We start from the raw sequence: 55344 nt of genomic DNA on the forward strand, positions 1-55344 counted from the left end.
CGGGGGCGCATCGGGTTGTGCTTGCTTCCCCCTTTCAAAACCTCCGCGGCCCGCGTGAGCGGGCCGCTGTTCGTCCGGTCAGGCAACCATCAGTTCTGCGACGGCGTGTTTTCCGCGAAGTACTCGTGATTGTCGGCGTTGTTGAGCGCACCGTCCGGGTCGGACGAGGCCAGGCTCTTGGCGCCGCTCTGCCCGTAAACGATGTCGTCGGTGCCGGCGACCACGTTGAAGTGGCTCATTTCGTGGATCAAGGTGCCTGCCTTGGAGTCGGTGCCGGTCAGCGGTGCGCTCCAGAACGCACGGCAAACGAAGATCTCGTAAGGCCGGGTCGGGTAGACATAGGCGTAGTAGCTCTGGTTGCAGCCGCAGTTGATCTTGATCTGCCCCGCGTTCTGGTCCATCGCCGCGTCGATATCGACAAAGTGGGTGCGAGCCGTCGCATAGCGCTGCGAGGTGTAGGCGCCGAACCAAGTGCTGTAGCGCGGTCCGACCGTGCCCGTGGCCAGGTATCCCTTGGCGTTCTCGGAATAATTGCGCGCCGCGTTGACCGCGTTCGTCGCGGTGCTGGCCTGGGTGGCGTCGCAGCCGACGAAGCTGATGCTGCCCGTGCCGCCGCCGCCGCATTCTTCCTTGCGCGGATTGCAGGGTTTGCCGCGCGCGTTGACGTCGAGCTTCTGCACGTACGGCGCCACCCCGCCGTCGTGCCACAGGCGCAGCGACGGGCTCTTGAGCAACATCGGCAGGCCGCGGGCGGTCTGCAGCTTCCGGCCGTCCGAGAGCGACGCGTACTGCAGCGGGGACGCCAGGCTGACGGTGTAATCGCCGCGCCCGCGCATGTCGTAGGTCGCGGCCAGATCGACGAGGGTGCGGTAGGTCTGCCCCGGGCGCAGGATCGCGAAATCCTTCGCCTGCGGCAGGCCGCGCTTGATCAGCGCGCCCTCGTAGGCCACCTGTTTGCCGTCGCGGGTCACGCTGAACAGATTCGATTGCAGGATTTCCTGCGGAAGCTGCCACCTGGGCACCCTCGCGGTCCTGGCGCTGGTATTGGTCAACACTACCTCGACCGTGCCGTCGCCGGCCGGATACAGGCCGACGCGGAGCGGGTTGGCGCCGGCGCGTTCGGGGGCGGCGTTGGCGGCGGCGATCGCGCCGGCGAGCACGGTGAGACAGGCAATAGCGGGCAGGACTTTCGACGGACCCTTCATGGACTCTCCCTGGGTATGGACGGACGGCTGTGGACGGACATCCGCGTCGCGGACCCGGCCGACCTTACCCCGGAAACGCGCACTGCCGCACGTTGTGATGCGCAAAAAACGTCGCAAGCCGACGCATCCCGTCAGTCGCCGCCAGACGCGCGTCAGGGAAGCGGACAAGCTGGACGAACGGTTGATTTTGGCCGACCAAGGGTACAGACTCACGATAAGCGGCCGCGTATCGGGGATAGGCGGCAACGCAGGGGCCGGGAAGCTCGGGGAGACAGGGGGATGCGGAAGCGAGCCTTCCGCCAGGGCGGCATGACCCTGGTGGAGTTGACGGTCGCAATGGCGGTCGCGGCGATCCTTGCCGCCATCGCTACGCCGTCGCTGCGCGATCTCGTGCAATCCAACCGCATCGCGGCCGCGAACAATGGCCTCATTACCGCGTTGCACCAGGCTCGCGCGGAAGCGCTGCGGCGCGGTCGTAGGGTCGCGGTTTGCGCCAGCGCCAACCAGCACGACTGCAGCGGCTCGGGCGACTGGTCCACGGGCTGGGTGGTGTTCGAGGACCGCACCGTGGCCGGTGCGCCCGCCGCTCCGACCCAGGCCGATTACGACGCACACATGATCGGCGTGTATCCGCCTCTGGCCGCGGGTTTCCAACTCCGCTCGCAAAACGCGTGGTACCGCTATGCGCCGACCGGCAGCCTGACCTGGCCTGCAGTGGGCACCGGTTCGGAAAGCCAGCTCGAGCTGCGCACCGGCGCGAATGCGGACCAGCAGCGCTGCGTCAGGTTGAACAGGATCGGCCGGGTGCGGGCGCAGAAAGGGGGATGCTCATGAGCGCAACACGTGCCCGCGGCTTCAGCCTGCTGGAAGTGATGATCGCGGTCGTCGTGACCAGTGTCGGCCTGCTGGGGATCGCATCGCTGCAGCTGTTCGCGTTGCGCACCCAGAACAATGCCTACCTGCGCGGGCAGGCGACCCAGATCAACCACGACATGCTCGAACGCCTGCGCGCGGACTGCGCAGGAGCGCTCTCGGGCGCGTACGACATCGCGTTCGGCGCGGTCCCCGGCACCGGAGCCGACCTGCCGAGCACCGAGCTGCGGAGCTGGCGCGCGCTGGTGGCGCGTTTGCCTGCCGGCGAGGGTGCAGTGCAGGTGACCAATGGCGGCGCGGCCACCATCCGCCTGCGCTGGAACGATGCCCGCGGCGACGCTGGCGCCGAGAATCCGGCCGCAGGCGCCCTGCTCGAATTCGCGGAAACGACCCGGGTGTGCCGATGAGACGGACCTATCGCCGGCACGCAGCCGGGTTTTCGCTCATCGAACTGATGGTCGGCGCCGTGCTGGGACTGCTGCTGCTCGGCGCGGTGATCGTGGTGTACATGTCGGTGAAGCGCACCTTCATTGCCCAGGACGAGGACACCGGCGTGGTGGAGGGCGGGCGCTTCGCGATCGACACGATCACCCGCGACCTGCGCATGGCCGGGCTGAGCGGCTGCGCCAGCCGCAACATGCCCGGCAGCACCGTGCCGGTGCGCAACTTCCTCAACAGCACGGCCTACCCGTACGCCTTCGGCGCGGCGGTCGGCGGATTCGAAGGCAATGGCACGGCGCCGGGCCAGCTTTTCACTTTGGCTGCCAGCGACCCGGCACCGGGCGGCACCTACACGCCGGCGCTTCCTGCGCAGATCGCCGCTTCGGCGATTGCAGGTTCCGATGCCCTGATGATCGCCGGCGCCGAGCCCGGAGCGCGGCGCCTGGTGGACCCGTTCACCAGCGGCTCGAGCATCCACCTCGAGGCGGGCGGGGATTTCGAACCGGGCGACATCCTCTGGGTGACTGACTGCTCGCAGGCGGCGGTCTTCCAGGCGACCGCCGTCAACGCCACGCGCACGCTCATCACCGGTTCGAACGCCGCGACCTTCGTGCCCGGCAACAACGGGCCGATTTCCTCGCCAGGTCCGGTTGCGAACTTCCGCCATGGTGCGCTGGTGTCGCGGGCGCGCAGCGTCTTCTATTTCATCGGCCGTCCCAATCTGGGTCCGACCGGGGACTCCTGCAATTCCGGGGGGAGCGGACCGCCGGCGTTGGTCCGCGCGAGCCTGGGACCGGGCGCCTCCGCCAACGCCCGCGTGATGCGCTGCGACGAATTGCTGCGCGGGGTGGAGTCGATGCAGATCCTGTATGGCGTGGACACCGACGGCGATTTCGACGTCGATGCCTACCGTGCGGCCAATGCAGTCGCCGACATGGGCAGCGTGCGTGCACTGCGCGTCGCCGTGCTGCTGCGCGCCGAGGGGCCATCGCTTCCGGACGACGACACCGCTACCTACGGACTCGCCGGCACGACCATCGATCCGGTGAACGACCGCAGGCAGCGGCGCGTGTTCGTCTCCACCATCTCGCTGCGGAACCGCCTGCCATGAACGATCGCGACCCTGCCGCAATCGCGGCGCCGATGGCCCAGCGCGGTGCGGTGCTGGTGGTCAGCCTGATCGTCCTGCTGGTGCTGACCTTGCTGGCGCTGGCCGCCAGTCGCAATGCGCTGGTGATGGAGCGGCTCGGCGGCAGTTCGCGCCAGCTCGACCAGGCCTTCCAGGCCGCAGAAGCGGCGCTTCGTCACGGCGAAGGTCTGCTGTCGCAGGCCAACCTGCCGGTGCCGACCGGTGCCAACGGCTGGTACCACTATTCGATCGCGCCCAGTCCCGACTGGAACGATCCGGACGCCTGGGATGCGGCGGGCAACGGAAAACTCGCCTGGTCGTTGGCTTCGTGCGACGGGGCGAGCGCCTGCCAGACGCAGATCGCCATCGAGGAATTGCCGCCATTGCCCGATCCGGGCGGTGGCCTCAACCCGACCGAGCAGCCGCAGGAAGGAACGATGTACCGCATCAGCGCGCGCGGCTTCGGCGGCCGCGGCGACACGTTCGTGATCCTGCAAACCACATTCCGGCGCTGACGGAAAGGAGCGCACCACATGCAGATCCGATTCCCGCTGCTTGCAGCCGTTGCCACGCTGGCCATCGGCCTGGGGCTGGGCATGCCGGCGCTGCACGCCGGCATCGCGCAGCAGCCGCTGACGCTCACCCCGGCGGTGAAGCCGAACATCGCGCTGATCATCGACAATTCCGGCAGCATGGACGGCGAGCTGCTGTTCCCGACCAACGACGGCGCGCTGTGGTGGAATACGAGCACCGGCAACGCGGGTTCGCGCAGCTTCTATGGAGCCGGTCGCAGCGGCGCCGGCTTCAACTACAACGATGCCGGCGAAGCCAACGCGACCTGGAAGAAGTACACCTATCTGTTTCCGAACGGCACCGGAGCAGGCAACCGCGTGTACGGCGATGCCGAAAACGACCATTACGCCGTTCCGCCGCTGCCGGAATACGCCTTCGCCCGCAGTGCCGACTACAACGCCGCCTACTACAACCCGGCGGTCGTCTATGCGCCGTGGCGGGACGGGGGCGGCCATACATTCGCCGACGCCGATCCGCGCTCGGCAAGGTCCGATCCGTTGGCCGGCGCCGGTACGATCGACCTCGCCGCCAACCTCGCTTCCAATGCAGGCAACTGGATGTTCCGGGTGCAGGACGGCATGCGGACCAATGCAGGGAGCAATGCGCGCAGAGCCGGTGGAGCGGTAAGCCTGGCATTCGCCTATTACCCGGCGACGTATTACTCGCGCAGCACGGCATCGGCGGCTTTCCGCGTCGGCGGCCGCGACTACAACTGCGCATCGCCCGATCCGGCGGCCTACACGGACTATGCGGCCAATCCCACCGTCGCGCTTCCGGGCGGCGTGCATGCGATCGCACCCGACGGGGCCTGCCTGGTGCGCACCCAGATTGCCGCGGGCAGCGCGGAGATGCGCAATTTCGCCAACTGGTTCCAGTACCACCGCAAGCGCCATCTGGCGCTGCGTGCAGGAATGGGCAGCGCCTTCGCCGATATCGATAGCGCGCGCATCGGCATGACGCCGATCAACGGCCTGGTTCCGAGCCTGACGATGTGGGACATCGACAGCCAGCGCGATGATCTGTATCAGGCGTTCTACGGCGTGGGCGGCAACGGCGGCGGCACCCCCAATCGCCCGGCGCTCAGGTTCGTGGGCGAGCAGTTCGACAGCAATCGCTCCATCGTGCAGCAGGCCTGCCAGCGCAACTTCGCCCTGCAGTTCACCGACGGGTTCTCCAATCCCGACGCGGGGACGGGCGTGGGCAATACGGACGGCAGCAGCGGATCGCCGTACCAGGACGCCTATGCCAACACCATCGCCGACATCGCGATGCGCTACTACCAGCGGGTGCGCAGCGACCTGCCTTCCGGGCAGGTGCCGGTGCCCGCATCCTGCAGCAATGCCAGCCCGCCCCGGCATCTGGACTGCAACCGCAATCCGCACATGAACACCTACGGCATCACCCTGGGTGCGCAGGGCAACCTGTTCGGCAACACCCACAACCGGGTCGCCGACGCCTACACCGATCCACCGGCCTGGGCCAATCCCACTGCGCAGCGCAATCCGGTGCAGGTCGATGATCTTTATCACGCGGCAGTGAACGGGCGCGGGGAAATGCTCAATGCGCGCTCGACCAGCGAGCTTGCCGCGACCCTGCAGCAGGCGCTGGCGGGCATCCTGTCCGATTCGATCGGCGCGAGCTCGCGCACCACCGCCTCGTCCACGCGCGCGAGCGCCGGCACCCAGCTGTTCCAGGCGCGCTACGACGCGCGCCAGTGGACCGGCGAGCTGATCGCGTACGACCTGCTGGCCAATGGCGGCGTCGGCAGCGTGCAGTGGAACGCGGCGAATGCGATTCCCGCGCACGCCGCGCGCCGCGTCTACACGCGCAATCCGGCGACCGGCAGCCTCGTGGAGTTCCGATGGGACCAGCTGCCGGCCGCGCTACAGGCGACGCTGGGCACGGATCCGGCGACCGGTTTGCCCGACGCGCTGGGCGAGCGGCGCGTCGACTGGCTGCGCGGCAGCGATGCCGACCACGAGGACCGCGGCGGCGTTTTGCGCGAGCGCGACATCGCGTTGGGCGACATCGTGAATTCCAGCCCGCGCTATGTGGGAGCAGACAACTATGCCTACGACCGGCTGCCGGCCGGCGCGCCCGGCCGTGGCACCTATCAGGCTTACCGGTTCTCCAAGGTGGGCAGGCCGGCCACCGTCTATGTCGGCGCGAACGACGGCATGCTGCATGCCTTCGATGCGGCAACGGGCATCGAACGCTGGGCCTATGTTCCATCGGAGATGATCGCGGGCCTGAACCAGCTCATGCGGCCGGATTACCGGCATCGTTACTACGTGGACGGCCAGCCCGCGAGCGGCGATGCCTATTTCGCATCCGACAACAGCTGGCACACGATGCTGGTCGTGCCGATGGGCGCGGGCGGGCGCTCGGTCGTAGGCCTCGACATCACCGACGCCAGTGCGACGGCACCATCGGTCGCGTGGGAGTTCACCGATCCCGACCTGGGTTATGTGCTGGGCCAGCCCACGATCCAGCGCATGGCCAATGGCAGGTGGGCGGCGATCTTCAGCAGCGGGTATGGGATCGACCGGTCGGCGAAGCTGTTCGTCGTGGATGTCGAGACCGGCGCGCTGATCCGCAAGATTTCGACGCTCGCACCAGCGGCGGAGGCCACGGCGGCGGCCAATGGACTGTCCGCGCCATACCCGGCCGACCTCAACGGCGATGCGATCGTGGACGCCGTGTATGCAGGCGACCTGTACGGCAACATCTGGCGCTTCGACGTGAGTTCGACCAACGCGACCAGCTGGCGCACGCATCACCGAAACGGCGCCCAGCCGGCTCCGCTGATCACGGTGTGCGCGTCCGGCAACGTGACCGGCCCGTTCGCCTGTCCGGCGGCACAGCGCCAGCCGATCACCGCGCGCCCCGTCGTCGGACGATCCCTCAACGGATCCGGCCTGTCGGTGTACTTCGGCACCGGCAAGTTCTATGAGGATGGCGACAACATCGTCGGCACCGGGCCGGTGCAGACGTTCTACCGGGTCGAGGACGCGAACAGCACCAACAGCAACAACGACCGTCTCACCGGCCGCAGCGTGCTCCAGCAGCAGAGCATCGTTGCGGAAGTCGACAAGGACGGCGAGGAGTACCGGGTGGTCACGGCCAACGCACCGGCAACCGGAACGCGCGGCTGGTATCTCGACCTGATCACCACACCGCCCGGGTATGTCGGCGAACGGGTCGTGGCCGACCCGGTCCTGCAGCAGGGCAGGGTCATCTTCACCACCCTGATTCCATCGACCGATGCCTGCACCGGCGGTGCGACCGGATGGCTGATGGAAGTGGACGCATCCACGGGCGGGCGGATCACGCTGCCGGTCCTGGACCTGGATGACGACGGCAACTACGACGGCGACGACATGGTCGACCTGGGCGGGAATCCAGTCGCGCCCTCCGGCAGGAAGTCCGACGTCGGCGCCCTGGCCGTGCCCACGATCCTCAACATCCCCGGTTCGCCCAACCAGCGCAAGATCATGCAGGGCAGTAGCGGCCAGCTGATGCAGCAGGGGGAGCGGGATGCCATCGCAAGAGGACGCACCTCATGGCGCCAGTTCTGGCCATGAAGCGCATACGCGGCTTCACCCTGATCGAGTTGCTGGTGGTGGCCGCCATCGTGGCCATCCTGGCCGCGATCGCGTACCCGTCTTATCTGGAGCAGGTGATCAAGACGCGGCGGGCTGAAGGCAAGGCGACCCTCAACGAAGTGTCCCAGCGCCTGGAGCGCTGCTTCACGCGGTTCGGCAGCTACCTCAATGCCAATTGCACGGCGGCCGCCAGCGCTGCTTCGGAGAACGGGTGGTATGCGGTGTCGACGAGTTCCGTCAGCGCGACCGGATACACGCTACAGGCGGTACCGAACCCGGTGCAGGCGGCGGCAGACGTCAAATGCGGCACGCTGACGATCAACCACGTCGGCGTCCGGTCGCAGAGCGGCACGCCTCCGAGCGGTTATGAGTGCTGGTGAGGCGAGGCTGCTGGCCTGATGCGCGAAGGCCCGGCGTCCGCAAGGACACCGGGCCATTCGTTTGCCGGACTGTCGACTCAGCGCTGGTAGGCGCGGCCGTTGCGGACTTCCACATAGGAACCTTCGCGGATGCCGCCAAGGTCGTCCTGCGACACCACGATTTCGCGGCCGTCCTGCATGCGGACATAGATGTTGTAGCCCGTACCCGCGCGGTTCTGGATCGCGTTGCCGATCGCGGCGCCAGCGACCGCACCGCCGACGGTGGCGGTGTTCTGGCGGCCCTCGCTGTCGGTCCGGTCCTTTGCGATCTCGCGTGCCGCCGCGGCACCGAGCACGCCACCGATCACCGCGCCGGTCGCATTGGGAACGCGGCTGCCCGAACCCTGTTCAATCCGGGTGACCGTGCCACAGTCGTAGCAACTGGCCGGAGCGTTGCCGTATCCGCTCCCGCTTCCGTAGCCACTGCCATAACCGGGGGAGGTGGTCGCGCAACCGGCGGAAGCGAGCGCGGCAACCAGGGCGGCGGCGCCGATCAGACGAATGTTCATGGGAAACTCCTGCGTCATGGGGAGGTGATCGCCCCGGCATGGCCAGGGTCGGCCCCGACCTTAGGCGCAGGCAGATGAACGCGCTGCCAATTCCGCCGCTTGCGCATGCGGCCGCCTGCGCCGTGTCAGTCCCCGTTCACGCCTGCGGTCATCCGCGGAAATCGGTATGGCAGGCCTTGCACGCCTCGCCGAGCTTCTGCAGCGTGGTGCCGGTGCCGGCACAGTTCATCGGCGGCTGGGCGAGCGAGGCGTCCAACGCGCCGCGATACTTGCTGGCGTGATCCTTGAACCGCTGGTCGTCGGCGAGTTCCGGGAAGGCTGGCTCCAGATCGTTGCCCAACATGCGCAGCGCCTGCAGATGCGGCAGCACGTCGGTCGCTGCGCAGCGATTGCTGTCGACCGCGGCCTTGAGCTGCCCGGCATGCCATTGCTGCACGGTCATCAGGCTGTCCGGAAAATGGTCGGTACGTGCGTCGATGGCCCTTAGCGCCATCACCGTGCCGATCGCACCCACCACCAGGCCGACCAGGAACAGGAAGAAATAGCGGCTGGCAACTGACGACTTCTTCGGGACGACCGGGTTGGACGGGCTCGACATGGACTGGCTCCTGGCTGGCGTTGCGCGACCTTAGCATGCGTTCCGCGGCGAGGCGGAGAGGGGTGGACCGCTAGAATCCACGCATGGACCAGGCCGTGCGCGAACGATTCGGGGGAGTGGACCGTCTTTACGGACGCGGCGCGCTGGCGCGCTTTGCGGCTGCGCACGTCTGCGTGGTCGGCATTGGCGGCGTTGGCTCGTGGGCGGTAGAGGCGCTGGCGCGTAGCGGGGTAGGGCGCTTGACGTTGATCGACGCGGACGATCTGTGCGTGTCCAACAGCAATCGCCAGCTGCCCGCGCTCGAGGGTCAGTTCGGGCGCTCGAAGGTGGCTGCGATGGCCGAGCGTTGCCGGGCGATCAATCCAACGGTCGAGGTGATCGAAATCGCTTCCTTCCTGACGCCGTCGAACATGGCTGCGCTGCTGGAGGGTGGGTTCGATCTGGTCCTGGATGCCTGCGACAGCTTCCGTACCAAGGTGGAGCTGATCGCCTGGTGCAGGCGCCGCAAGCAGGCGATTGTGACCGTGGGATCCGCTGGGGGGCGCACCGATCCGACCCAGGTGCGGGTACGCGACCTGTCGCGTACCGAACACGACGCCATGCTTTCGCTGATCCGCAAGAAACTGCGCAGTGAGTTCAATTTCCCCAAGAACCGCGACCGCTACTTCGGCGTGCCGGCGGTGTACTCGCTGGAGAACGTCCGCTATCCGCAGGCGGACGGCAGCGTCTGCGGCGTACGCCCCCGGCTGGATCCGGATGCCGCCCTCAGGCTCGACTGCGGCGCCGGCCTCGGCGCCGCAACCCACATTACCGGGACGTTTGCGTTCGCGGCGGTGGGCAAGATGCTGGAGGTGCTGTTGAAAAAGGCGTAGGGCGGATTATCCGTCCAAGGCGCACCTTGAGCCGGATCGCTGCCCTTACGGCAACGGCAATCCGAAGAGTCGCCGCGCATTGGCGGTGGTGGCGGCAGCGATCGCTTCGGACGCCTCGCCACGCAGTGCGGCGACCGTATCCAGAACGCACCGCAACCGCGCGGGTTCATTGCGCATTCCGCGGCGCCAGGCATCGGGCTGGTCCGGTGCGTCGGTTTCCAGCAGCAGGAACTCCAGCGGCATCCCGGCCACAAGCTTGCGCAGACGGCTGGCGCGTTCGTAGGTAAGCGGTCCGCCCAGGCCGATCAGGAAGCCGAGTTCCCACAGTTGTCGCGCCTGCTCCGGGCTGCCCGAAAAACTGTGCACCACGCCGCGCACGCCGTGGTGGCGGCGGATCGAGGCGATCACCGCATCGACTGCGCGACGGGCGTGGACGATGACGGGCAGCCCGTGCTCGCCCGCGAGGCGCAGCTGGCCGTCGAAGAAGTGCTGCTGGCGCTCACGATCCAGGCCATCGATAAAGTAGTCGAGGCCGCATTCCCCTACGGCGATGGGCCGTTCGCGCTCGATCCAGCCGGCCAGCGCCTCGAGGTGGGTGTCCTCGTGCTCGTCCAGGTACATCGGGTGCAGGCCATAGGCGGCATGCAGCCCGTCGAACGATGCGCAGACCTCCCGCAACTTCGGCCAGCCTGCCGCCGAGATCGCGGGGACGACCTGAAGAACAACCCCGCAGGCGCGCGCGCGCTCCACGACGACGGCGCGGTCGGCGTCGAATTCGCCCACATCCAGATGGCAGTGGCTGTCGACCAGCACCACGTCAGCGGCGGGTGGATTCGCCCTCGATCGGATCGACGGGCGGTGCGGGGCTCTTGCGATTCTTCCAGTTGGCCAGCAGCAGCGTACCCAGACCCAGAAGGATCTCGTCCGCCAGCGGGATCATGTCCGGAACGACAAGGTCGATGACGAACAATCCGGCGGCAAGCATGAAGAGTCGGGGATAACTCAGGCGACCCAGCCAGCGCAGGACCGGGGCGAGCAGCGGATTGGCCATGGCAGCACTCCGTGAGCGGATGTCTACCGCAGATGGTGCCGCACAACGCTAGCACGAGGCCGGAGGGCCCAGGATCGTGGCTGGGTTCACGTCCCGGACAGCTGCCGAGGAATTGTTAGGGTTTCGCTCAGGCGCGACGTGGTGCAATCGCCTCGACCCATGAATGCGGGCATAGAACCCGCGAAGAGGAGACTGTCATGAAGAGCAACACCCTTGCCATTGCACTGGCTTCGCTGCTGGTAGGCGGCGTTGCCGTCGCCGCGTTCCAGAACAACCGCGAGCGTAGCGACTATGTGGCGACCGGCCAGGAGGGCGCGTTGGGCGCCGATGCCGCGTTCGATAGCAGCATTCCCAGTCGCGGTCGCCTGGAATACGCGCAGGTGATCGATGTGAAGCCCATCACCGAGAAGCAGGACCTGTACGCACAGGTCATCGGCACAGAGCCGGTGCGCGAGAGCAGCACCACCTCGGCTCCGCGCCAGGTCTGCGAAGACGTGGTGGTACAGGAGCGCCTGCCCGAACGCGACGGCAACGTCGGCGGTACCGTAGCGGGTGCGCTCATTGGCGGCCTTGTCGGCAACCAGGTCGGCAGCGGCAATGGCCGCAAGCTGGCCACGGCAGCGGGCGCCACCGCTGGCGGGTTCATCGGCAACCGTGTCGACCGCAACCACGTGGGTGGCCGGGTCGTGAGCCGGACGGACCGCCAGTGCCGCACGGTGCAGGACACGTCGACGTCGTCGCGTACCGTCGCCTACAACGTGACGTACCGGAATCCGGATGGCACCACCGGCACCATGCGCACCGATTCCAAGCCGGGCGACCGGATCGCGCTGGGCACTGAGGATCAGACCATCGGTTATGACGTGACCTACCGCTACGACGGTGAGGAGCGCACGATCCAGATGGACGAACGCCCGGGCGAGCGCCTGCCGGTGATCGACGGGCAGGTCGTGACCCAGGTCGCGTCGGCGGAGGCGGGCAACACCCGCGGCTGATCTAGCGCATCGCAAGTCGAGGCAGGGCCGGAGCGATCCGGCCCTGTTTTTTTGCCGCGCCGCGATCATCGTTTCCGCCGCGAAGGCTTCCGAACCGCCGCAGCGGGCCTGGACATGGGCCCGGTTCCGGGTTGGGTGGTTCCCCCAGCACAAGGCGGTCGCGCCTGTAAGGCGCTCGCACAGGGGAGGGCAAGCCGCTTCCCGTAAAATGCCCGGCTTTCCCGCCGAAGACTCCCCATGGCCCTGCACCCCTACGATCTGTACGACGTCCGCTCCCTGCTCAGCGAGGAGGAGCGTGCGGTCCAGGACGCCGTGGCCAGGTTCACCGACGAGCGGGTGCTGCCGATCATCGGTGAATGCTTCGACAAGGCCGTCTTCCCCAGGGAGCTGATCCCGGAAATGGCCGGGCTGGGCCTGCTCGGCGCCACCTTGCCCGAGCAATACGGCTGCGCCGGCCTCAACGCAGTCAGCTATGGCCTGATCTGCCAAGAACTCGAGCGCGGCGACAGCGGCATCCGCAGCTTCGCCAGCGTGCAGTCTTCTCTGTGCATGTACCCGATCTATGCCTACGGCACAGAGGAGCAGCGCAAGCGGTGGCTGCCGGACATGGCCGCCGGCAAGGTGATCGGCTGTTTCGGCCTGACCGAGCCGCAAGGCGGCTCCGACCCGGCCAACATGAAGACCAATGCGAAGCAGGACGGGGCGGACTGGATCCTCAACGGCTCCAAGATGTGGATCACCAACGGCAACCTGGCGGACATCGCGATCGTCTGGGCCCAGACCGAGGACGGCATCCAGGGCTTCGTGGTCGAGAAGGATTTCGCCGGCTACACCGCGCAGGAGATCAAGCACAAGATGAGCCTGCGCGCGTCGGTGACCAGCGCGCTGTTCTTCGACAACGTGCGCGTGCCGGAAGCGAATCGCCTGCCCAACGTAAAGGGCCTGAAAGGGCCGCTCGGCTGCCTGACCCAGGCGCGCTACGGCATCACCTGGGGCCCGATCGGCGCGGCCATCGCCTGCCTGGACGAAGCGCTGAACTATTCCAAGGAACGCATCCTGTTCGATCGTCCGGTTGCGGCGACGCAGAGCGCGCAGCTGAAGATGGCCGACTGGGCGCGGCGCATCACCTCGGCCCAACTGCTGTCGCTGCAGCTGGGCCGGCTCAAGGACGCCGGCAGGATGCAGCCCACCCAGGTGTCGCTGGCGAAGTGGAACAACTGCCGCATGGCCATCGACATCGCCCGCGAAGCGCGCGACCTGCTCGGCGGCGCCGGGATCACCACCGAACATTGCCCGATCCGGCACGCGCTGAACCTGGAATCGGTGATCACCTACGAGGGCACCGAAACCGTGCATCAGCTGGTGGTCGGACGCGAACTCACCGGGATCAACGCGTTCTGAGTCATTGCTCGTCTCCCGTTCACACGGGAGACATCGCTTTGCATTGGTTGAAACGGCTTTGGCCAAGAGCTTTCCCGAGCGAGTCGCTCACGCGAAACGCATGCAGAAATCCGGAGTGGATGTGACGACCGACCCACGCATCGAAACCCAGCGCCTGGTCCTGCGAGTGCCGCGCATCGAGGATTTCGAGCGCTATGCGGAACTGCAGGCGCACGAGCAGGCGACGCGCTACATCGGCGGGCAGATGGAGCGGCACGCGGCCTGGCGCCGCTTCCTGCAGATGCCCGGTGCTTGGGCGGTGCAGGGGTTCGCGATGTTCTCGGTGATCGAGAAGGACAGCGGGCTGTGGCAGGGACAGCTCGGCCCATGGCAACCCGACGGCTGGCCCGGCACGGAGATCGGCTATGCGTTGCACCCGGATGCCTGGGGCAAGGGCTATGCGATCGAGGCTGCGGTGGCCGCCGTCGATTGGGCCTTCGCCAGCCTGGGCTGGAGCGAAATCATCCACTGCATCGACCCGGCCAACACCGCCTCACAGAAGGTCGCGCAGCGCCTGGGCTCGAGCAATCGCGGACCGGGACGGCTACCCGAGCCGCTGCACGACCATCCGATCGATGTCTGGGGCCAGACCCGCGCCGAATGGGCGGAAAACCGGAAGCGTTTCGCATGACTACCATTTACGGCTATTCGGTATCCGGTAATTGCCACAAGCTGCGGCTGCTGCTGGAGCAGCTGGGCCGACCCTATCGCTGGATCGAGGTGGACAGCAGCCAGGGCGAAACCCGTACGCCCGAATACCTGGCCAAGAACGCCAACGGCAAGGTGCCGATGCTGGAACTGGACGACGGCCGAATCCTGGTCGAATCCAACGCCATCCTGTGCTATCTCGCCGACGGCACGCAGTTCCTGCCCGGGGACGCCTGGGAACGCGCGCAGGCGCTGAGCTGGATGTTCTTCGAGCAGTACAGCCACGAGCCCTACATCGCGGTTGCGCGTTTCATCCGCGGCTGGACACCGCTGGACTCGCCGCGTCGTACAGCGGAACTGCCGAGGTGCTGCGAGCGCGGCCACCAGGCGCTCGCAGTGATGGAACGCCATCTGTCGTCGCAGCCCTGGTTCACGGGCGCGGATTACGGAGTGGCCGACATCGCCCTGTTCGCCTACACCGACGTTGCCCATCATGGCGGCTTCGACCTGAGTGGCTTTCCTGCGATCTGCGACTGGCTGGCACGGGTGCGCGCCACGCCCGGATTCGTGGCCATGCCGGAACCGGCGCCGGAAAACGCAGCATTGATTGAAGCCTCCGCCTGATCTCCAATCCCGTTTGTCCTGAGCGTAGCGCCGACGGCGCGAAGTCGAAGGACGCCTTTCGCGAAATGCATCTTTCGACTCCGGCGCTGCACGCCTACGCTCAGGACGAACGGTTCCCTTTCAGTCGAGCCAACTTGTGAATACCAGCAGCACCATCCCCGCCCGCATGCGCGGACTCAACCGCGCCGAGATCTGCGACGTCAACTTCCAGGAATTCGTGCGCGACTGGAGCGGACGCGTCGATGCAAAGCCGGCGCCGGACGAACCCATCCTCAATGGCAGCGCGCTCGATGCGCGCGGGTTCCGCGAACTGTTCGAATCGCAATTGATCTCGCGTCATCTCGATCTGATGGCGCGAGTGCTGCGGGTGCAGAACAAGGTCTTCTACACCATCGGTTCGTCCGGGCACGAAGGCAATGCGATGGTGGCGCGACTCACCCGCCACACCGATCCGGCCTTCCTGCACTACCGCAGCGGCGGGTTCATGGCCGAGCGTTTCCGCAAGCTGCCGGCACAGGCTGGTCAGAAGCTCGACCCGATCATGGATTCCGCGCTGTCGTTCGCCGCCAGCAAGGACGACCCGGCCAGCGGCGGGCGCCACAAGGTGTGGGGCAGCAAGCCGCTGTGGGTGCTGCCGCAGACCTCCACCATCGCCTCGCACCTGCCCAAGGCCTTTGGCACCGCGGTGGCGATCGAACAGGCGCGCAGGATCGGCCACGCATTGCCGATCCCCGACGACAGCATCGCAATCTGCTCGTTCGGCGACGCGTCCAGCAACCATGCCACCGCGCAGACGGCTTTCAACGCCGCGGCGTGGACCGCCTACCAGAAGCTGCCGGCCCCGGTCCTGTTCGTGTGCGAGGACAACGGCATCGGCATTTCGGTCAAGACGCCGGACGGCTGGATCGGACGCAACTTCCGCGACCGCGCCGACCTGGACTATTTCCATGCCGATGGCCTCGATCTCGCGCAGGGCTATGCCGACGTGCAGCGCGCGGTCGATCATTGCCGGCGCACGCGTAGGCCGACCTTCCTGCACCTCCGAACGACCCGGATCATGGGCCACGCCGGCACCGACTTCGAGATCGAATGGCGCAGCCTCGAGGAGCTGTGCGCGGTGGAGGCGACCGACCCGTTGCTGCGCAGCGCGGCGATCGCGCTCGAATCCGGCCTGATGTCCAAGGACGAGATCCTGGCGCTGTATGAGGACACGCGGCGCAAGTGCTTCGTCGCCGCAGAAGATGCCGACAAGCGGCCACGCCTGGCCTCACTCGAAGAGGTGATGGCGCCACTGGCGCCGTACACGCCGGACCAGGTCAGGGCCGAAGCGGAGCGCTTCGATTACGCGCAGCGGCGCCTGGCCGTATTCGGCGGGGAAGACAGGCTCCCCGAGAAGCAGGCGCCGAAGCACCTCGCCATCCAGATCAACCAGGCCCTGCACGATCTGTTCTGCAAATATCCCGAAGCGTTGCTGTTCGGCGAGGACGTGGCCCAGAAGGGCGGCGTCTATACGGTGACCAAGGGCCTGCACAAGGCCTTCGGCAACAAACGCGTGTTCAACACGCTACTGGATGAAACGATCATCCTCGGTCTGGCGCAGGGTTACGCCAACATGGGCATGCTGCCCTTGCCGGAGATCCAGTACCTGGCCTATTTTCACAACGCCTGCGACCAGATTCGCGGCGAGGCGGCGAGCCTGCAGTTCTTCAGCAATGGCCAGTACCGCAATCCGATGGTGATGCGGATCGCGTCGCTCGGCTACCAGCGCGGGTTCGGCGGGCATTTCCACAACGACAATTCGATCACCGCGCTGCGCGACATCCCCGGCCTCGTGGTGGGCTGCCCCAGTCGCGGCGACGACGCTGCGATGATGCTGCGCACGCTCGCCGCGCTGGCCAAGGTGGACGGGCGTGTGTGCGCATTCTTGGAGCCGATCGCGCTGTACATGGCCAAGGACCTGTACGAAGCCGGCGACGGCGGCTGGCTGACCGAGTATCCCGAGCCGGACCAGGCGATGACGCTGGGCGAGGGCAGGGTGTATGGGGAAGGCGACGATCTGGTTATCTTCACCTTCGGCAACGGCGTGCCGATGAGCCTGCGCGCCGCGCGCGCCATCGAGCGCAAGCACGGCTGGAAAACCCGCGTCGTCGATCTGCGCTGGCTGGTGCCGCTCAACGACGCCTACATCCGCGAGCAGGCGGCAACGGCGAAGCGGATCCTGATCGTCGACGAAGGCCGTCGCAGCGCGGGTGTGGGCGAGGGCATCATCACCGCGGTGGTGGAGGGCGGCTACGGCGCGCGTCCGTTCAGGCGCGTGGTGGGCGCCGACACTTTCACCCCGCTGGCTGGCGCGGCCTTCTTGGTGATTCCCTCGGAAGAGGAGATCGTGGCCGCGGCCGATTCGCTGGCCTGACGGCTCGGTCCCGTGGGAGCGACGTCAGTCGCGAGCTCTCGCGTCCCAAGAGAAAAGCTCGCGGCTTGCGCCGCTCCTACCTGTTTCCAGCGGGCTTGGATCGCCGTTTGACGCCACTGCAACGGCGGATGCGCGAAGCTGCTGCCTTTCCAGCACGGGACCCATGTCATGGCAACCACGAAGATCGCCGTCCTGGTCGGCAGCCTGCGCAAGGAGTCGATCAACCGCCGGCTGGCGCGGGCGCTGGAAACCCTTGCGCCCGCGGACTTCGTCTTCGATCACCTGAGGATCGACGATCTGCCGCTGTACAACCAGGATTTCGACGAAGCCTATCCGGAAATCTACCAGCAGCTGAAGGCCCGGATCAAAGCCGTGGATGCGCTGCTGTTCGTCACCCCGGAATACAACCGGTCGATTCCCGGCGTGCTCAAGAACGCCATCGACATCGGTTCGCGGCCGTACGGTCATAGCGCCTTCGCCGGCAAGCGCGCCGGCGTGATCGGCGCATCGATCGGAGCGGTGGGCACGGCATGCGCGCAGCAGCATCTGCGCAATGTCCTTGCCTACCTGGACGTCGCCACGCTTGGCCAGCCGGAGGTCTTCCTCCACGTCAAGGACGGATTCTTCGACGCCGAAGGCGGTATCGCCGACGCTGGTACGCGCAAGTTCCTGCAGGGCTGGATGGACGGGTTCGCGGCCTGGGTGGCCTGAACTGCTGCGGGCTCAGCCCGCATCGCTGGCGCCGCGCGCCGTGGGTGGCGCGGATTGTTCGAGGCGAAATGCGAGGGCGGCAATCGCGTCGCGGGCCAGCGGCCCCAGCCCGTCGCCACCGGCATGCAGGTGGCGGACGATCGCCTGGCGCATCCCCGGCTCCCAGAACCGCTGCAGGTGCACGACCATGGTTTCGACCGCAGTGGCATGGTCCGGGTTTGCGGACAGGTTGGCGGCGATGTCATTGGCCATGTCGACCAGGCGTTGCGGATTCAAGCGGTGGGCTCCATCGGCATGCGGCGCGGGTGGGTGTACACGGCATGGCCGTCCTCGCGAGCGAAGCCCACGAGCGTGAGGTTGCAGGCTTCGGCGAGCGAGATCGCGAGTGCGGTGGGTGCGGAGACGGCGGCCAGCAGCGCGATGCCGGCGGACGCAGCCTTCATCGCCATCTCATAGCTGGCGCGGCTGGTGACCACGGCGAAGCCCGCCTGCGGATTCTCGCCAGCGCGGAACATGGCGCCAATCAGCTTGTCGAGCGCGTTATGCCGGCCGACATCCTCGCGGACCAGGCGCACCTGGCCGTCGGAATCGGCCCAGGCGGCCGCATGCGTCGCCCCGGTCAATCGCGCCAGCCCCTGCAGGGCATGCAGTCCGCGCAGGGCCCGCCGCAAGGCGGCCGCCGTGACTGCGACGCCTTCGCCCACCGCTTCGGGCCGGCGCAGTGCGGCTTCGAGCAGTTCGCTGCCGCACAGCCCGCATCCGCTGCGACCGCTGAGCGAACGCCGTCGGCGCTCGAGCGCCTCCGCGTATTGCGTGGGAATGCGCAGGCGAATTTCGATGCCTTCCAGCAGTTGTTCGCTGCCGAGCAATTCGACCTCGCCCGCATCGTCCACGATGCCTTCGCTCAGCATGAAGCCGAGCGCGAAGTCCTCCAGATCCGCCGGTGTAGCCATCATTACCGCGAACGGCGCCTCATTGATCACGAAGGCAACGGGCATTTCCTCGGCCACGTCGTCCACGTACCGCCGCACCCGCCCGTTGCGCACGCGCACGACCTGGCGCTGTGCGCTTCCGGCAGGCGCTGGGATGGCAAGAGGGTCGGGCCGGGCCATCAGCGTCCGGCGATTTCCGGATGCGTGACGACGGTGTCGTGCGGCAACAGCGACTCCTGCAGGTCGGCGAATGCGTGGAAGCGGCGCTGCCATTCCGATGGCTGGCTGACGCGCGTGACCTGCACCGCGGTCACCTTGTATTCCGGGCAGTTGGTGGCCCAGTCGGAATTCTCGGTGGTGATGACGTTGGCGCCGGATTCGGGGAAGTGGAACGTGGTGTAGACCACGCCGGGCTGGACCCGGTCGGTGATGCGCGCGCGCAGCACGGTGTCACCCGCACGGCTTTCCACGCCCACCCAGTCGCCCTCGGCGATGCCGCGCTCCTCGGCGTCGTGCGGGTGCAGCTCCAGGCGGTCCTCGTCGTGCCAGACCACGTTTGCCGTGCGCCGGGTCTGCGCGCCCACGTTGTACTGGCTGAGGATGCGCCCGGTGGTCAGCAGCAGCGGATAGCGCGGAGTGATCTTCTCGCGGGTGGGCACATAGGGCGTGAGCATGAAGTTGCCCTTGCCGCGGACGAACGTATCGACGTGCATGGTCGGCGAGCCCTGCGGATGCGCGTCGTTGCAGGGCCACTGCACGCTGCCCACGCGGTCGAGCAGGTCGAAGCTCACGCCACTGAAGGTCGGCGTGAGGCTGGCGATCTCATCCATGATCTCGCCCGGATGCGCATAGTGCATGGGGTAGCCGAGCGCATTGGACAGCAGCTGGGTCACTTCCCAGTCTGCGTAGCGCGCACGCGGCGCCATCAGCTGGCGCACCGGCGAGATCCGGCGCTCGGCGTTGGTGAAGGTGCCGTCCTTCTCCATGAAGCTGCTGCCGGGCAGGAACACGTGCGCGAACTTGGCGGTCTCGTTGAGGAACAGGTCCTGTACCACGACGCATTCCATGGCGCCCAGCGCAGCGGTCACGTGCTGGGTATTGGGATCGCTCTGGGCCAGGTCCTCGCCCTGGATGTACAGGCCCTTGAAACTGCCATCCAGGGCGGCGTCGAACATATTGGGAATGCGCAGGCCGGGTTCGGCGTGCAACGGCACGCCCCAGCGCCGCTCGAAGGCTTCGCGCACCGGCGTGTCGGAAACGTGCCGGTAGCCGGGCAGTTCGTGCGGGAAGCTGCCCATGTCGCAGCTGCCCTGCACGTTGTTCTGGCCGCGCAGCGGATTCACACCCACGCCGGGGCGGCCGATGTTGCCCGTGGCCATGGCCAGGTTGGCGATGCCCATCACCGCGGTGGAACCCTGCGAATGTTCGGTCACGCCCAGGCCGTAATAGATCGCCGCATTGCCGCCGGTGGCGTACAGCCGGGCCGCGTCGCGGATGGCCGTGGCAGCCACACCCAGCTCGGCTTCCATCGCTTCGGGCGAATGCGCCGGATCTGCCACGAACGCGCGCCACTGCTCGAACGCGGCGGCATCGCAGCGTGCGGCGACGAAGTCCTCGGCCACCAGCCCTTCGGTCACGATCACATGCGCCAGCGCATTGAGCATGGCCACGTTGGTGCCGGGCCGCAGCTTGAGGTGGATGCCCGGGCTGCCGTGTGGAGTCTTGAGCAGGTCGATGCGGCGTGGATCGACCACGATCAGGCGGGCGCCCTCGCGCAGCCGCTTGCGCATGGCCGAGGCGAACACCGGATGCCCGTCGGTGGGGTTGGCGCCGATGACCAGCATCACATCGGCGTAGCGCACCGAATCGAAATCCTGGGTGCCCGCGGATTCGCCCAGGGTCTGCTTCAGGCCATAGCCGGTCGGAGAATGGCAGACCCGCGCGCAGGTATCGACATTGTTGTTGCCGAAGGCGGCGCGTACCAGCTTCTGTACCAGGTAGGTTTCCTCGTTGGTGCAGCGCGATGAGGTGATGCCACCCACAGAGAATTTTCCGTACTTGGCCTGGATGCGCTTAAACTCCGACGCGGCATGGGCGATGGCTGCTTCCCAGCTCACCACGCGCCATGGGTCGGTGATCCTGTCGCGGATCATCGGCGTGGTAATGCGGTCCGGATGGGTGGCATAGCCCAGCGCGAAGCGACCCTTGACGCAGGAATGGCCGTGGTTGGCATGTCCGTCGGCGTTGGGGACCATGCGCACCAGTTCCTGTCCGCGCATCTCGGCGCGGAACGAGCAGCCCACGCCGCAATAGGCGCAAGTGGTGACGATGCTGTGCTCGGCCTGGCCTATTTCGACCAGCGAGCGCTCCGTCAGCGTGGCCGTCGGACATGCCTGCACGCAGGCGCCGCAGCTGACGCATTCCGATTCGAGAAATGATTGGTCCTGGCTGGCGGATACCTTGGAAGCGAAGCCGCGGCCCTGGATGGTGAGCGCAAACGTGCCCTGCACCTCGTCGCAGGCGCGCACGCAGCGCGAGCAGACGATGCACTTGGATGGATCGAAGGTGAAATACGGGTTGGACGTGTCCTTGTCCGCGAACAGCGGGTTGTGCGCGCCGTCCGTGGACTTGGCATAGACGTGATTGGCGCCGTCGTAGCCATAGCGCACCTCGCGCAGGCCGACCGCACCGGCCATGTCCTGCAGCTCGCAATGGCCGTTCGCAGGGCAGGTGAGGCAGTCCAGCGGATGGTCGGAAATGTAGAGCTCCATCACTCCGCGACGCAGCTGCGCCAGCTTGGGCGTCTGGGTCCGCACCTGCATGCCCTCGGTCACCGGCGTGGTGCACGAGGCCGGATAGCCCTTGCGGCCCTCGATCTCGACCAGGCACAGCCGGCACGAGCCGAATGCTTCGAGCGCGTCGGTCGCGCAAAGCTTGGGAATGGACGTGCCGGCCAGCGCCGCCGCGCGCAGTACCGAGGTGCCTTCGGGTACCTCGATCATGCGGTCATCGATCTGCACGCGCACGCGGCGCAGCGGTTCGAGCTGGACCAGCTGCGGGTTGGGCGTGCCGTAATCGGCTTCGGCGATCGAACGCATGGTGGACCTCCTGCCGTCAGGCAGCGACCTGGCGCGACGCGCGCGCGAAGTCTTCGGGAAAATGGTTGAGCGCGCTCAGCACGGGCAGCGGCGTGAGCCCGCCCATCGCGCACAGCGAGCCCTGGGTCATGGTTTCGCACAGGTCGCGCAGCAGTGCGTCGTTGCGTTCCGGTTCGACGCCGGCGAGCATGCGGTCGATGACCTCGACGCCGCGGACCGAACCGATCCGGCAGGGCGTGCATTTGCCGCAGGATTCGATCGCGCAGAATTCCATCGCATAGCGCGCCTGTTCGGCCATGTCGACGCTGTCGTCGAACACCACGATGCCGCCGTGGCCCAACATGGCACCGAGCGCGGCGAAGGCCTCGTAGTCGACCGGAGTATCCAGCTGCGACAGCGGCAGGTAGGCGCCGAGCGGCCCGCCCACCTGCACCGCGCGGATCGGGCGACCCGAATACGTACCGCCGCCGATGTCCTCGATCAGCTCGCGCAGAGAGATGCCGAAGGGCGCCTCGAACAGGCCGCCGTATTTGATGTTGCCGGCCAGCTGTAGCGGCAGCGTGCCGCGCGAACGCCCGGTCCCGTACGTCTGGTAGGCCGCGGCGCCATCGGCCAGGATCATCGGCACCGAGGCCAGGGTGATGACGTTGTTGATCACGGTCGGTTGACCGAACAGACCCTCGATCGCCGGCAGTGGCGGCTTGAAGCGGACCTGTCCGCGCTTGCCTTCCAGGCTGTCGAGCAGCGCGGTTTCCTCGCCGCAGATATAGGCGCCCGCGCCGATGCGCAGTTCCAGGTCGAATCGGCGGCCGGAACCGGCGATGTCCACGCCCAGGTAGCCGGCCGCAGTGGCGTTGGCGATGGCTTCCTCCAGTACCTGTCTCGCATGCGGATACTCGCTGCGCAGGTACACATAGCCCCGATCCGCGCCAACGGCCAGGCCGGAGATGATCATTCCTTCGATCAGCGAGTAAGGATCGCCTTCCATCAGCATGCGGTCGCTGAAGGTGCCGCTGTCGCCCTCGTCGGCATTGCAGACGATGTATTTCTGCTGCGCGGGCGCATCGAGCACGGTCTTCCACTTGATCCCGGTGGGGAAGGCCGCGCCGCCGCGGCCGCGCAGGCCGGAATCGGTCACCGCCTGCACGATCCCGGCTGGCGCCATGGTCAGCGCCGCACGTAGTCCGCTCCAGCCGCCGTGCGCGGCATAGGCGTTCGCATCCACCGGATCGATCAGGCCGACGCGGCGGAAGGTCACGCGCTGCTGGCGGGCGAAGTAGGGATGGGACTCGATATCGCCCAGGCGCAGCGGATGCGCGTCATCGCCCGTCCATGCGTCGAACAGGGCTGGAATGTCGGCTTCGGCCACCGGGCCGTACGCAATGCGCGCGTCCGCGGTTTCGACTTCCACCAGCGGTTCCAGCCATAGCAGCCCGCGCGAGCCGTTGCGGACCAGGCTGAGTTCGATGCCGCGCGCTGCGGCTTCGCGTTCCAAGGCCTGCGCCACACGACCGGCACCCATGGCCATCGCGGACGCGTCCCGCGGCAGGTATACGCGCAAGGCGCTCATGCGACCTCCGTGTTGCAGGAGGCGACGAGCGCATCGAGGCGCTCGGGTGTCACGCGACCGTACAACTCGCCGTCCAGCAGCAGCGACGGCGACAGGGCGCAGTTGCCCAGGCAGTAGACCGGTTCCAGGGTGAAGCGACCATCGGCGGTGTCGTGGGTGCCGTCGGGCAATCCCAGACGGCGCCGGGCATGTGCCTGCAATTGGCGCGCGCCCATCGCCTGACAGGCTTCGGCCTGGCACAGCCTGAGCACGTGCCGCCCCGCCGGGGCGCGGCGGAAGTCGTGATAGAAGCTGATGACGCCGTGCACATCGGCACGGGTCAGGCGCAGGGCGTCCGCGATCGGCGCCACGGCGCCGTCGGGCACATGGCCCAACGCGGCCTGCACGTGGTGCAGGATCGGGAGCAGGGCACCCGCGCGATCGCGATGGGTCTCGATCGCGGCGTCGACCGCGGCCCGATGTGCGGGCTCCAGCAGGGGCACGGTCTCGGTATTCGATTCGGCGTGCCGGCCGCGTTTGCCCTGGCCTGTTTTCATGCGCGCTCCTGCCGTCGTGCCTATGTATTGCAGCACATAGCTGCGGGCGGCGATCCAGGCGCAGAGTAGACCAGATCCGGCCGTAAGGCAGCGTCGGTGACGCGGCAGGTTATGCTTCCAGAAGCCGAATACAACGGCGCTGCCTCGCAACATTCCGGAGGGCTGGATGTACAAGGTCACCCTGCGTCCCGCCTGGGACGTGCAGACCGCCCAGGGACGCAGCCTGCCGCCGAGGCTGGTGGAACTGCTGGTAGCCGTGCACGGAAACGCATCGCTTGCGGCTGCCTGCCGCCAGGTCGGCCTGTCGTATCGCTACGCGTGGGGGTTGCTGCAGCAGGGGGAGGCGATGTTCGGCGTCCCGCTGGTGCGCGCGGCGCGCGGCCGCGGCGCCGTGCTTTCGCCGCTGGGCGAGCGTCTGGTCTGGGCCGACCGCCGGATCGCCGCCCGTCTGTCTCCGACCCTGGACAGCCTGGCGGCCGAACTGGAGTCGGAACTGGAGCGCAGCCTGAGCCTGCATGCGGCGCCCGTGCGCCTGCAGGCTTCGCATGGCTTCGGCGTGGAAGCCCTGCGCCGGGCGATGGCGGCGGGCGACCGTCCCCTCGACCTCAAATACCGCAGCCCGGACGAAGCGCTCACCGCGCTGCGCGCCGGCGCCTGCGAACTGGGCGGCCTGCATCTGCCGATCGGAGAGCTGCAGGCACCGGTGCTGGCCCATTACCGGGATCGCCTGCGCCCGCGGACCGACCGCGTGGTCCACCTTGCGATGCGCCGTCAGGGGCTGGTGGTGGCGCCAGGCAATCCGCGCGGGATCCATGGCGTGGCCGATCTGGTGCGTGGCGACGTGCGCTTCATCCATCGCCAGCCCGGCTCCGGCACGCGGCTCCTGCTCGAATGCCTGCTGCGGCGCGAGGGCATGTCGCCGGCTGATGTCGCCGGCGTCGGCATGGAAGAGCTGACCCATGCTGCCGTGGCCGCGAATGTGGCCAGCGGGCTGGCCGATGTCGGCTTGGCGCTGGAGCCGCCGGCGCGGCGCTACGGGCTCGATTTCATTCCGCTGGCGACCGAGCAGTACTTCTTCCTGTGCGATGGCGCCGGTCTGGAAGGCGGGCGCATCGATGGCGTGCTCGAAATCCTGCGCGATCCGGCGTTCCGGCGTGAACTCGCGCTTATCCCGGGCTACGACCCGAGCTTCTGCGGAGTCGTGCAGAGCCTGGAAGAAGCGTTTCCGACGATGCGCGACGGCTAGCGGGCCAAACCTTCCCGCAGCGCTTCGTGTTGCAACGACAGGCCATGTGTCCGCAGAGGTTGCGGGTGCTCCAGCGGCAGCACCGCAAGCGCGATGGCATCCGCCGCGCTGATCACGTTGCCCAGTTCGACCCCTTCGTGCGCGACGGCGTCGCCAGGCGCGAGGGGCTGTTCCGCGCGCAGCAGCGCCAGCCCGCGCTTCGCCTGCCCGAGGAAATGGGTCCGTGCCACGATTTCCTGGCCCGGATAGCAACCCTTCTTGACGCTGAAAGCGCGCAGGCGCTCGAGCGAGAGTTGCTGCGGCGTCCAGCGTTCGGACTGTGAAGCCTCCAGCCGTGGCAGTCCATGCTGGAGATCGAAGGCGCGCCAGCGGGCAAGCGATTCTGCGTCCGTCGGAGCAGGCGCGCCCTCGATGCGCACGCTGCGCGGGCCACTCGCGCCGCCGAAGTCCATTTCGACGCCGTGTTCGACATCTCCGGCAAGCCGTGCGCCGGACGCTGCCACGGGCGCGCCGAAGCGACCGGACACGTACAGGTCATCGCGCGCAGCGATGACGACCTTGCTCCGGAACACGAAGCGCTGCAAACCTGCTGCCAGCGCCCGCACGTCCACATCGGGCACGATCAGCCACAGGCTTTGCGCATCCAGCCGCAGCACGGCGAACAGCGCGATCACCCGTCCTTTCGGGGTCAGCCAGCCGTTCCACTGCCATTGCCCGTCAGTCAGCCCCGCGACGTCGTTCATCGTCTGCGCCTGCGCGAAACCCACGGCATCGCGCCCCGTGAGGCTGATGACGCCATGGTCGGGCAGGGCAAACGATCCGGTGGAGGCGGGTGGCGGCTTGTCGCTCATGGGGGTGGGGACTAGAATTCCGCGGTGCAACAGAAGTCCATCTTAGGCCAAGGCCAGTCCTCGCCCGAACCGGCAGCATCGGAAACCAGCGTTCCAGCGCCGGCAACCGTACCTGTGCGGGTTCCGGAAACCGGCGGCCGCGATGGCCCTGAGCCCACTCGCTACGGCGATTGGGAAAAGAACGGCCGCTGCATCGACTTCTGACGCCCCAGCCATCGCGGCCCCATGCCGCCCCAGCCAACACGGCGCATGCCGTCCAGCGAGAGTAGCCAACGCACGATGGCCAACCAACGTCCCCTGTCGCCGCATCTGCAGGTCTACCGCTGGCAGATCACCATGGTCATGTCGATCCTGCACCGGGTCTCCGGCATGGTGCTGACGGTCGGTGCCTTCGCGCTGGCGTGGTGGCTGATGGCCATGGCCACCGGCGGCGAGTCCGCTCTGCGCGCGGCCGAATGCCTGGCATCGCCCTGGGGCAAGCTGCTCCTGTTCGGGTTCTCGCTCGCGCTGGTCTATCACCTGCTCAATGGCATCCGCCATCTGTTGTGGGATGCCGGCTGGGGCTTCGAAATTCCCGAGGTGTACAAGTCCGGCTATGCGGTGGCGGCGTTGACGGTGGTGTTCACCGTCCTGATCTGGTGGGCTGCGCTGGGAGGCAACGCATGAGCAGCGCGAACGGACGCTACCGCAATCCAATGCAGCGCGCGCGCGCGTTGGGATCGGCGAAGTCGGGTACGGCGCATTTCTGGTGGCAACGGGTGACCGCCGTGGTGCTGGCGCTGCTGGTGCCGTGGCTGGTGGGTCTGCTGGTGTCGTTCGTAGGTGCGGACCTGGCCAGCGTGCAGTTCGCGCTGGGCAAACCCTGGAACGCGATCCTGCTGTCGGTGTTCGTGGTCGCGCTGTTTTGGCACGCGCAGATGGGGATGCAGGTGGTGATCGAGGATTACGTGCACACCCGCGCTACCGAGCTCGTCCTCCAGTTCCTCGTCATCCTGGCCTGTGTGGTCGGCGCGCTCGCGTCGCTCTACGCCATCGGCCGTATCGCGCTGATGATCGCCCCATGACTTCTGCCTACAAGATCACCGAACACAAGTACGACATGATCGTGGTCGGCGCCGGCGGCGCCGGGCTACGCGCCACCTTCGGCCTGGCCCACAAGGGCCTGCAGACCGCCTGCATCAGCAAGGTGTTCCCGACGCGCTCGCATACCGTGGCGGCGCAGGGCGGCATCTCGGCGGCGCTGGGCAACATGGGCGAGGACGACTGGCGCTTCCATTTCTACGACACGGTGAAGGGCTCGGACTGGCTGGGGGACCAGGACGCGATCCAGTACATGTGCCGCGAGGCGATCCCGGCGGTGATCGAACTCGAGCACCAGGGGGTTCCGTTCTCGCGCACGGAGGACGGACGCATCTACCAGCGTCCGTTCGGCGGCATGACCACGCATTACGGCGAAGGGCCGGCTGCGCAGCGCACCTGCGCCGCGGCCGACCGTACCGGCCACGCGATGCTGCATACGCTGTACCAGCAGTCGCTGAAGCACGATGCGCGCTTTTTCATCGAGTACTTCGCCCTCGACCTGATCTTCGACGCCGACGGCGCATGCCGTGGGGTGCTCGCGCTGGACATGGCCGAAGGCACGCTGCACCTGTTCCGCGCACACGGCGTGGTCCTGGCGACCGGCGGTTATGGTCGCGCCTATTTCAGCTGCACCTCGGCCCATACCTGCACCGGCGACGGCGGTGGCATGGTGCTGCGTGCCGGGCTGGGCCTGCAGGACATGGAATTCGTGCAGTTCCATCCCACCGGCATCTACGGCGCCGGCTGCCTGATCACCGAAGGCGTGCGCGGCGAAGGCGGCATCCTGCGCAACAGCAACGGCGAGCGTTTCATGGAGCGCTACGCGCCCAACGCCAAGGACCTCGCTTCGCGTGACGTGGTCAGCCGGTCCATGACCATCGAGATCAACGAAGGTCGCGGTGTCGGCGAGCACAAGGACCACATCCACCTCGACCTGACCCATCTCGACCCGAAGGACATCCACGAGAAGCTGCCGGGCATCGCCGAGAGCGCGCGGATCTTCGCCGGCGTCGACGTCACCAAGCAGCCGATCCCGGTGATCCCTACCGTGCACTACAACATGGGCGGCATCCCGACCAATTACCACGGCGAAGTCGTGCAGCTGAAGAACGGCGACCCCGATGCCGTGGTGCCCGGCCTGTACGCGATCGGCGAAGCGGCCTGCGTGTCGGTGCATGGTGCCAACCGGCTCGGTTCGAACTCGCTGCTGGACCTGGTCGTGTTCGGTCGCGCGGTCGCCAACCGCTGCGCCGAAACCATCAGGCCGGGCGAGTTGCACCGGCCGCTGCCCGCCGATGCGGCAGACAAGGCCCTCACCACGCTCGACCAACTGCGCAATTCGAACGGCAGCCTGCCGACCGCGACGATCCGCGACCGCATGCAGCGCTCGATGCAGAGCCATGCCGCGGTGTTCCGCACCCAAGAAACGCTGGCCGAAGGCGTCCGCCAGATCCATGAGATCCGCGAGTCGTTTGCCGAAGTCAAAGTCAGCGACCGATCGCTGATCTGGAACTCGGATCTGATCGAGACCTACGAACTGATGAACCTGCTCGGCCAGGCGCAGGTCACCATCACCGGCGCGGAAAACCGCAAGGAATCCCGCGGCGCGCATGCGCGCGAGGACTTCCCCGAGCGCGACGACGCCAACTGGCACAAGCACACGCTGTGCTGGCTGGACGATGACGGCAATACGCGGGTCGACTATCGCCCGGTGCACATGTACACGCTCGACGACGAGGTCGACGTGGTGCCGCCGAAGAAGCGCGTTTACTGACGGATTCCACGATGGCCGAATTCACCCTTCCCAAGCACTCGAAGATCCACAAGGGCAAGCGCTACTCCGCGCCTGCCGGGGCGACCCGCGTGCGCGAGTTCAAGGTCTACCGCTGGAATCCGGAGGACGGCGAGAACCCGCGCACCGACACCTACGAGGTCGATCTGGACAAGTGCGGGCCGATGGTCCTGGACGCGCTGATCAAGATCAAGAACGAGATCGATCCGACGCTCACCTTCCGCCGGTCCTGCCGCGAGGGCATCTGCGGCTCGTGCGCGATGAACATCGACGGCACCAATACCCTGGCCTGCACCAAGGCGATCGACGATTGCGGCAAGGGCAGGGGCGAGGTTCCGGTGTATCCGCTGCCGCACATGGACGTGGTCAAGGACCTGGTCCCGGACCTGACCCATTTCTATGCGCAATACGCATCGATCCAGCCCTGGATCCGCACCCAGAGCGCGCCGCCGCCGGATCGCGAACGCCTGCAGTCGAAGGAAGATCGCGCGAAGCTGGACGGCCTGTACGAATGCATCCTGTGCGCCTGTTGCAGCACCAGCTGCCCGAGCTACTGGTGGAATGGGGAGCGCTACCTCGGGCCGGCCGTGCTGCTGCAGGCCTATCGCTGGATCATCGACTCGCGCGACGAGGACACCGGCGCACGTCTGGACGACCTTGAAGACCCGTTCAAGCTGTACCGCTGCCACACGATCATGAACTGCGCGCGCACCTGCCCCAAGGGCCTCAATCCGGCCAAGGCGATCGGCGAGATCAAGCAGCTGATGCTGGCGCGGCAGGTCTGACGCCTGTGTAGGAGCGCCACTTTGGCGCGACAGCCTGCATGATTGTTCCGGCGCGCCGCAGTGGCGCCGGATCCCGGGAGCGACCATGAACAACGCAATCTGGTGGCCCGCCGTGGGAATGGCGGCTTTGACCTGTGCCGTCTGGTTTCGCATGTACTACGTGCGCATCGGGCAGATGAAGCGCGAGCGGATCCACCCCCAGTCGGTGGCGACTTCGGCCGAGGCGGCAGCGAGGCTTACCGACAGCCGCGCCGCGGACAATTTCCGCAACCTGTTCGAATTGCCGGTGCTGTTCTACCTGGCGCTGGCGTTGGCCGCGCAGGCTGGCCTGGTGGATACGGCCGTGGTGCTGATGGCGTGGACGTTCGTGGCGCTGCGGGTCGTGCACAGCGCGATCCAGTGCGGCTACAACAAGGTGATGGACCGCTTCTACGTCTATGCGGCCGGCGCCTTCGTACTGTGGGCCCTTTGGCTGCTGCTGGCGGTACGCCTGCTGCTGGGCTGAGCGGGTGGCTCAGCTGAAGCGTTCGCCCAGCACCCGCCGGATTTCGCTTTCGATCGGCCCCTTCAGCGCCGACAGCAGAAAGCCCAGCTGGGCGGTGACGTGCAGGTGTTTAGCTGCGAGCGCGATCCTCCCGTCCACGCCCGAACGGGTGAAGCTCAGGGTATCGCCTTCCCAGGCGTATTCGATGTCGAAGCGCTGCGCGAGCTTCTTGGCCACTTCCTCCACCGCCTTGCGGGCCTTGGGCAGCGGCATTGAGTGAGGGTGGCGGATGTCGATGCCGGGCATGCCTGTCTCTGCGTTTGCGTGATCGGCAAAGCCTAGCATCCGACCGCGGCCCGGCGTGCTAGATTCCCGCCGCGTGGATAACCTCAAGCTACGAGTCACCGAAGACGGCACGGAGTTGTCGCTGCACGAGGGCGTGCAGGCGATCGCGCGCGATGCGGCAGGACTGCATGCCGCGGCGGACGACGCCGATGCGATCGTGCGCTTCTGCCTGGACCGGCGCGGGGTTTGGCTTGCGGTCGCCGAAGGCGCGGGCAGCGTGCACGTGAACGGGCGCCGGGTGCGGCGCATGGCCATGCTCCGGGTCGGCGATGCGGTGTACGTGGACGGCGTAGAGATGGTGCTGACGCGCGACCAGCCGATTGCGCTGCCCGACGATGCACTGCCCGCCGACCTGCAGGCGCCGCCCGGAGACCTCCGGGTCGTCCTGCGCGGGGTGGGGGGCAAGCATCACGGCCGCAGCTTCACCCTGGAGCATCCGCGGCTGGTGGGCAGCGCCGCCGAAGCGGACATTCGGATCGACGACCCGGCGTTCGCCGAGCGCCATGCTCAGCTGTCCCAGGTGGGTGCGCAGATCGTCCTGCGCGACCTCGGTACGCCCGATGGCAGCCTGCTCAACGGCCAGCCGGTCCGCGACGCATTGCTGCGGCCGGGCGACCAGCTCGTGTTCGATGCCCAGCATCGGTTCGTGGTGGAAGGCCCTGGCGCGACGGCCAAGCCGCTGGCGGCCGGGATCGGGCTCGAGGTCGAGGACGAGACGCAAGCGCGAACGCCCCGCGCCCGCACCTGGCGGCGCTGGCCCTGGCTGCTGCTGGCCGCGCTGCTGACGGCGGGCGCGCTGGCGCTGTTGCTGCTGTTCGGAGCCGCACGCTAGCGACGCGCCCTGCTGCAGTGCGGCATACTCGGTGCTCTCCGCATTGCCGATATGCCCGCATGCCCCGTGTCTTCAATTTCAGCGCCGGCCCGGCAACCCTGCCCGAAGCAGTGCTGCGCCAGGCCCAGGCCGAAATGCTCGACTGGCACGGGCTGGGCGCCTCGATCGTGGAGATCAGCCACCGCAGCGCCGAGTTCATGCAAGTCGCCGAGCGCGCCGACGCCGATTTGCGCACCCTGCTGGCGATCCCCGACAGCCATGTCGTCCTGTACCTGTCCGGTGGCGCCACCACCCAACAGGCGTTGATCGCGTTGAACTTCGCCGGCGCCGGGCAGACTGCCGACTATGTCGTCAGCGGGCATTGGAGCAAGACGGCGATCCGGCAGGCAGCACCGTATGTCGCGGTGAACATCGCCGCCAGCAGCGAGGAAGATCGGTTCCGCTCGTTGCCGGGACGTGAAGGCTGGCGGCTGTCGCCCGATGCCGCTTACGTGCACATCACCGCGAACGAAACCATTCATGGGGTGGAATACCGCACCACGCCGGAGGTGGGCGATGTGCCGCTGTTCGCCGATTTCAGTTCGTCCATCGCGTCCGAGCCGCTCGACGTGGCGAAGTACGGACTGATCTATGCCGGCGCGCAGAAGAACCTGGGTCCGGTCGGCATCAGCGTCGTGATCGTGCGCCGCGAGCTGCTCGAACGCAGCGGACAGCAGCGCGCGGAGATCTTCGACTACCGCGCGCACGCGGCGCGCGATTCAATGCTCAACACGCCGCCCACCTGGAACTGGTACATGCTCGGGCTCACTGTGCGCTGGATGCTGGAGCAGGGTGGGGTCGATGAGTTCGCGCGACGCAATGCCGAGAAAGCCGCACTGCTGTACGCGACGATCGATGCCGGCGACGGTTTCTATCGCAACGAAATCGAGGCTTCCGTACGCTCGCGGATGAACGTACCCTTCTTCCTGCACGATCCTGCGCTGGACGCGATGTTCCTTGCCGAGTCGCGCGCTGCCGGATTGATGGCGTTGAAGGGACACAAGGCGGTTGGCGGCATGCGCGCGTCGCTGTACAACGCGATGCCGGTCGAAGGTGTGCGGGCGCTGGTCGATTTCATGCGCGATTTCCAGGCGCGGCATGGATGAAGGCTTTGCCGGTTTCTTCCAGAAGTCAGTGCATCCGGAAACCCGGAGGGCGCCGGCCATGGATGGCCGGCGTTTTCGGATCGAGGCAGGATGCCGAGTCCGAAAATTCCCGCGGCACCGCAAACGCCTTGAGCGGTTTTGACGTCACGAGGAAGGTGCTTTCTTTTGGTTACTTTTCTTTGCACCAGCAAAGAAAAGTAACTCGCCGGAAGGCGAAAGCCCTGCTCTTCAGTGGCTAAATCCGGTGCGGCATATTGCGAAGAGCAGGGTCAACGGCGTTTCGCCCTTGCGGGCGAGTTACTTTCTTTTGCTGGCCCAAAAGAAAGTAACCAAAGAAAACGGCCTCCTCGTGAGATCAAGATCGCTCAAGGAGGGCGGAGTGACGTCGCCATTTTCGGACTCGCCATCCTGGCTCGGTCCGAAAACGGCGGCCATCCATGGCCGCCGCCCTCCGGGTGTCCGATTCAATTGAGTGCGTGATGAAAAATCAGAAAGCAAAAAGCAACAAGAAGGCGGAGTCGGAGAAGCCGACGAAGAAGCAGCCCGCCGCATCGGGCAAACCTGCCAAGAAGGAGGCGTCCGCCGCAAAGCCCGAGCTCGCCGAGGTTCGCGCGCAGATCGACGGGATCGATCGCCGCATCCAGGAGCTGATCGCCGAGCGTGCGCAGTGGGCGCACCAGGTGGGCAAGGCCAAGGGCAAGCTGGCGGCGGCGGTGGACTATTACCGGCCGGAGCGCGAGGCGCAGGTGCTGCGCCGGGTGGTGGACCGCAACGACGGACCGCTGTCGGACGAAGTGCTGGTGCGCCTGTTCCGCGAAATCATGTCGGCCTGCCTGGCCCAGCAGGAGCCGTTGAAGATCGGCTACCTCGGGCCGGAAGGCACGTTCTCGCAGCAGGCGGTGCACAAGCACTTCGGCCATTCGGCGCACGGACTGCCGCTGGCGAGCATCGAGGAAGTGTTCCAGGAAGTGGCGGCCGGGCATGCCGATTTCGGCGTGGTGCCGGTGGAGAATTCCGGCCAGGGCACGATCCAGGTCACCCTGGACATGTTCCTCACCTCGCCGCTGCGCATCTGCGGGGAAGTCGAACTGCGGGTGCACCAGCACCTGCTGTCGCGCAGCGGGCGGATCGAGGACATCGAACGGATCTATTCGCACCCCATGTCGCTGGCGCAGTGCGGCGGCTGGCTGCGCGAGCACCTGCCCAAGGCGGAGCGGATCCCGGTGTCGAGCAATGCCGAAGCAGCGCGCCGCGCGCGCAATGCCGACGACGCTGCAGCGATCGCCGGCGAGTCGGCCGGCCACGTGTACGGCCTGAAGAAGATCGCAGGTCCGATCGAGGATCGCAGCGACAACACCACCCGCTTCCTGGTGCTGGGGCGTGAACTGTTTCCGCCCTCGGGCCACGACCGCACCTCGCTGCTGGTCTTCATCCGCGACCGGCCGGGCGCGCTATACGGCGTGCTGGAGCCGCTGGCGCGGCGCGGCATCAGCATGAACCGGATCGAGTCGCGTCCCGCACACGGGCACCTGTGGCAGTACGCGTTCTTCATCGACGTGGCCGGCCATATGGACGAGTCGCCGCTGAAGGATGCGCTTGCCGAAGTGGGCGAGCACAGCGGCGAGGTGCGCGTGCTCGGCTCCTACCCGGTGGCAGTGCTCTGACGCCATGATCGACTTCGAAACCCTGGCGCGTCCTGGCATCCGCGACCTGCGCGCGTACGACCCGGGACACGACCTGATCTCGCTGCGGCGCCGCTTTGCCGAGGCCCAGCTGGTCGAACTCGGCTCGAACGAGAATCCCTACGGCGCCAGCCCCCTGGCCAGGCAGGCGGTGGTCGATGCGCTGGCCTCGATCCACATCTACCCAGATCCACTGGGCGGCGACCTCAAACGTGCGCTCGCGGCCACGCACGGCGTCGACACATCGCGGATCCTGCTCGGCAATGGCTCGCATGAGCTGTTGATGCAGTTCGCGCAGGTGTTCGCCGGTCCCGGCGATGATGTCGTGGCCTCGAAGTTCGGCTTCGCGGTGTACTCCCTGGCGGCGCAGGCGGCCGGTGCCAGGCTGCAGCCGGCCCCCGCGCACGGGCGCGACCATCCGATGCCGCGGGGCCACGATCTTGCGGCGCTGCGGGCCGCGATCGGCCCGCGTACCAAGCTGGTGTACCTGGCCAATCCCAACAATCCCACCGGCACCTGGTTCGGGGGCGAGGACTTCGAGGCCTTCCTCGACGACGTGCCGGGCAATGTCATCGTGGTCGTCGACGAGGCCTACGCGGAGTTCGTCGACGCGCCCGACTACGCATCCGCGCTGCCGCTCACCGCGCGGCACCGCAACCTGGTCGTCACCCGCACCTTCAGCAAGGCCTATGCGCTGGCCGGACTGCGGGTGGGATTCGCGATCGCCGACCCCGGCCTGATTGCGGTGATGGAGCGGGTGCGCGAGAGCTTCAACGTCAACGCGGTGGGACTGGCCGCCGCGGAAGCGGCGCTGGCCGACACCGCCCATCTGCAGGCGTCGCTGGCAGGAAATGCGGCCCAGCGTGCGGCGCTGGCCGAGGCGCTGCGCGCGCGTGGCCTGAGGGTTTCGCCTTCGCAGACCAATTTCCTGCTGGTCGAGTTCGGTGCGAATGCATCGCGGATCGAAGCGAACCTGGTCGCCCGCGGCGTCGTGCTGCGACCGATGGTCGGCTACGGCCTGGGCGAATGCCTGCGCATCACCGTGGGCACAGAAGACGAGAACCGGCGCCTGCTCGAAGCGCTGGACGGGTCCGCATGAGCGCGCGACAGGACTGGATCAGCAGGCCAGGCGCGGCGCTGCGGGGGCAAGTCGCCTTGCCCGGCGACAAGTCGGTCTCGCACCGCGCGATCATGCTGGCCTCGCTGGCCGACGGCACCTCGCGCATCGACGGATTCCTCGAGGGCGAGGACACGCGCGCCACCGCAGCCATCTTCGGCCAGCTGGGGGTGCGGATCGATGCGCCCTCCGATGGCGTACGGGTGGTTCATGGCGTCGGCATCGACGGCTTGCGCGCACCGGACGCGCCGCTGGACTGTGGCAACGCCGGTACCGGCATGCGCCTGCTGACCGGCTTGCTGGCGGGGCAGGGCTTCCCGTGCACCCTGGTCGGCGATGCCTCGCTGTCGAAAAGGCCGATGCGGCGGGTGATCGATCCGCTGGCCCGCATGGGCGCGCGGATCGACGCCGGGGCAGCTGGAGTTCCGCCGCTCACCATCCACGCAAACAGTTCTCTGCAAGGCATTGACTACACAAGTGAAATCGCCAGCGCGCAGGTAAAGTCCGCGATCCTGCTGGCTGGCCTGTATGCGCGTGGGATCACGGTGGTGCGCGAACCGCAGCCGACCCGCGACTACACCGAGCGCATGCTGGCCGCGTTCGGGTACCCGATCGAATTCGAGCCGGGAACGGCACGCCTCGAAGGCGGTCACCGGCTGCACGCAGTCGACGTGCAGGTGCCCGCCGACTTCTCGTCGGCTGCGTTCTTCATCGTCGCCGCAACCCTCATCCCGGGCTCGGAGCTGCGCCTGCCGCGCGTCGGCATGAACCCGCGCCGGACCGGCCTGCTGCATGTGCTCCGGGCCATGGGTGCTGACATCACCGAAACCGCTGCGCGCGAGGAGGGCGGAGAACCGGTCGCCGACCTGCTGGTGCGGCATGCGCCGCTGCGTGGGATCGTGGTGCCGCAGGCGCATGTGGCCGACATGATCGACGAGTTTCCCGCGTTGTTCGTGGCCGCCGCCTGTGCGCAGGGAGACACCGTCGTGACCGGCGCTGCGGAGCTGCGGGTCAAGGAATCCGACCGCATCGCGACCATGGCCGCCGGCCTGCGTGCTCTGGGGATCGGCGTCGACGAGACATCGGACGGTGCCACCATCCACGGCGGAGCCTTGCGGGGCGGCACGATCGACAGTCATGGCGACCATCGCATCGCCATGGCCTTCGCCGTGGCCGCGCAGCGTGCCGCAGGTCCGGTCGCGATCCATGACGTGGCCAACGTGGCGACCTCGTTTCCGGGATTCGACCGGCTGGCGAAGCAGGCCGGCATGGGGCTCGAAGCCGGATAGCCGTTTTCGGTCACGCCCGGCATGCCGGGTGGCCGGCCGCTCCCTCCGCCCTGGGCGGAGGGAGACAAGCGCGCCGACTACTGCTGCTGCAGCTTGAACTCGACCGGCACCTCGACCACGGCGGCGACCTTTTTGCCGTCCTTGATCGCCGGGTTGAAGCGCCACTGGCGCACGGCGTCCACCGCGGCGCGGTCCAGATCGCGCGAGCCGCTGCGGCGCGCGACCTCCACATTGGTGGGCACGCCGTTGGCGTCCACATCCACGCGCACGAGCACGGTGCCTTCTTCCTGGGTGCGCGCCGCCGCGGCCGGGTACTCGGGCTCGACCCGTGCGATGGGGGTCACGTCGCGGTCGGCAGGGACCTTGGGACGCGCGGCTTCGCGGGTCCGTTCGCTGCGCCGGCGCTCGTTGGCCGCGGCCCGCTCGCGTTCGGCCTGCGCGGCGACTTCCTCCTGGCTGGTGATCGCCGGTTCCACCGTGGGCGTGGTTGCGGACAGATCGGGACCGGGCTGCATGCTGCGGTTGTAGTACCACCAGCCGAGCGCGGCCAGGGCCAGCAACAACAGGATCCAGATCAACGGACTGACGCCGCGGCGTGGCTCCTCCGGCGGCAGCGGTTGCGGGTTGAGGTCGCTGGTGCCTTCTCTGGGGTCGGACATGGCGTACTCCTCGTCACGGGACGCGGCGAGGGTTTCACATGGTTTGTTCAGCTTCCGTCACGAGCCAGACCGGGGATGCGCAGCGGTTCAGGGATGGAATTCGATCGGAATCAGGACTTTCGAGGCCACCGACTGACCGTTGCGGACCGCCGGGCTGAATTCCCAGCGCCGCACGGCGCGCACCGCCTCGCGGTCGAGCGCACGCGAGCGGCTGCTTTGCACCACATCGACCTCGGCCGGGCGGCCTTGGGCATCGACCTGCACCTGCAGCAGCACCGTGCCCGCCTCGCCACGCTGCGCGGCCGACGCCGGATACTCCGGTGGAGGGCTGCGGACCGGTTTGGCACTGGCGTCCGGACGCGCGGCGGCCACCGGTTCGGAGGGCGCGGCCGGTGCTGCGGGGATGACCGGCTCGGCGCTCGAGGGCTCATCCGGCAACGGAAAGCCGCGGCTGTCGACCTGTTCGGGTTGCCCGGCCGATACGGCGGAATCCACGGCTTCACGGCCCGGAGCGGCATCTTCGCCCCCCACCGCATCCGGCGTCGGAAGCGGCTCGAAGACCTGGTCGGCGCGTCCGCTGACGGGGGCATCGCCCGCGCGGAAGAACCCGTCGTCCTCGCCCTGGCCCACGATCAGCAGGAACAGCACCAGGCCCACGCCGAACGCCATCCCCGCCAGCAGCAGCGTGCGACGCGACAGGCCGGAGGGCAGGGCAAACCAGGGCTTGCGCGAAGGCGGAGGTGCCACGGGCGGAGTAGAAGCCATTGCGATCTCGTGTCGGGGGACGACGCATTTTCGCACGCGGCCGCGGCATGTCCTGGCGCACCGGCTTTCGCCGAGGTCGGCGCGGAACACCTCGCCTTGCGGACACGCGATAATCCGCATTCACCAATGCCAGCGATGTCCGATGCTCGATCCCGCCCTGCTTCGTTCCGATCCCGCCGGCCTCGCGCAGCGCCTATCGACCCGCGGCTACGTCCTGGACGTCCCCGCGGTGGAGGCGCTGGAAGCCGATCGCAAGCGCCTGCAGGTACGCACCCAGGAGCTGCAGAACCTGCGCAATACCCGCAGCAAGGCGATCGGCCAGGCCAAGGCGCGGGGCGAGGATGTCACGTCGCTGATGGCCGAAGTGGCCGGTTTCGGCGAGGAACTCAAGGCTTCCGAAGCCGATCTGGAGAGGATCCGCCACGATCTCGAGCAGATCACGCTGGGCATTCCGAACCTGCCCGACGCGTCCGTGCCGCCGGGCGAGGACGAATCGGCGAATGTCGAAACGCATCGCTGGGGCACGCCGCGCCGCTTCGATTTCGCGGTGCGCGACCACGTGGAACTGGGCGCGCGCGATGGGTGGCTGGATGGCGAAACCGCGGCCAAGCTCTCCGGCGCACGCTTCACGGTCCTGCGCGGTCCGATCGCCCTTCTGCATCGTGCGCTGGCCCAGTTCATGCTGGACCTGCACGTCCACGAGCACGGCTACCAGGAAACCAACGTGCCGCTGCTGGTCAACGCCGAGTCGATGCGCGGCACCGGCCAGCTGCCGAAGTTCGAGGACGATCTGTTTGCCACCGCGGTGGGCGAGGGCGAGGCGACGTCCCGGCGCTACCTGATCCCGACCTCGGAAGTCCCGCTCACCAACATCGTCCGCGACGAGATCGTCGACGAAAGCCGCATGCCGCTGCGCATGACCGCGCATTCGATGTGCTTCCGCGCCGAGGCCGGCAGCCATGGCCGCGATACCCGGGGCATGATCCGCCAGCACCAGTTCGAGAAGGTCGAACTGGTGTCGATCGCCAAGCCCGATGAAAGCGACGCCGAACACGAGCGCATGACCCGCTGCGCCGAAGTGGTGCTGGAGAAGCTCGGTCTGTCGTACCGGCGTGTGCTGCTGTGCACCGGCGACATGGGATTTGCTGCGCGCAAGACCTACGATCTGGAAGTCTGGCTGCCCTCGCAGGACAGCTACCGCGAGATTTCCTCGTGCTCCAACTGCGGCGATTTCCAGGCCCGGCGCATGCAGGCGCGCTGGCGCAATCCGGCGACGGGCAAGCCCGAACTGGTGCACACCCTCAATGGGTCCGGGGTCGCCGTGGGGCGCGCCCTGATCGCGGTGATGGAAAATTACCAGCAGGCCGACGGGTCGATCGAAGTGCCCGAGGTCCTGCGACCTTACATGCGTGGCCTGGACCGCATTTCCTGACGGCCTCGAGCCAGGCGTCGTGGCATAAGCAGCGGAGATTGCCCGTCGGCGCAAGCGCATGGAATTCCTGATTCCCAGCACCGTTGCACTGCTGGCCTCGCTGCTGACCTTCTTTTCCGGATTCGGGCTGGGTACGCTGCTGCTGCCGGCGTTCGCGCTGTTCTTCCCGGTCGAGCAGGCCGTGGCGATGACCGCGGTGGTCCACTTTCTCAACAACCTGTTCAAGCTCGCATTGACCGGACGCCATCTCGACCGCGGCGTACTCCTGCGCTTCGGCGTGCCGGCGGTCGCGGCGTCGCTGCTCGGCGCCTGGTTGCTGGTGAAGCTGGCCGGTGCGGCGCCCGCATTCGGATGGTCCGGCTTCGGACGCAGTTTCAACGTCACACCGGTGGAACTCGTCGTCGGAGTGCTGCTGCTCGCGTTCGCGTCGGTCGACCTGGTGCCGCGCTGGCGCGATGCCAGCTTCGACCCGCGCTGGATGCCATTGGGAGGCGTGCTCAGCGGTTTCTTCGGCGGCCTGACCGGCATGCAGGGCGCGCTGCGATCGGCCTTCCTGTCCCGCGCCGGCCTGGACAAGCATGCGTTCATCGGTACCGGCGTGGCGCTCGCCTGCCTGATCGACTTCAGCCGACTGGGCGTGTATGCAGGTTCGTTCCGCGCGCAGATGCATGCGCTGGACTACGGCGCTCTGGCGTCGGCGGTGCTTGCAGCGACGCTTGGCGCACTGCTGGGCAACCGGCTGCTGCACAAGGTCACCATGCCTGGTGTGCAGCGCGCGGTTGCCGTGATGCTGTTCGTGGTGGCGGTGGGAATGATGTCCGGACTGCTGTGAGCCGGGATCGGGTGAGCGTCCGGCTACGCGGCGTCCCTTAGCGGCACCAGCAACGAAGCCTTGGCCGTGGCGAGCGCCTGCTCGCGATGCTGCGGCGAGAGGCCGACGCCTTCGGCGCGCACGAATTCGATGTCGTCGATGCCCAGGAACCCGAACAGCTGGCGCAGATAGGCCTCCTGGAAATCGGCCGGGCTGCTGTCGCCATAGGCGCCGCCGCGGCCACTGGCCACGATCACGCGCTTGCCGGCCGCCAGGCCTTGCGGGCCCTGCTCGGTGTAGCGGAAGGTCTTGCCCTTGATCGCGATCCGGTCGATCCAGGCCTTGAGGGTGGAGGGAATGCCGAAGTTGTACATCGGCGCCCCCAGCACGATGACATCCGCGTCCAGGAATTGCTGCAGCAGTCGGTCGTCCTGCGCCGCCAGGACGGAATCGGTACGGGCGAGTGAGCCTCCGGTCAGGTGGGGAACCGGGTCGGCATCCAGGTCGCGGTACTCGACCGTGGCAACGGGGAAACGGGCCCGCCAGTGGGCGACGATCGCAGCACCAAGTTCCCGGGTGACGGACTGGTCGCCGAGGGCGCTGGAGTCCAGATGCAGCAGTTTCATGGGATTGTCCTCCGGCGGCGGGGTGCCGCCCGGTCGACAAGATGCGTTGTTGCCTGTGTGGAATAAAGGTGATCAAATATCACGTACTGTTCCATCCATGGAAAAAGAGCTATGCAGGACCTGAACGACCTCTACTACTTCAGCGCCGTCGTGGACCACGGCGGCTTCGCCGCCGCCGAACGGGCGCTGGGCATTCCCAAGTCGCGCCTGAGCCGGCGTATCAGCCAGCTGGAGAACGAGCTGGGCGTGCGCCTGCTGCAGCGTTCCACCCGCCGCTTCGCGGTCACCGACGTTGGCCAGAGCGTGCATCGCCATGCGCAGTCGATGCTGGCGGAGGCCCAGGCCGCGCGCGAGGTGGTGGACCGGCTCAGCGCCGAACCGCGCGGGCTGGTGCGGGTGAGCGTGCCGGTCGGACTGGCGCAACAGCAGATGCCGCAGCTGCTGCCCGAGTTCCTGGCGCGCTACCCGCAGGTGCGGTTGCAGCTGCATGTCAGCAACCGCCGCGTGGATGTCATCAACGAGGGGTTCGACGTCGCCATTCGGGTGCGCAACAAGCTCGACGACGACGGCAGCCTGGTCATGCGCAGCTTCGGCCAGATCCAGGAGCTGCTGGTCGCCAGCCCGCAGTACCTCAAACGCGCCGGCCGCCCGACCGAACCCGAACAACTGCACGACCACGTCACCCTGTCGATGAACGAAGACGAGGCCAGGCAGCGCTGGGAACTGCAGCGCGATGGCGAGGTCAGGCGCATCGACCTGAAGCCGCGCGTGTCCGGCTTCGACTTCCCCATGCTGATGGCGCTGGCCAAACAGGGTCTGGGAATCACGATGCTGCCCGAAACCCTGTGTGCGGATGCGGTGCGCAACGGTGAGCTGGAAGTGGTCCTGCCCCAGTGGCGACTGCCGCAGGGCATCGCGCATGCCGTATTCGCATCGCGCCGCGGCCTGCTGCCGGCGGTGCGGGTGCTGATCGATTATCTGGCCGAGAAACTGCCGCCGCTGATCGAGGCTTCGCGCCTGGACTGCCAGAACTGCCCCAAGCCCGGCACCGACGCCGCTGCCAATTCCAAGGCTGCGGCCCGGCCTTCGCCGCCAACCGCGCATGCGACAATGCGCTGAGGGATGGCCGCACTGTCGAGTCGAAGGGCATTGGCCTTGCCTGTGAGCCGTAGTCGGGATGACGCGGCCGCGAGCTGATGGTCTGCCGCCCGATTGAACCGATTCTCCGGAGAGATGGCCGAGCGGTTCAAGGCACCGGTCTTGACTGCGCAGGCCGAAGGCCGGAGCGAACATCGGCCGCAGGCCGATGGTCAAATCGGCGAATTACACTGAAAGCCCTTGGAGAGATGGCCGAGCGGTTTAAGGCACCGGTCTTGAAAACCGGCGTGGTAGCGATACCACCGTGGGTTCGAATCCCACTCTCTCCGCCAAAACATTTCGAACATGGGATCGCTTCGGCGCGCATATCCAACGCGATCGCGCAGGGCGAGGGCGCACGATTCGTGATGCGTCAGAGCCGGGTGCCGGTCCAGAAGACTGCTGTGGCAGCGGACCATCGGGTGGCGTCGGGCGCCACGCTTGCCGCCCTTCGACCCCGGCGCTAGGCTTCGGCTCCAGGAGCAGCAAGGGGGTAAACAGGGATGACGATCAAGGTATTCATGGTGGACGACCATGCGCTGGTGCGCACCGGCATGCGCATGATCCTGTCGGCGCAGGTCGACATCGAAGTGGTGGGCGAGGCCGAGACCGGGGAGGCCGCGCTGCCCCAGATCCGCAAGCTCAAGCCCGCCGTTGTGCTGTGCGACCTGCACCTGCCGGGCATCAGCGGGCTCGAGGTGACCGAGCGCATCGTGAAGGGCAAGTACGGCTGCCGCGTCATCGTGGTGTCGGTGCTCGAGGACGGGCCGATGCCTAGGCGCCTGATCGAGGTGGGCGCGTCGGGTTATGTCGGCAAGGGCGGTGATGCCGAGGAACTGCTGCGCGCCGTACGCGACGTGGCCAGCGGCAGGCGTTACCTCGCCAGCGGGGTGGCGCAGAATCTTGCGCTTGCCGGGATCAGCGGCGGCGCCACGCCGCTGGATGCGCTGAGCGTGCGCGAGGTGCAGGTCGCGATGCTGCTCGTTCAGGGCCTGCGTCAGCAGGACATCGCGCTGCGGCTCAGCCTGAGCCCGAAGACGATCAACACCCACAAGAGCAATCTGTTCCACAAGCTCGGGGTTCAGGACAACATCGCCCTGACCCGGCTGCTCGGCCAGTACGGCCTGGTCGATCCGACCCAGGTCATGTCGTAGCGCATCAGCGCGCGGATCCTTCCGCGCGCTTGCTTTCGTGTCCCGCTGTGCCTGGCTGGCACATGCCAGCCCGACCCGCGTGCCAGCTACAGATGCTGCAGGTTGAGGATCGCCGACAGCACGTTTTGCAGGATCAGGTAGTTGCCGTCGACGTAATTGCCGTAGCGGTAGCTGCGCCCATATCCGTCGTCATAGCCGCGACGGAAACCCTGACGGAAGTAGTAGTTGTACTCGCGCGGGTTCACGTAATAGCCGTAGTAGCCGTAATTGGCGTCCTGGTAGGCATAGGCGTTGCGGTAATCGGGCCGCCACCCGTCCAGACGGTCGGCACGGCCCGCGCGGTAGCCTTCCTGGTAGCCATAGCGGATCGCCTGGCGCAGCACGTCCGCGGCGTAGCGGTTGATCTGGTAATAGCGGCCTTCGCGGTAATAGCGATAGCTCGCCGGCGTGTAGTAATACGGATCCCGGTCGTAGCTGTAGCGCAGGGCGTTCCAGCGCGCCTGTTCGGCGCGCAGGCGGCGGTAGTAGTCCTGCTGGTAGCGATACTGCTGGATCCGCCGCTGCTGTTGCAGGGTGAGATAGCGCTGCCGTTCTGCCGCCTGGCGCGCCGCGACGTAACGGGCGTACTCGGCGCTGCGCTGGCGCTGCTCGCTGATGCGGCGCATGCGCTCGGTGTCCGAGACGCGCTGGCGCTCGCGTTCCCTGTAAATGCGGGATTCGTCGCGACGGTCATCGCGGCTCTCGCGGCTACGCCGCTCGGCAAAGTCACGGGTGTCGCGCGCGCGTACGGCGGTCTCGCGCTGTTCGCGCTCGCGGCGATCGCGCACGTCGGCGGCGCGACGCTGCTCGGACAGGCGGGATGCGTCGAGCCGGCGACGTTCGGCCGATGCGCGTGCATCCTGCGTGCGGCGCGTCTGGTCGCGGTCTTCCAGCTGGCGACGTTGCGCCTGTCGGGTCCGCTCATCACGGACATCGCGTTGCCGCGCCTCCCGCCGTGCTTGCTCGCGCGCCAGCGACTGCTGCCGCTCCTCGAGCTGGCGCCGTTCCAGCTGCCGTGCCTGTCGTTCGCCCGCCGTGCGCTGCGCCTGTTCGCGGCGCAAGGCTTGCTGCCGGTCCTCCGACTGGCGTCGTTCGGCCTGGCGCTGCTGCGACGCGCGCTGTTCCTGCTGGCGCCTGACCGCCTGTTGGCGCTGCAGGGCCTGGTCGCGCTGGCGGACGCTGCGCTGCTGGGCTTCGGCCTGGCGGCGCTGGTTGTCGCGTGCCAGGCTTTCACGGGCCCGGTTGGTTTGCGACTGTGCTGCCTGCTGCCGCGCCTGCGCCTTGGCTGCGTCCTGGCGCTGCTTCGCGACCTGCTCGCGGCGCGCAGTGCGTTCCTCGCGATCGCGGTCGCGCTGCGCGTCCTGGGCGGCCGCGGGCAGGGCGCCGGCTGCCAGCAGCAACGCCAGCCCCGTGCCGAGCAATGGTTGGATGCGGAGGTTCATGTGAAGGTCCCACGGAGTTCGACTGAGGCCAAGTACGCGGCCGGATGGCTTAACCGCCCATGAGATCGGCCGTCGAAGGGCAATGGCATTCAGGCCGTGCTTACCGACCCAAGCTCCGCCGGTGGCGAGGCAGGCACCGCGCCGCCACAATCGGGCCCATGCAGATCGACGAACTGTCGTTGCCAGTTGCCATGATCGATGCGCTGCGGTCCGCCTATGCGACGCCGCCGCGTGCCTATCATCACTTCGGGCACGTCGAAGCGGTCCTGGGCCACTACGGCGAGGTCGCGTCAGGCCCCGGTTGGGCGCAGCCGCGCGAAACAGCGCTGGCGGTGCTTTACCACGATGCGGTCTACCACGCCGGCGCCGGCGACAACGAAGCGCGTTCGGCCGAGCTTGCGTGCCAGCACATCGCGCACTGGCTGCCGCATGGCGCGGTGGATGCCGGGCGGGTCGCCGAGCTGATCGAGCTGACCGCGCGCCACGGCCGGTTCGCACCGGCCGATTTCGGCGTAGGGCCCATCGCCGACGACACCCGGCATTTCCTGGATTGCGACATGGCGATCCTCGGCGCGTCACCGGAAACATTCGACCGCTACGACAGGGCCATCGCCGAGGAGTATCGGGGCGTGGCACCAGCATGGCTGTATCGCCGCAAACGCCGTGCCTTCCTCCGGTCTTTGCTGGAACGCGAGCGCATCTACCTGAGCGATTTCTTCCACGCACGGCTGGATGGCGCTGCGCGGGCGAACCTGACGCGAGCCGTCGCCCGGAAACCTGCCAATGAAGCGCGCGACTAGAATGCCGTCCATTGATGCGCACCGCCCCGCAGCAGCGGGCGTCGTGCCGCCCACCGCAAAGGCGAAACCGTGATCCGGAATCTGGCGGCTTACCACTTCGTCGCCATCGACGATCCGCAAGCGCTGGCCGCATCCATCCGCGCGCAGGCCGGGGCGCTCGAGCTGCGCGGCACGGTGCTGGTGGCAGGGGAGGGTCTCAACCTGTTCCTGGCTGGAGCGCCGCAGGCGATCGAGGACTTCGTCACCTGGCTCCGCGGCGATGCGCGGTTCGTGGATCTTTCGATCAAATGCAGCGAAAGCGCGCATGTACCGTTCGCGCGGCTCAAGGTGAAGGTCAAGCGGGAAATCATTGCCTTCCGCCGCGAAGGTGCCTCGCCGCTGACCGGTCGGGCCCCAGGCGTTGCCGCGCAGACGCTCGCGAGGTGGATCGCGCGCGGCAGGGACGATGCGGGAAGGCGGCTTGTGCTGCTCGACACCCGCAACCGCGAGGAAGTCGGCTACGGCAGCTTCGCAGGCGCGCTCACTCTGCCGATCGACAACTTCACCGAACTGCCGGCCGCGCTGGAGCCGCATCGGGACGCGCTCGCCGACGCCACGGTGGTGAGTTTCTGCACCGGCGGTATCCGCTGCGAAAAGGCCGCGCTATGGATGCAGGCAAGCGGATTGGAGCACGTGCTGCAGCTCGACGGTGGCATCCTGGGCTACTTCGAGACGGTCGGTGGCGCGGGCTACGACGGACGATGCTTCGTGTTCGACGGACGGGTCGCGCTGGATCCGGAGCTGCGTCCGCTGGTCGACCAGGCGCTCGACCCTGTGTAGTCTGCGCGGCGACCATCCAGGAATAACGACATGAGTTGGCTGGGCATCCTCGTTGCGATCATCGCGGCATGGCTCGCGATCAAGGTGCTCGGCTTCGTGCTCAAGCTGGCGCTCTGGGGGGTTGTGCTACTCGGCCTGTACTGGTTCGCCGCGCCCTATCTGGGCCTGCCGGTTCCGTTCTGAGCACGGCCCATGTCTTATGTGCGCTGCTTGCGCGGACTGGGGTCCGGTATCGAATACACCATCGACCAGCCGATGAATCTGGATCCCGCCGATGGCAGGCCGGTGGAGATGGTGCTCGACTTGGAGCGTCTAACCGCGGAGCGGCCGAACGCGACCTGGTACGACCCGTCACGACAGGACATGTGGCGCTTTGGCGCGCTGATGGCGCTCGACGCCTCCGATCCAGAAGATGCGCGGCACCTCGTGCCGCTGGGCGAAGGCCACACACCACTGCTCGACTACGCGGCGCACCCGGTGGCGCGCAGCGGCGGCTTGCGCCTGCAGCTGAAGGAAGAAGGCAAGGCGCATCCCGGTTTCGGCGCCAATCCAACCCAGAGCTTCAAGGACCGCGGCATGGCCATGGTGGCGGCGCAGGCCCGGCGTCTGGGGCTGTCGAAGTTGGCCGTGCCGACCCAGGGCAACGCCGGCGATTCGCTGGTGCGTTACGCGCTGGCGGGCGGCCTGTCTGTCGTGGTCGCGATGCCCGACGACACGCCGATGCCGATCCTGGGCAATGTCGCGGCGGCGGCGTTGCGCCGTCCCGATCGGGTGAAGCTCGAACTGGTCGGCCCGACCATCCGCGAAGCCGGCGCCCTCTTGAAGGAGAAGTACATACCCCAGGGGTATTTCTCCGTGGCCACCTTCCAGGAGCCGGGCTGGCGCATCGAGGGCAAGAAGTCGCTCGGCCTCGAGCTCGCCGAACCGGCGCCCGGCGACACACGCTGGTCGCTGCCCGATGCGGTGATCTATCCCACCGGCGGCGGCACCGGCGTGCTCGGCATGTGGAAGGCCTGGGATGAACTCGAGGCGCTCGGCCTGATCGGTCACGCCCGTCCGCGCATGCTGTGCGTGCAAAGCGAGGCGACGCCGCCGCTGGTACGGGCTTTCGAGACCGGCGCCGACGACACCACGGCATTGCCCGCCGGCGACACCCTCGCCACCGGCCTGAACGTCCCCGGCGGCATCGGGCATTTCCGCGTGCTGCAGATCATCCGCGCCAGCGGCGGCGCCGCGGTCGCCGTGGCCGAGGACGACATCGCCCGTGAACTGTCGCGCACCTGGCGCGAAATGCGCGACTGGATCTCGCCCGAGGGCGCGGCCTGCCTCGCGGCGCTGCCGCAACTGCTCGATCGAGGGCTGGTCAGGCGCGGCGAGCGCGTGGTCGCGGTCAACACCGGCTCGGCGGAGAAGTACCTGCCGGCGTTGCGCCATCTGCTCTGATGTGGGCTTGCGCGGTTCGCAACCTTTCCTCTGTATAGGCTCAACCATGACCTCCAGCCCGATCGACCCCGAATGGCAGCACGACACGCAGGACATCGGCAGGCTGGTGCGTGCGGTGTACGCCTGCATCTCCGGCCCGGCCGGCGCGCCGCGCGATTGGGACCGCTTCCGCTACCTGCAGCATCCGCGCGCCACGAGCCTGCGCACCGTGGTCGAAGCCGATGGCAGTACGCGCGCGGCGGTATTCGACGTCGAATCGTATATCGCCGATGTGGAGCCCTTCTTCGCCAGCAACGATTTTCACGAGATCGAGATCGAGCAGCGCGTGCAGCGCTTCGGCGAGGTGGCCCACGCATGGAGCCTGTACGAAGCGCGGCCCTCGCCGGATTCGCCGGTGCTGCTCAAGCGCGGCGCCAACAGCATCCAGCTGTGTCACGAGCACGGCCGCTGGTGGATATTCAGCACGATCTGGGACAACGAGCGTCCTGGGCTGACCTTCGATCTGTGGTGACCTTCGCGGTGTCGTGGACAGATCCCCGCGCCGGGATTCCCAGCGCGGCCTATCGCGCGCAAGGCGCGCTCTATCTGCCGCCGGTTTTCTTCGGCCGCAGTGAGAGCGGGAAGCGCAGCACCCGGCCGACCAGCGACATCGTGCGCAGCGCGGTCGCGGTCTTGGGATTGGCCGGGAAGAACGATTCGATCGCCAGTTCCGACAGCGTGACCTCCACCGGTGTGCCGAACACGGTAGTGGTGCTGAGGAACGCGAGCTCGCCGACCTCGGTGCGCAGCCGCATCGGAACCACGAAGGCGCCAGGATTCGGCGCCGGGTCATGCTCCGGAGCCGGGTAGGTCAGCAGTTCCCGCAGCAATGCCTCCAGCACCGGATCGCCGGTGCTTTCGACCTGCTGCTGCAGCCGCTGCAGCAAGTGCGCGCGCCATTCCCCCAGGTTGACGATGCGTGGCGCGACGCCTTCCGGATGCAGGCTCAGCCGCAGCACGTTGACCGGCGGCTCCAGCAGATGCGGTGCGACGCCCTTGAGGAACGGCGCCACCGCGCGATTCGCGGCCTGCATCTGCCAGTGGCGATCGATCGCCAGGGCGGGATACGGCTCGTGGCCGCGCAGCACCAGATCGATGGCGCGGCGCGCATCCTGCAGCGCCGGATCGTCGAGCCGGCGTTCGCCGTAGACCGGCGCGTAACCAGCTGCGACGAAGAGCTGATTGCGCTCGCGCAGCGGGACGTCAAGGCGATCGCTCAGGCGCAGCAGCATGGCGCGGCTGGGTAGGGAGCGCCCGGTCTCCATGAAGCTGAGGTGGCGCGAGGAAATATCGGCGAGACCGGCGAGGTCGAGCTGCGAGAGATGGCGGCGCTGGCGCCAGTCGCGCAGCTGATCGCCGACGGGGCGTGGCTGATTCATGGGCGCCACGATAGCCGAGCGCGATGCGCGGATGCATTACCTCCGGGGTAATCGATCCGCGTCGTGCGGCTGTGCAGGATGGCGGCCGTGGCAACGTCCCGTCCCAATCCAGGAGCCTGGTCATGAACTTCCGCAATCTCATCGCCCATCCCCGTTTTCTTTCGCGCGTACTGCTGGTCGACGCGGTCGCCACCGGCGCCACCGCAGTACTGCTGCTGGCGGGCGCGGAGTTCCTGCAGCCGCTGCTGCAACTGCCGGCCGCGTTGCTGCGGGGCGCCGGACTGTTCCTGGTTCCGTTCGTGGTGTGGGTGGCTGCGATGTCGCGGATGGCGCGGGTGCCGCCTCGCGCGATGGCGGCGGTGGTCGCGATCAACGCGGCGTGGGTCGTCGCCAGCGTCTGGCTGGTGGCCGGCGGCCCCTACCAGCCGAGCGTGCTGGGCATCGCGTTCGTACTGGTCCAGGCGGCCGCGGTGGCGGTGTTCGCCGACCTGGGATGGTTCGGGCTGCGGGCGGTGCGCCGCGCGCAGGCCTGATCGGGCGCCGCGGGTTTCGTCCTGGCAAGGCGCCGCCGGGTGCGGCGTCTATGCAAACTCGCGCGAGGGCAGGGTGTAACGCCGTTGCGGCCGTCCCACCAGGTCGAGGAATTCCTCGAACACGCGCCCGGCCCTGGCCTGCATCGCGGCAACATGTGTTTGCGTCTGCGCTCGGATCGTTTCGGCGTCGTGCGGCAGACCGGATGCAGCCAGTTCCTCCCGGTAGGCCGGATTCGAGAGCCAGCGCTCGATCAACGCGGCGTCCACCTCGGGATGGAACTGGAATCCGTAGGCGTTGTCGCCCCAGCGGAACGCCTGCTGTTCGCAGGTATCGCTGCGTGCGAGATGGACGGCCCCGTCGGGAATCTCGAAATGTCGTCCATGCCACTGGAACACCTGCGGATCCGCGCCCAGCGGTGCCAGCACCGGATCCTCGCGCCCAGCCGCCGTGGCCTGCACGGGATACCAGCCGATCTCCGGAGCGACGTGGCGCCGCACCGGTGCACCGAGCGCATGCGCCAACAGCTGCGCGCCGAGACAGATACCGAGCACGGGCCGGCCCAGTTCCAGCATGCGCCCGATCGCGCGCAGCTCGGTCACCAGGTGCGGGCGCTGCGCCTGATCCTCCACGTTCATCGGCCCGCCCAGCACCACGAGGCCGCGATAGCGTTCCACGTCGGGCTGCGCATCGGGCTCGCGCTCGAAATTGACGAAACGGATCCGGTGCCCGCGCGCCCGGATCAGCGGATCGAGCGTGCCGAGCGGTTCGGCGGCGACGTGCTGGAAAACAAGGATCCGGGGCATGCCGTTAATAAACCCGAGCGAGGCGCGAGGATCAAGTCGTGGGGCAGCTTCGGGAGGCGCTGCCGCATTCTCCCGTTACGACAGCAGGGCGCGTCCCGCCGCGTGGCCGGAAGCCCAGGCCCACTGGAAGTTGTAACCACCAAGCCAGCCGGTGACGTCGACCACCTCACCGATGAAGTACAGGCCGGGCACATGGCGCGACTGCATGGTCGAGGAAGACAGGCCATCGGTATCGACCCCGCCCAGGGTGACCTCGGCGGTGCGATAGCCCTCGGTGCCGCTGGCGACCAGCGGCCAGGCCGACAGCAGCGCTGCGACCGCACCCAGCTGCGGTTCGTCGAATTGACGCAGCGGGCTTAGCGGCTGCAGCGGCGCGAGCGAGGTTTCGCACAACCGCTGCGCGAAACGCTTGGGCAGCAGCTCGGCCAGGATCGTGCGCAGCTCGGTCGCGGGTCGCCGCTTGCGCTCGGTCCGCAGTCGTTGCAGCGCGTCATCGCCCGGCAGCAGATCGATACGCAAGGAGTCGCCGGCCCGCCAGTAGGAAGAGATCTGCAGGATCGCCGGTCCGCTCACGCCGCGATGGGTCAGCAGCATGGCGTTGCGGAACGCGACGCCGTTGCAGGAAGCTTCCACCGGCAGCGCGATGCCGCTGAGGTCGGCGATTTCCTCGAGCGGCCGCCCGCTCAGCGTCAGCGGTACCAGGCCGGCACGGGTGGGCAGCACGGCGTGGCCGAACTGTCGCGCCAGCGCGTAACCGAAGCCGGTCGCACCCATTTTCGGGATCGACAGTCCTCCGCTGGCTACGACCAGCGCGTCCGCCTCGAAGCTTCCTTGGCTGGTACGCAGCACAAAGCCGCCGCCATCGCGATGGGCGACGCGCTCGATGCTGCAACTGGTCCTGATCTCCACGCCCCCGGCCGTGCATTCGGCCAGAAGCATCGCCACGATCTGCTTCGACGACTCGTCGCAGAACAGTTGCCCGAGTTCCTTCTCGTGCCAGGCGATGCCATGGCGATCGACCAGGTCGACGAAGTCCAGCGGCGTGTAGCGGGCCAGCGCAGACTTGCAGAAGTGCGGATTGGCGGAGAGGAAGTTCGCCGGGCCCGTGCCGGTGTTGGTGAAGTTGCAGCGCCCGCCGCCCGACATCAGGATCTTCTTGCCGACCCGGTTGGCGTGTTCGATCACCAGCACCCGCAAGCCCCGGTGCCCGGCGACCTGCGCGCACATCAGTCCTGCGGCACCGCCGCCGATCACGATGGCGTCGAACCGTCCGCTCATCCCATCCACGGGCTATGTGACGCCGCGACCGCCTGCCGTCACCGCGGGCCCTTGCGCTTGGCGAACCCCGGCTTGCGCGGGGGCGCGTGCGGTTTGCCGGCGAAGGGCCGTTTGGCGCCGGGGCCGCGCGGTGCACCGGCATCGGCTTCGCCCGCGCGGCTCATGCGCAGCGGGCGGCCGGCCACGCGCGCCTTCTTCAGGATCTCGAGCACCTCGCGCGGCATGCCTTCGGGCAGATCGACCAGGCTGTGGTCGTCGCGGATGTCGATCCGGCCGATGTAGCGGCTCTCCAGGTCGGCTTCGTTCGCGATGGCGCCAACGATGTTGCCCGGCTGCACGCCGTGCTGATGGCCGACTTCGATGCGGAAGGTCTCCATGCCCACTTCGGGCTCGCCCGCGGATTTCTTCGGACGGCGCGCGGCCGGGGCTTCCTCGCCGGCGAACATTGCCTCACCTGTGTTGACGTCGAGGCGGGGCGGGCGCGACTTGTGCGCCGCGGGCGCACCGGGTTCCGATGCCGGGGGACGTTCGTGGGCGCGTGGAGCGGGACGGTGTTCGGACTGCGGTGCGCGTGGATAGCGCTCGTCGGCGGAACGCGCCGTGCGCTCGGGTCGTGTACGCCCCGGGCGCTCATGCGGCGTGCGCGGCTCGTATGCGGCCTTCGGACGCTCCGGCGCCGGTTCGAGCAGCAGCGGGGTCTTGCCCTGCACCAGATGGGCCAGCGCCGCGGCGATTTCGACCGCCGGCACGTTGTGTTCGCGCTCGTAGCGCTCCACCAGCTCGCGGAATATCGACAGGTCGCTGCTTTCCAGCGCGGCGCCGATCTTGCCGAGGAATTTGGCGACGCGTTTCTCGTTGACTGCGTCGACGCTGGGCAGCTGCATCGGCTCGATCTTCTGCCGGGTGGCGCGTTCGATCGCGCCCAGCATGCCGCGTTCGCGCGGCGACACGAACAGGATCGCCTCGCCGCTGCGACCTGCGCGGCCGGTGCGGCCGATCCGGTGCACGTAACTCTCGGTGTCGTAGGGGATGTCGTAGTTCAGCACGTGGCTGATGCGCTCCACGTCCAGCCCGCGTGCGGCCACGTCGGTGGCGACCAGGATGTCGATGCGCCCGTCCTTGAGCGACTGGACCATTTTCTCGCGCTGCTTCTGCTCCACGTCGCCATGGATCGCGGCTGCGGACAGGCCGCGCGCGGCGAGTTTTTCCGCAAGCTCCTGGGCGCCGAGCTTGGTGCGCGCGAACACCAGCAGGCCGTCGTAGGTTTCCGCCTCCAGGATGCGGGTCAACGCATCGAGCTTGTTGACCCCGCTGACCATCCAGTACCGCTGGCGGATGTTTTCAGCGGTCGAGGTCGTCGACTTGATCGCGATCTCGACCGGCTGCTTGAGATAGGTCTGGGCGATGCGCCTGATCTGCGCCGGCATCGTGGCCGAGAACAGCGCCACCTGGCGCGACTCGGGGGTCTTCTTCAGCACCGCCTCGACGTCGTCGATGAAACCCATGCGCAGCATTTCATCGGCTTCGTCCAGCACCAGGCAGCGCAGCTGCGACAGGTCGAGCGAACCGCGCTCCAGGTGATCGATCACCCGGCCGGGCGTGCCGACGACCACGTGCACGCCGCGCTTGAGAGCGGAGAGCTGTGGCCCGTAGCTCTGCCCGCCGTAGATCGGCAGCACGTGGAAGCCGGGCAGGTGATGGGCGTATTTCTGGAAAGCTTCGGCGACCTGGATCGCCAGTTCGCGGGTCGGGGCCAGGACCAGGGCCTGCGGCCTGGTCTGGGCCGCGTCGATGCGCGCCAGGATCGGCAGGGCGAAGGCCGCGGTCTTGCCGGTGCCGGTTTGGGCCTGGCCGAGCACGTCGCTGCCCGCGAGCAGCGGCGGGATCGTGGCCGCCTGGATCGGCGACGGCGTCTCGTAGCCCACCTCGGATAGCGCGCGCAGCAGGGACTCGGGCAGGCCGAGGGAAGTGAAACTGGCGGGCGTAGGCTCGGCGTTCATGCGCCCAGTCTATCGCGCGCGCCGCCATGGCCGCGGCAAAAGCCGCTTTTCGGGGCCCGACGCCGCTCCACGGAGCCACGCATACACTGCAGCGCATGGAACTCACCCGCCTGCGCTTCGACAACGCGTTCCGACGCGAATTGCCCGGTGATCCCGAAACCGGTCCGCGCGTGCGCCAGGTCGAGGGCGCGGCGTGGTCGGAGGTCATGCCCGAACCTGTCGCGGCACCCGTCGTTCTGGCGCACTCGCGGGAGATGGCCGCCACGCTCGGATTCAGCGAAGCGGAGGTGGCGTCGCCGGAGTTCGCGCAGGTGTTTGGCGGCAATGCGCTCGCCCCGGGCATGCAGCCCATCGCCACCAACTACGGCGGCCACCAGTTCGGCCATTGGGCCGGGCAGCTGGGCGACGGGCGCGCGATCACGCTTGGCGAGGCAATCGACGCGTCAGGCAGGCGCTGGGAGCTGCAGCTCAAGGGTGCCGGGCCCACGCCGTATTCGCGCACCGCCGACGGGCGTGCGGTGCTGCGCTCCTCGATCCGGGAATTCCTGTGCAGCGAGGCCATGCATCACCTCGGCGTGGCGAGCACGCGGGCGCTGTCGCTGGTCGGCACCGGCGAGGCGGTCGTGCGCGACATGTTCTACGACGGCCATCCGAAGCCGGAACCGGGCGCGATCGTGTGCCGGGTGGCGCCTTCGTTCCTGCGCTTCGGGCACTTCGAGCTGCCCTATGCGCGCCAGGACCTCGGATTGCTCGCGCGCCTGGCGGACTTCTGCATCTGGCGCGATTTTCCACACCTGCTTGGCGAACGCGCCGGCGAGCGCCTGGGCAGCCTGCGCGAGAACGGGGTGTTCTCCGAACGCATGCGCGCCGATTGGTTCGGAGAGGTGTGCGAGCGCACGGCGCGGCTGGTCGCGCACTGGATGCGTGTCGGATTCGTCCACGGCGTGCTCAATACCGACAACATGTCGATCCTCGGGTTGACCATCGATTACGGTCCGTACGGATGGATCGACGACTACGACCCGGACTGGACGCCCAATACCACCGACGCGGGCGGCCGCCGCTACCGCTTCGGCTGGCAGCCGAAGATCGCGCACTGGAACCTGCTGCGCCTGGCGCAGGCGCTGTCGCCGCTGTTCACGGATGCCACGCCGCTGCAGGCAGGGCTCGACCAGTTCGCAGCCAGCTACACACAGGCGGATCGGGACGACATTGCCGCCAAACTCGGCTTGCGCACGTGCAGGGATGACGACATCGACCTGGCGCGCGACCTGCACGCCCTCTTGCAGGCCCA

At 67.6% G+C, this 55344-nt stretch carries 56 protein-coding genes and 1 tRNA gene (1 of these 57 only partly in view); 37 read left to right on the top strand and 20 right to left on the bottom strand.

All coding sequences use genetic code 11. The annotated features are described in order from the left end of the window. Positions 1–89 precede the first annotated feature (89 nt). A complete protein-coding gene (locus MC380_RS03570; protein ID WP_242163100.1) occupies positions 90–1205 on the bottom strand; it encodes a M35 family metallo-endopeptidase in 1116 nt (371 codons plus the stop codon). Between the two features lie 279 nt (positions 1206–1484). Between MC380_RS03570 and MC380_RS03575 the strand changes: the two genes are divergently transcribed. From MC380_RS03575 to MC380_RS03605, 6 genes are read left to right on the top strand one after another with little or no spacing between them, the layout of a single operon-like run. After that, entirely contained in the window at positions 1485–2039 is a 555-nt protein-coding gene (locus tag MC380_RS03575; protein WP_242163101.1) for a GspH/FimT family pseudopilin, read from the top strand. Further along, positions 2036–2485, top strand: coding sequence for a type IV pilus modification protein PilV (pilV, locus tag MC380_RS03580; protein WP_242163103.1), 450 nt, complete (start codon positions 2036–2038; stop codon positions 2483–2485). The genes MC380_RS03575 and pilV overlap by 4 nt, the downstream gene beginning before the upstream one ends. Then, entirely contained in the window at positions 2482–3630 is a 1149-nt protein-coding gene (locus MC380_RS03585) for a PilW family protein (protein WP_242163104.1), read from the top strand. The genes pilV and MC380_RS03585 overlap by 4 nt, the downstream gene beginning before the upstream one ends. Next, positions 3627–4163 (top strand): pilus assembly protein, encoded by a 537-nt coding sequence (locus tag MC380_RS03590; protein ID WP_242163105.1) that lies wholly within the window; start codon positions 3627–3629, stop codon positions 4161–4163. Before MC380_RS03585 ends, MC380_RS03590 begins: the two co-directional genes overlap by 4 nt. Before the next feature lie 18 nt (positions 4164–4181). Then, a complete protein-coding gene (locus MC380_RS03595; protein WP_242163107.1) occupies positions 4182–7805 on the top strand; it encodes a PilC/PilY family type IV pilus protein in 3624 nt (1207 codons plus the stop codon). Continuing rightward, entirely contained in the window at positions 7784–8206 is a 423-nt protein-coding gene (locus MC380_RS03605) for a type IV pilin protein (RefSeq protein WP_277929493.1), read from the top strand. Before MC380_RS03595 ends, MC380_RS03605 begins: the two co-directional genes overlap by 22 nt. A gap of 77 nt (positions 8207–8283) precedes the next feature. Here the strand turns inward: MC380_RS03605 and MC380_RS03610 are convergent, their stop codons facing one another. Both MC380_RS03610 and MC380_RS03615 read right to left on the bottom strand, forming a co-directional pair. Continuing rightward, positions 8284–8754 carry a glycine zipper 2TM domain-containing protein gene (locus MC380_RS03610; protein ID WP_242104004.1) on the bottom strand — a complete coding sequence of 157 codons (471 nt, stop codon included), beginning with the start codon at positions 8752–8754 and terminating at the stop codon, positions 8284–8286. A 148-nt stretch (positions 8755–8902) separates the two neighbouring features. After that, a complete protein-coding gene (locus tag MC380_RS03615) occupies positions 8903–9352 on the bottom strand; it encodes a hypothetical protein (protein WP_242104003.1) in 450 nt (149 codons plus the stop codon). An 83-nt stretch (positions 9353–9435) separates the two neighbouring features. Here MC380_RS03615 and tcdA point away from each other — a divergent pair, with 83 nt between their 5' ends. Continuing rightward, the gene (gene tcdA, locus MC380_RS03620; protein ID WP_242163108.1) at positions 9436–10224 is read left to right on the top strand and encodes a tRNA cyclic N6-threonylcarbamoyladenosine(37) synthase TcdA; all 789 of its coding nucleotides are present in this window, start codon (positions 9436–9438) and stop codon (positions 10222–10224) included. A gap of 45 nt (positions 10225–10269) precedes the next feature. On the opposite strand, the gene MC380_RS03625 is transcribed toward tcdA, so the two are convergent. Beyond that, a complete protein-coding gene (locus MC380_RS03625; RefSeq protein ID WP_242104001.1) occupies positions 10270–11040 on the bottom strand; it encodes a TatD family hydrolase in 771 nt (256 codons plus the stop codon). 1 nt (position 11041) lies between these two features. Then, complete coding sequence (locus MC380_RS03630) at positions 11042–11275, bottom strand: DUF6116 family protein (RefSeq protein ID WP_242163109.1); 234 nt, start codon at positions 11273–11275, stop codon at positions 11042–11044. Between the two features lie 197 nt (positions 11276–11472). Here MC380_RS03630 and MC380_RS03635 point away from each other — a divergent pair, with 197 nt between their 5' ends. From MC380_RS03635 to MC380_RS03660, 6 genes are all read left to right on the top strand, one after another. Beyond that, a complete protein-coding gene (locus MC380_RS03635; protein WP_242163111.1) occupies positions 11473–12270 on the top strand; it encodes a glycine zipper 2TM domain-containing protein in 798 nt (265 codons plus the stop codon). Between the two features lie 237 nt (positions 12271–12507). After that, entirely contained in the window at positions 12508–13671 is a 1164-nt protein-coding gene (locus MC380_RS03640) for an acyl-CoA dehydrogenase family protein (protein WP_242103998.1), read from the top strand. A 100-nt stretch (positions 13672–13771) separates the two neighbouring features. Beyond that, the gene (locus MC380_RS03645; protein ID WP_242103997.1) at positions 13772–14341 is read left to right on the top strand and encodes a GNAT family N-acetyltransferase; all 570 of its coding nucleotides are present in this window, start codon (positions 13772–13774) and stop codon (positions 14339–14341) included. Next, on the top strand, positions 14338–14982 hold the full coding sequence (locus tag MC380_RS03650; protein ID WP_242103996.1) for a glutathione S-transferase family protein: 645 nt from the start codon (positions 14338–14340) through the stop codon (positions 14980–14982). Before MC380_RS03645 ends, MC380_RS03650 begins: the two co-directional genes overlap by 4 nt. 166 nt (positions 14983–15148) lie before the next feature. Continuing rightward, complete coding sequence (locus MC380_RS03655; protein WP_242163422.1) at positions 15149–17395, top strand: thiamine pyrophosphate-dependent enzyme; 2247 nt, start codon at positions 15149–15151, stop codon at positions 17393–17395. A 168-nt stretch (positions 17396–17563) separates the two neighbouring features. Then, entirely contained in the window at positions 17564–18106 is a 543-nt protein-coding gene (locus tag MC380_RS03660; RefSeq protein WP_242163112.1) for an NAD(P)H-dependent oxidoreductase, read from the top strand. A 12-nt stretch (positions 18107–18118) separates the two neighbouring features. On the opposite strand, the gene MC380_RS03665 is transcribed toward MC380_RS03660, so the two are convergent. From MC380_RS03665 to MC380_RS03685, 5 genes are read right to left on the bottom strand one after another with little or no spacing between them, the layout of a single operon-like run. Then, positions 18119–18382, bottom strand: a complete 264-nt coding sequence (locus tag MC380_RS03665) for a formate dehydrogenase subunit delta (protein ID WP_242103994.1) — start codon at positions 18380–18382, stop codon at positions 18119–18121. Further along, the gene (fdhD, locus tag MC380_RS03670) at positions 18379–19218 is read right to left on the bottom strand and encodes a formate dehydrogenase accessory sulfurtransferase FdhD (protein WP_242103993.1); all 840 of its coding nucleotides are present in this window, start codon (positions 19216–19218) and stop codon (positions 18379–18381) included. Before fdhD ends, MC380_RS03665 begins: the two co-directional genes overlap by 4 nt. Beyond that, on the bottom strand, positions 19218–22136 hold the full coding sequence (fdhF, locus tag MC380_RS03675; RefSeq protein ID WP_242163114.1) for a formate dehydrogenase subunit alpha: 2919 nt from the start codon (positions 22134–22136) through the stop codon (positions 19218–19220). The genes fdhD and fdhF overlap by 1 nt, the downstream gene beginning before the upstream one ends. 16 nt (positions 22137–22152) lie before the next feature. After that, complete coding sequence (locus MC380_RS03680) at positions 22153–23706, bottom strand: NADH-quinone oxidoreductase subunit NuoF (protein ID WP_242103991.1); 1554 nt, start codon at positions 23704–23706, stop codon at positions 22153–22155. Next, positions 23703–24242, bottom strand: coding sequence for a formate dehydrogenase subunit gamma (locus MC380_RS03685; protein ID WP_242163115.1), 540 nt, complete (start codon positions 24240–24242; stop codon positions 23703–23705). Before MC380_RS03685 ends, MC380_RS03680 begins: the two co-directional genes overlap by 4 nt. Positions 24243–24408: 166 nt before the next feature. Between MC380_RS03685 and MC380_RS03690 the strand changes: the two genes are divergently transcribed. After that, positions 24409–25488 (top strand): substrate-binding domain-containing protein, encoded by a 1080-nt coding sequence (locus MC380_RS03690; protein WP_242103989.1) that lies wholly within the window; start codon positions 24409–24411, stop codon positions 25486–25488. On the opposite strand, the gene MC380_RS03695 is transcribed toward MC380_RS03690, so the two are convergent. Further along, the gene (locus MC380_RS03695) at positions 25485–26339 is read right to left on the bottom strand and encodes a folate-binding protein (RefSeq protein ID WP_242163116.1); all 855 of its coding nucleotides are present in this window, start codon (positions 26337–26339) and stop codon (positions 25485–25487) included. The genes MC380_RS03690 and MC380_RS03695 overlap by 4 nt on opposite strands. A 24-nt stretch (positions 26340–26363) precedes the next feature. On the opposite strand from MC380_RS03695, the gene MC380_RS03700 reads away from it, so the two are divergent. The 6 genes from MC380_RS03700 to MC380_RS03725 all read left to right on the top strand — a co-directional run bounded on the left by MC380_RS03700 (position 26364) and on the right by MC380_RS03725 (position 30501). Next, the gene (locus tag MC380_RS03700) at positions 26364–26543 is read left to right on the top strand and encodes a succinate dehydrogenase assembly factor 4 (protein WP_343223526.1); all 180 of its coding nucleotides are present in this window, start codon (positions 26364–26366) and stop codon (positions 26541–26543) included. 75 nt (positions 26544–26618) lie between these two features. Further along, positions 26619–27005 carry a succinate dehydrogenase, cytochrome b556 subunit gene (gene sdhC / locus MC380_RS03705; protein ID WP_242163118.1) on the top strand — a complete coding sequence of 129 codons (387 nt, stop codon included), beginning with the start codon at positions 26619–26621 and terminating at the stop codon, positions 27003–27005. Next, a complete protein-coding gene (gene sdhD, locus MC380_RS03710; protein ID WP_242163119.1) occupies positions 27002–27403 on the top strand; it encodes a succinate dehydrogenase, hydrophobic membrane anchor protein in 402 nt (133 codons plus the stop codon). Before sdhC ends, sdhD begins: the two co-directional genes overlap by 4 nt. Then, complete coding sequence (sdhA, locus tag MC380_RS03715; RefSeq protein WP_242163120.1) at positions 27400–29193, top strand: succinate dehydrogenase flavoprotein subunit; 1794 nt, start codon at positions 27400–27402, stop codon at positions 29191–29193. The genes sdhD and sdhA overlap by 4 nt, the downstream gene beginning before the upstream one ends. An 11-nt stretch (positions 29194–29204) precedes the next feature. After that, the gene (locus tag MC380_RS03720; RefSeq protein ID WP_242163122.1) at positions 29205–29996 is read left to right on the top strand and encodes a succinate dehydrogenase iron-sulfur subunit; all 792 of its coding nucleotides are present in this window, start codon (positions 29205–29207) and stop codon (positions 29994–29996) included. An 85-nt stretch (positions 29997–30081) separates the two neighbouring features. Then, complete coding sequence (locus MC380_RS03725; protein WP_242103983.1) at positions 30082–30501, top strand: MAPEG family protein; 420 nt, start codon at positions 30082–30084, stop codon at positions 30499–30501. A 9-nt stretch (positions 30502–30510) separates the two neighbouring features. On the opposite strand, the gene MC380_RS03730 is transcribed toward MC380_RS03725, so the two are convergent. Next, the gene (locus MC380_RS03730; RefSeq protein ID WP_242103982.1) at positions 30511–30786 is read right to left on the bottom strand and encodes a polyhydroxyalkanoic acid system family protein; all 276 of its coding nucleotides are present in this window, start codon (positions 30784–30786) and stop codon (positions 30511–30513) included. A gap of 73 nt (positions 30787–30859) precedes the next feature. Here MC380_RS03730 and MC380_RS03735 point away from each other — a divergent pair, with 73 nt between their 5' ends. From MC380_RS03735 to aroA, 5 genes are all read left to right on the top strand, one after another. Continuing rightward, positions 30860–31657 carry an FHA domain-containing protein gene (locus MC380_RS03735; protein ID WP_242103981.1) on the top strand — a complete coding sequence of 266 codons (798 nt, stop codon included), beginning with the start codon at positions 30860–30862 and terminating at the stop codon, positions 31655–31657. Between the two features lie 59 nt (positions 31658–31716). After that, positions 31717–32802 (top strand): phosphoserine transaminase, encoded by a 1086-nt coding sequence (gene serC, locus MC380_RS03740; protein WP_242163123.1) that lies wholly within the window; start codon positions 31717–31719, stop codon positions 32800–32802. A 479-nt stretch (positions 32803–33281) separates the two neighbouring features. Continuing rightward, positions 33282–34466: a prephenate dehydratase gene (gene pheA, locus MC380_RS03745; RefSeq protein WP_242103979.1), complete on the top strand. Its 1185-nt coding sequence runs from the start codon at positions 33282–33284 to the stop codon at positions 34464–34466. A gap of 4 nt (positions 34467–34470) precedes the next feature. Continuing rightward, positions 34471–35583 (top strand): histidinol-phosphate transaminase, encoded by a 1113-nt coding sequence (gene hisC / locus MC380_RS03750; protein WP_242163124.1) that lies wholly within the window; start codon positions 34471–34473, stop codon positions 35581–35583. Beyond that, positions 35580–36890 carry a 3-phosphoshikimate 1-carboxyvinyltransferase gene (gene aroA / locus MC380_RS03755; protein WP_242163125.1) on the top strand — a complete coding sequence of 437 codons (1311 nt, stop codon included), beginning with the start codon at positions 35580–35582 and terminating at the stop codon, positions 36888–36890. Before hisC ends, aroA begins: the two co-directional genes overlap by 4 nt. A gap of 77 nt (positions 36891–36967) precedes the next feature. Here the strand turns inward: aroA and MC380_RS03760 are convergent, their stop codons facing one another. Both MC380_RS03760 and MC380_RS03765 read right to left on the bottom strand, forming a co-directional pair. Beyond that, the gene (locus MC380_RS03760) at positions 36968–37549 is read right to left on the bottom strand and encodes an energy transducer TonB (protein WP_242163127.1); all 582 of its coding nucleotides are present in this window, start codon (positions 37547–37549) and stop codon (positions 36968–36970) included. 87 nt (positions 37550–37636) lie between these two features. Next, positions 37637–38314 (bottom strand): energy transducer TonB, encoded by a 678-nt coding sequence (locus MC380_RS03765; RefSeq protein WP_242163128.1) that lies wholly within the window; start codon positions 38312–38314, stop codon positions 37637–37639. A 142-nt stretch (positions 38315–38456) separates the two neighbouring features. On the opposite strand from MC380_RS03765, the gene serS reads away from it, so the two are divergent. After that, positions 38457–39746: a serine--tRNA ligase gene (gene serS / locus MC380_RS03770; RefSeq protein WP_242163129.1), complete on the top strand. Its 1290-nt coding sequence runs from the start codon at positions 38457–38459 to the stop codon at positions 39744–39746. A gap of 58 nt (positions 39747–39804) precedes the next feature. Continuing rightward, positions 39805–40578: a sulfite exporter TauE/SafE family protein gene (locus tag MC380_RS03775; RefSeq protein ID WP_242163130.1), complete on the top strand. Its 774-nt coding sequence runs from the start codon at positions 39805–39807 to the stop codon at positions 40576–40578. Between the two features lie 23 nt (positions 40579–40601). On the opposite strand, the gene MC380_RS03780 is transcribed toward MC380_RS03775, so the two are convergent. After that, positions 40602–41183 (bottom strand): NAD(P)H-dependent oxidoreductase, encoded by a 582-nt coding sequence (locus MC380_RS03780; protein WP_242163132.1) that lies wholly within the window; start codon positions 41181–41183, stop codon positions 40602–40604. A gap of 111 nt (positions 41184–41294) precedes the next feature. Here MC380_RS03780 and MC380_RS03785 point away from each other — a divergent pair, with 111 nt between their 5' ends. The 3 genes from MC380_RS03785 (at position 41295) to MC380_RS03795 (ending at position 43474) form a co-directional block, all read left to right on the top strand. After that, a complete protein-coding gene (locus MC380_RS03785; protein ID WP_242103971.1) occupies positions 41295–42302 on the top strand; it encodes a LysR substrate-binding domain-containing protein in 1008 nt (335 codons plus the stop codon). Between the two features lie 221 nt (positions 42303–42523). Further along, positions 42524–42613 (top strand) — tRNA-Ser (locus MC380_RS03790). Between the two features lie 210 nt (positions 42614–42823). Further along, a complete protein-coding gene (locus MC380_RS03795; protein WP_242163134.1) occupies positions 42824–43474 on the top strand; it encodes a response regulator transcription factor in 651 nt (216 codons plus the stop codon). Between the two features lie 86 nt (positions 43475–43560). Here the strand turns inward: MC380_RS03795 and MC380_RS03800 are convergent, their stop codons facing one another. After that, positions 43561–44955: a hypothetical protein gene (locus MC380_RS03800; RefSeq protein WP_242163136.1), complete on the bottom strand. Its 1395-nt coding sequence runs from the start codon at positions 44953–44955 to the stop codon at positions 43561–43563. A gap of 158 nt (positions 44956–45113) precedes the next feature. Here MC380_RS03800 and MC380_RS03805 point away from each other — a divergent pair, with 158 nt between their 5' ends. The 5 genes from MC380_RS03805 (at position 45114) to MC380_RS03825 (ending at position 48528) form a co-directional block, all read left to right on the top strand. Then, positions 45114–45755, top strand: a complete 642-nt coding sequence (locus MC380_RS03805; protein WP_242163138.1) for a hypothetical protein — start codon at positions 45114–45116, stop codon at positions 45753–45755. A 69-nt stretch (positions 45756–45824) separates the two neighbouring features. After that, positions 45825–46574: a sulfurtransferase gene (locus MC380_RS03810; protein ID WP_242163140.1), complete on the top strand. Its 750-nt coding sequence runs from the start codon at positions 45825–45827 to the stop codon at positions 46572–46574. 30 nt (positions 46575–46604) lie between these two features. Continuing rightward, positions 46605–46757, top strand: coding sequence for a hypothetical protein (locus MC380_RS03815; RefSeq protein ID WP_242163142.1), 153 nt, complete (start codon positions 46605–46607; stop codon positions 46755–46757). 9 nt (positions 46758–46766) lie between these two features. Next, positions 46767–48017, top strand: a complete 1251-nt coding sequence (locus MC380_RS03820; protein ID WP_242163145.1) for a threonine synthase — start codon at positions 46767–46769, stop codon at positions 48015–48017. 46 nt (positions 48018–48063) lie between these two features. Continuing rightward, positions 48064–48528: a hypothetical protein gene (locus tag MC380_RS03825; RefSeq protein ID WP_242163147.1), complete on the top strand. Its 465-nt coding sequence runs from the start codon at positions 48064–48066 to the stop codon at positions 48526–48528. Positions 48529–48598: 70 nt separating this feature from the next. Here the strand turns inward: MC380_RS03825 and MC380_RS03830 are convergent, their stop codons facing one another. Then, the gene (locus MC380_RS03830; protein WP_242103963.1) at positions 48599–49435 is read right to left on the bottom strand and encodes a helix-turn-helix transcriptional regulator; all 837 of its coding nucleotides are present in this window, start codon (positions 49433–49435) and stop codon (positions 48599–48601) included. A gap of 122 nt (positions 49436–49557) precedes the next feature. On the opposite strand from MC380_RS03830, the gene MC380_RS03835 reads away from it, so the two are divergent. Continuing rightward, complete coding sequence (locus MC380_RS03835) at positions 49558–49968, top strand: hypothetical protein (RefSeq protein ID WP_242103962.1); 411 nt, start codon at positions 49558–49560, stop codon at positions 49966–49968. 48 nt (positions 49969–50016) lie between these two features. On the opposite strand, the gene MC380_RS03840 is transcribed toward MC380_RS03835, so the two are convergent. From MC380_RS03840 to MC380_RS03850, 3 genes are all read right to left on the bottom strand, one after another. Next, on the bottom strand, positions 50017–50772 hold the full coding sequence (locus MC380_RS03840; protein WP_242163148.1) for a gamma-glutamyl-gamma-aminobutyrate hydrolase family protein: 756 nt from the start codon (positions 50770–50772) through the stop codon (positions 50017–50019). A gap of 75 nt (positions 50773–50847) precedes the next feature. Continuing rightward, positions 50848–52050, bottom strand: a complete 1203-nt coding sequence (locus tag MC380_RS03845; RefSeq protein ID WP_242163150.1) for an NAD(P)/FAD-dependent oxidoreductase — start codon at positions 52048–52050, stop codon at positions 50848–50850. Positions 52051–52088: 38 nt separating this feature from the next. Continuing rightward, positions 52089–54050, bottom strand: coding sequence for a DEAD/DEAH box helicase (locus MC380_RS03850; RefSeq protein ID WP_242163152.1), 1962 nt, complete (start codon positions 54048–54050; stop codon positions 52089–52091). 95 nt (positions 54051–54145) lie between these two features. On the opposite strand from MC380_RS03850, the gene MC380_RS03855 reads away from it, so the two are divergent. Then, positions 54146–55344 carry the 5' portion of a YdiU family protein gene (locus MC380_RS03855; RefSeq protein WP_242163154.1) on the top strand. 412 nt of this gene lie beyond the right edge of the window, so only the first 1199 of its 1611 coding nucleotides appear in the window; it begins with the start codon at positions 54146–54148; its stop codon lies beyond the right edge, outside the window.

It is taken from the genome of Lysobacter sp. M15, assembly GCF_022662515.1.
Classification (GTDB): Bacteria; Pseudomonadota; Gammaproteobacteria; order Xanthomonadales; family Xanthomonadaceae; genus JAKPBU01.

Coding starts and splice junctions, on each gene's coding strand:
- MC380_RS03815 (WP_242163142.1), top strand. CDS start 46,605: ATGAGTTGGCTGGGCATCCTCGTTGCGATCATCGCGGCATGGCTCGCG.
- serS (WP_242163129.1), top strand. CDS start 38,457: ATGCTCGATCCCGCCCTGCTTCGTTCCGATCCCGCCGGCCTCGCGCAG.
- MC380_RS03805 (WP_242163138.1), top strand. CDS start 45,114: ATGCAGATCGACGAACTGTCGTTGCCAGTTGCCATGATCGATGCGCTG.
- MC380_RS03765 (WP_242163128.1), bottom strand. CDS start 38,314: ATGGCTTCTACTCCGCCCGTGGCACCTCCGCCTTCGCGCAAGCCCTGG.
- MC380_RS03775 (WP_242163130.1), top strand. CDS start 39,805: ATGGAATTCCTGATTCCCAGCACCGTTGCACTGCTGGCCTCGCTGCTG.
- sdhA (WP_242163120.1), top strand. CDS start 27,400: ATGACTTCTGCCTACAAGATCACCGAACACAAGTACGACATGATCGTG.
- MC380_RS03635 (WP_242163111.1), top strand. CDS start 11,473: ATGAAGAGCAACACCCTTGCCATTGCACTGGCTTCGCTGCTGGTAGGC.
- MC380_RS03640 (WP_242103998.1), top strand. CDS start 12,508: ATGGCCCTGCACCCCTACGATCTGTACGACGTCCGCTCCCTGCTCAGC.
- serC (WP_242163123.1), top strand. CDS start 31,717: ATGCCCCGTGTCTTCAATTTCAGCGCCGGCCCGGCAACCCTGCCCGAA.
- MC380_RS03780 (WP_242163132.1), bottom strand. CDS start 41,183: ATGAAACTGCTGCATCTGGACTCCAGCGCCCTCGGCGACCAGTCCGTC.
- MC380_RS03690 (WP_242103989.1), top strand. CDS start 24,409: ATGTACAAGGTCACCCTGCGTCCCGCCTGGGACGTGCAGACCGCCCAG.
- sdhD (WP_242163119.1), top strand. CDS start 27,002: ATGAGCAGCGCGAACGGACGCTACCGCAATCCAATGCAGCGCGCGCGC.
- MC380_RS03645 (WP_242103997.1), top strand. CDS start 13,772: ATGCAGAAATCCGGAGTGGATGTGACGACCGACCCACGCATCGAAACC.
- MC380_RS03595 (WP_242163107.1), top strand. CDS start 4,182: ATGCAGATCCGATTCCCGCTGCTTGCAGCCGTTGCCACGCTGGCCATC.
- MC380_RS03610 (WP_242104004.1), bottom strand. CDS start 8,754: ATGAACATTCGTCTGATCGGCGCCGCCGCCCTGGTTGCCGCGCTCGCT.
- MC380_RS03575 (WP_242163101.1), top strand. CDS start 1,485: ATGCGGAAGCGAGCCTTCCGCCAGGGCGGCATGACCCTGGTGGAGTTG.
- MC380_RS03585 (WP_242163104.1), top strand. CDS start 2,482: ATGAGACGGACCTATCGCCGGCACGCAGCCGGGTTTTCGCTCATCGAA.
- MC380_RS03680 (WP_242103991.1), bottom strand. CDS start 23,706: ATGAGCGCCTTGCGCGTATACCTGCCGCGGGACGCGTCCGCGATGGCC.
- MC380_RS03730 (WP_242103982.1), bottom strand. CDS start 30,786: ATGCCCGGCATCGACATCCGCCACCCTCACTCAATGCCGCTGCCCAAG.
- aroA (WP_242163125.1), top strand. CDS start 35,580: ATGAGCGCGCGACAGGACTGGATCAGCAGGCCAGGCGCGGCGCTGCGG.
- MC380_RS03650 (WP_242103996.1), top strand. CDS start 14,338: ATGACTACCATTTACGGCTATTCGGTATCCGGTAATTGCCACAAGCTG.
- MC380_RS03830 (WP_242103963.1), bottom strand. CDS start 49,435: ATGAATCAGCCACGCCCCGTCGGCGATCAGCTGCGCGACTGGCGCCAG.
- pheA (WP_242103979.1), top strand. CDS start 33,282: ATGAAAAATCAGAAAGCAAAAAGCAACAAGAAGGCGGAGTCGGAGAAG.
- MC380_RS03800 (WP_242163136.1), bottom strand. CDS start 44,955: ATGAACCTCCGCATCCAACCATTGCTCGGCACGGGGCTGGCGTTGCTG.
- MC380_RS03695 (WP_242163116.1), bottom strand. CDS start 26,339: ATGAGCGACAAGCCGCCACCCGCCTCCACCGGATCGTTTGCCCTGCCC.
- MC380_RS03660 (WP_242163112.1), top strand. CDS start 17,564: ATGGCAACCACGAAGATCGCCGTCCTGGTCGGCAGCCTGCGCAAGGAG.
- hisC (WP_242163124.1), top strand. CDS start 34,471: ATGATCGACTTCGAAACCCTGGCGCGTCCTGGCATCCGCGACCTGCGC.
- MC380_RS03820 (WP_242163145.1), top strand. CDS start 46,767: ATGTCTTATGTGCGCTGCTTGCGCGGACTGGGGTCCGGTATCGAATAC.
- MC380_RS03725 (WP_242103983.1), top strand. CDS start 30,082: ATGAACAACGCAATCTGGTGGCCCGCCGTGGGAATGGCGGCTTTGACC.
- fdhD (WP_242103993.1), bottom strand. CDS start 19,218: ATGGCCCGGCCCGACCCTCTTGCCATCCCAGCGCCTGCCGGAAGCGCA.
- MC380_RS03840 (WP_242163148.1), bottom strand. CDS start 50,772: ATGCCCCGGATCCTTGTTTTCCAGCACGTCGCCGCCGAACCGCTCGGC.
- sdhC (WP_242163118.1), top strand. CDS start 26,619: ATGGCCAACCAACGTCCCCTGTCGCCGCATCTGCAGGTCTACCGCTGG.
- MC380_RS03570 (WP_242163100.1), bottom strand. CDS start 1,205: ATGAAGGGTCCGTCGAAAGTCCTGCCCGCTATTGCCTGTCTCACCGTG.
- MC380_RS03845 (WP_242163150.1), bottom strand. CDS start 52,050: ATGAGCGGACGGTTCGACGCCATCGTGATCGGCGGCGGTGCCGCAGGA.
- MC380_RS03605 (WP_277929493.1), top strand. CDS start 7,784: ATGGCGCCAGTTCTGGCCATGAAGCGCATACGCGGCTTCACCCTGATC.
- MC380_RS03685 (WP_242163115.1), bottom strand. CDS start 24,242: ATGAAAACAGGCCAGGGCAAACGCGGCCGGCACGCCGAATCGAATACC.
- MC380_RS03795 (WP_242163134.1), top strand. CDS start 42,824: ATGACGATCAAGGTATTCATGGTGGACGACCATGCGCTGGTGCGCACC.
- MC380_RS03590 (WP_242163105.1), top strand. CDS start 3,627: ATGAACGATCGCGACCCTGCCGCAATCGCGGCGCCGATGGCCCAGCGC.
- MC380_RS03630 (WP_242163109.1), bottom strand. CDS start 11,275: ATGGCCAATCCGCTGCTCGCCCCGGTCCTGCGCTGGCTGGGTCGCCTG.
- tcdA (WP_242163108.1), top strand. CDS start 9,436: ATGGACCAGGCCGTGCGCGAACGATTCGGGGGAGTGGACCGTCTTTAC.
- fdhF (WP_242163114.1), bottom strand. CDS start 22,136: ATGCGTTCGATCGCCGAAGCCGATTACGGCACGCCCAACCCGCAGCTG.
- pilV (WP_242163103.1), top strand. CDS start 2,036: ATGAGCGCAACACGTGCCCGCGGCTTCAGCCTGCTGGAAGTGATGATC.
- MC380_RS03615 (WP_242104003.1), bottom strand. CDS start 9,352: ATGTCGAGCCCGTCCAACCCGGTCGTCCCGAAGAAGTCGTCAGTTGCC.
- MC380_RS03785 (WP_242103971.1), top strand. CDS start 41,295: ATGCAGGACCTGAACGACCTCTACTACTTCAGCGCCGTCGTGGACCAC.
- MC380_RS03760 (WP_242163127.1), bottom strand. CDS start 37,549: ATGTCCGACCCCAGAGAAGGCACCAGCGACCTCAACCCGCAACCGCTG.
- MC380_RS03835 (WP_242103962.1), top strand. CDS start 49,558: ATGAACTTCCGCAATCTCATCGCCCATCCCCGTTTTCTTTCGCGCGTA.
- MC380_RS03720 (WP_242163122.1), top strand. CDS start 29,205: ATGGCCGAATTCACCCTTCCCAAGCACTCGAAGATCCACAAGGGCAAG.
- MC380_RS03825 (WP_242163147.1), top strand. CDS start 48,064: ATGACCTCCAGCCCGATCGACCCCGAATGGCAGCACGACACGCAGGAC.
- MC380_RS03850 (WP_242163152.1), bottom strand. CDS start 54,050: ATGAACGCCGAGCCTACGCCCGCCAGTTTCACTTCCCTCGGCCTGCCC.
- MC380_RS03655 (WP_242163422.1), top strand. CDS start 15,149: ATGCGCGGACTCAACCGCGCCGAGATCTGCGACGTCAACTTCCAGGAA.